This window comes from Pseudomonas sp. JV241A (assembly GCF_900275665.1).
In the GTDB taxonomy this organism is placed as follows: Bacteria; Pseudomonadota; Gammaproteobacteria; order Pseudomonadales; family Pseudomonadaceae; genus Aquipseudomonas; species Aquipseudomonas wadenswilerensis.
In genome coordinates this window covers 56,307-112,274 of sequence record NZ_OPYO01000022.1, presented here as the reverse complement: position 1 = coordinate 112,274, position 55,968 = coordinate 56,307, and the positions used below count along the sequence as shown (strand labels likewise).

At 64.1% G+C, this 55,968-nt stretch carries 52 protein-coding genes (1 of these 52 cut by a window edge); 29 read left to right on the top strand and 23 right to left on the bottom strand.

The window, feature by feature from the left end:
• Positions 1-149 precede the first annotated feature (149 nt).
• Positions 150-1,079 (top strand): IS110 family transposase, encoded by a 930-nt coding sequence (locus tag JV241A_RS14420; protein WP_134061177.1) that lies wholly within the window; start codon positions 150-152, stop codon positions 1,077-1,079.
• Positions 1,080-1,163: 84 nt separating this feature from the next.
• Here the strand turns inward: JV241A_RS14420 and JV241A_RS14415 are convergent, their stop codons facing one another.
• The 3 genes from JV241A_RS14415 to JV241A_RS14405 form a co-directional block, all read right to left on the bottom strand.
• The gene (locus JV241A_RS14415; protein ID WP_240047869.1) at positions 1,164-1,931 is read right to left on the bottom strand and encodes an aldo/keto reductase; all 768 of its coding nucleotides are present in this window, start codon (positions 1,929-1,931) and stop codon (positions 1,164-1,166) included.
• A gap of 80 nt (positions 1,932-2,011) precedes the next feature.
• On the bottom strand, positions 2,012-2,587 hold the full coding sequence (locus tag JV241A_RS14410) for a hypothetical protein (protein WP_134063194.1): 576 nt from the start codon (positions 2,585-2,587) through the stop codon (positions 2,012-2,014).
• Positions 2,511-5,084 (bottom strand): AAA family ATPase, encoded by a 2,574-nt coding sequence (locus tag JV241A_RS14405; protein ID WP_134063192.1) that lies wholly within the window; start codon positions 5,082-5,084, stop codon positions 2,511-2,513. The genes JV241A_RS14410 and JV241A_RS14405 overlap by 77 nt, the downstream gene beginning before the upstream one ends.
• A gap of 34 nt (positions 5,085-5,118) precedes the next feature.
• Between JV241A_RS14405 and JV241A_RS14400 the strand changes: the two genes are divergently transcribed.
• A complete protein-coding gene (locus tag JV241A_RS14400; RefSeq protein ID WP_233674255.1) occupies positions 5,119-6,324 on the top strand; it encodes a DUF2235 domain-containing protein in 1,206 nt (401 codons plus the stop codon).
• 10 nt (positions 6,325-6,334) lie between these two features.
• Here JV241A_RS14400 and JV241A_RS14395 read toward each other — a convergent pair whose 3' ends face one another.
• Entirely contained in the window at positions 6,335-7,231 is an 897-nt protein-coding gene (locus JV241A_RS14395) for a LysR family transcriptional regulator (protein WP_115087243.1), read from the bottom strand.
• Between the two features lie 137 nt (positions 7,232-7,368).
• Between JV241A_RS14395 and JV241A_RS14390 the strand changes: the two genes are divergently transcribed.
• From JV241A_RS14390 to JV241A_RS14380, 3 genes are all read left to right on the top strand, one after another.
• Positions 7,369-8,067: a CoA transferase subunit A gene (locus JV241A_RS14390; RefSeq protein ID WP_115087242.1), complete on the top strand. Its 699-nt coding sequence runs from the start codon at positions 7,369-7,371 to the stop codon at positions 8,065-8,067.
• A gap of 32 nt (positions 8,068-8,099) precedes the next feature.
• Complete coding sequence (locus JV241A_RS14385; RefSeq protein ID WP_115087241.1) at positions 8,100-8,756, top strand: CoA transferase subunit B; 657 nt, start codon at positions 8,100-8,102, stop codon at positions 8,754-8,756.
• A gap of 120 nt (positions 8,757-8,876) precedes the next feature.
• Positions 8,877-10,307 carry a TIGR00366 family protein gene (locus tag JV241A_RS14380; RefSeq protein WP_134063190.1) on the top strand — a complete coding sequence of 477 codons (1,431 nt, stop codon included), beginning with the start codon at positions 8,877-8,879 and terminating at the stop codon, positions 10,305-10,307.
• Between the two features lie 47 nt (positions 10,308-10,354).
• On the opposite strand, the gene JV241A_RS14375 is transcribed toward JV241A_RS14380, so the two are convergent.
• The 3 genes from JV241A_RS14375 to dkgB all read right to left on the bottom strand — a co-directional run bounded on the left by JV241A_RS14375 (position 10,355) and on the right by dkgB (position 13,271).
• On the bottom strand, positions 10,355-10,792 hold the full coding sequence (locus JV241A_RS14375) for a carboxymuconolactone decarboxylase family protein (protein WP_115087239.1): 438 nt from the start codon (positions 10,790-10,792) through the stop codon (positions 10,355-10,357).
• Between the two features lie 102 nt (positions 10,793-10,894).
• Positions 10,895-12,325 carry a PLP-dependent aminotransferase family protein gene (locus JV241A_RS14370; protein ID WP_134063188.1) on the bottom strand — a complete coding sequence of 477 codons (1,431 nt, stop codon included), beginning with the start codon at positions 12,323-12,325 and terminating at the stop codon, positions 10,895-10,897.
• A 142-nt stretch (positions 12,326-12,467) separates the two neighbouring features.
• Positions 12,468-13,271 (bottom strand): 2,5-didehydrogluconate reductase DkgB, encoded by an 804-nt coding sequence (dkgB, locus tag JV241A_RS14365; RefSeq protein WP_134063187.1) that lies wholly within the window; start codon positions 13,269-13,271, stop codon positions 12,468-12,470.
• A 159-nt stretch (positions 13,272-13,430) separates the two neighbouring features.
• Between dkgB and JV241A_RS14360 the strand changes: the two genes are divergently transcribed.
• Entirely contained in the window at positions 13,431-14,051 is a 621-nt protein-coding gene (locus JV241A_RS14360; RefSeq protein ID WP_115087236.1) for a TetR/AcrR family transcriptional regulator, read from the top strand.
• An 89-nt stretch (positions 14,052-14,140) separates the two neighbouring features.
• On the opposite strand, the gene JV241A_RS14355 is transcribed toward JV241A_RS14360, so the two are convergent.
• The 5 genes from JV241A_RS14355 to JV241A_RS14335 all read right to left on the bottom strand — a co-directional run bounded on the left by JV241A_RS14355 (position 14,141) and on the right by JV241A_RS14335 (position 19,826).
• Complete coding sequence (locus JV241A_RS14355) at positions 14,141-15,427, bottom strand: hypothetical protein (protein WP_115087235.1); 1,287 nt, start codon at positions 15,425-15,427, stop codon at positions 14,141-14,143.
• A complete protein-coding gene (locus tag JV241A_RS14350) occupies positions 15,424-17,157 on the bottom strand; it encodes a hypothetical protein (RefSeq protein ID WP_115087234.1) in 1,734 nt (577 codons plus the stop codon). Before JV241A_RS14350 ends, JV241A_RS14355 begins: the two co-directional genes overlap by 4 nt.
• 44 nt (positions 17,158-17,201) lie before the next feature.
• Positions 17,202-18,023, bottom strand: coding sequence for a WG repeat-containing protein (locus JV241A_RS14345; RefSeq protein WP_166675702.1), 822 nt, complete (start codon positions 18,021-18,023; stop codon positions 17,202-17,204).
• 77 nt (positions 18,024-18,100) lie between these two features.
• Entirely contained in the window at positions 18,101-18,580 is a 480-nt protein-coding gene (locus tag JV241A_RS14340; RefSeq protein WP_038995679.1) for a GNAT family N-acetyltransferase, read from the bottom strand.
• Positions 18,581-18,614: 34 nt separating this feature from the next.
• Complete coding sequence (locus tag JV241A_RS14335; RefSeq protein WP_134063184.1) at positions 18,615-19,826, bottom strand: multidrug effflux MFS transporter; 1,212 nt, start codon at positions 19,824-19,826, stop codon at positions 18,615-18,617.
• Positions 19,827-19,916: 90 nt separating this feature from the next.
• On the opposite strand from JV241A_RS14335, the gene JV241A_RS14330 reads away from it, so the two are divergent.
• Both JV241A_RS14330 and tam read left to right on the top strand, forming a co-directional pair.
• Positions 19,917-21,371 carry a PLP-dependent aminotransferase family protein gene (locus JV241A_RS14330; RefSeq protein ID WP_134063182.1) on the top strand — a complete coding sequence of 485 codons (1,455 nt, stop codon included), beginning with the start codon at positions 19,917-19,919 and terminating at the stop codon, positions 21,369-21,371.
• 64 nt (positions 21,372-21,435) lie between these two features.
• On the top strand, positions 21,436-22,200 hold the full coding sequence (gene tam, locus JV241A_RS14325) for a trans-aconitate 2-methyltransferase (RefSeq protein WP_134063180.1): 765 nt from the start codon (positions 21,436-21,438) through the stop codon (positions 22,198-22,200).
• Here tam and JV241A_RS14320 read toward each other — a convergent pair.
• The gene (locus JV241A_RS14320; protein ID WP_010221808.1) at positions 22,197-22,580 is read right to left on the bottom strand and encodes a DUF2784 domain-containing protein; all 384 of its coding nucleotides are present in this window, start codon (positions 22,578-22,580) and stop codon (positions 22,197-22,199) included. The two genes, tam and JV241A_RS14320, sit on opposite strands and share 4 nt — an antisense overlap.
• 124 nt (positions 22,581-22,704) lie before the next feature.
• Here JV241A_RS14320 and JV241A_RS14315 point away from each other — a divergent pair, with 124 nt between their 5' ends.
• Positions 22,705-23,334, top strand: coding sequence for a LysE family translocator (locus JV241A_RS14315; RefSeq protein WP_115087229.1), 630 nt, complete (start codon positions 22,705-22,707; stop codon positions 23,332-23,334).
• A gap of 56 nt (positions 23,335-23,390) precedes the next feature.
• Here the strand turns inward: JV241A_RS14315 and preA are convergent, their stop codons facing one another.
• The 3 genes from preA to hydA form a co-directional block, all read right to left on the bottom strand.
• Positions 23,391-24,665, bottom strand: coding sequence for an NAD-dependent dihydropyrimidine dehydrogenase subunit PreA (gene preA, locus JV241A_RS14310; RefSeq protein ID WP_134063178.1), 1,275 nt, complete (start codon positions 24,663-24,665; stop codon positions 23,391-23,393).
• A complete protein-coding gene (locus tag JV241A_RS14305; protein ID WP_134063177.1) occupies positions 24,666-26,033 on the bottom strand; it encodes an NAD(P)-dependent oxidoreductase in 1,368 nt (455 codons plus the stop codon).
• A gap of 115 nt (positions 26,034-26,148) precedes the next feature.
• Positions 26,149-27,594, bottom strand: a complete 1,446-nt coding sequence (gene hydA, locus JV241A_RS14300) for a dihydropyrimidinase (protein ID WP_134063175.1) — start codon at positions 27,592-27,594, stop codon at positions 26,149-26,151.
• 331 nt (positions 27,595-27,925) lie between these two features.
• Between hydA and JV241A_RS14295 the strand changes: the two genes are divergently transcribed.
• Both JV241A_RS14295 and JV241A_RS14290 read left to right on the top strand, forming a co-directional pair.
• Positions 27,926-29,413, top strand: a complete 1,488-nt coding sequence (locus JV241A_RS14295; RefSeq protein ID WP_134063173.1) for an NCS1 family nucleobase:cation symporter-1 — start codon at positions 27,926-27,928, stop codon at positions 29,411-29,413.
• A 45-nt stretch (positions 29,414-29,458) separates the two neighbouring features.
• Entirely contained in the window at positions 29,459-30,742 is a 1,284-nt protein-coding gene (locus JV241A_RS14290; protein ID WP_134063171.1) for a Zn-dependent hydrolase, read from the top strand.
• A gap of 59 nt (positions 30,743-30,801) precedes the next feature.
• Here the strand turns inward: JV241A_RS14290 and JV241A_RS14285 are convergent, their stop codons facing one another.
• Positions 30,802-31,671, bottom strand: coding sequence for a LysR family transcriptional regulator (locus tag JV241A_RS14285; RefSeq protein WP_134063169.1), 870 nt, complete (start codon positions 31,669-31,671; stop codon positions 30,802-30,804).
• Between the two features lie 190 nt (positions 31,672-31,861).
• Here JV241A_RS14285 and JV241A_RS14280 point away from each other — a divergent pair, with 190 nt between their 5' ends.
• The 3 genes from JV241A_RS14280 (at position 31,862) to JV241A_RS14270 (ending at position 35,390) form a co-directional block, all read left to right on the top strand.
• Complete coding sequence (locus JV241A_RS14280; protein ID WP_115087223.1) at positions 31,862-33,178, top strand: MFS transporter; 1,317 nt, start codon at positions 31,862-31,864, stop codon at positions 33,176-33,178.
• 18 nt (positions 33,179-33,196) lie between these two features.
• Complete coding sequence (locus JV241A_RS14275; protein ID WP_134063167.1) at positions 33,197-34,588, top strand: FAD-dependent oxidoreductase; 1,392 nt, start codon at positions 33,197-33,199, stop codon at positions 34,586-34,588.
• Positions 34,589-34,682: 94 nt separating this feature from the next.
• Positions 34,683-35,390 (top strand): YebC/PmpR family DNA-binding transcriptional regulator, encoded by a 708-nt coding sequence (locus JV241A_RS14270; protein ID WP_115087221.1) that lies wholly within the window; start codon positions 34,683-34,685, stop codon positions 35,388-35,390.
• 71 nt (positions 35,391-35,461) lie between these two features.
• Here the strand turns inward: JV241A_RS14270 and JV241A_RS14265 are convergent, their stop codons facing one another.
• Positions 35,462-36,751 carry a leucine-rich repeat-containing protein kinase family protein gene (locus JV241A_RS14265; RefSeq protein WP_134063165.1) on the bottom strand — a complete coding sequence of 430 codons (1,290 nt, stop codon included), beginning with the start codon at positions 36,749-36,751 and terminating at the stop codon, positions 35,462-35,464.
• A gap of 142 nt (positions 36,752-36,893) precedes the next feature.
• Between JV241A_RS14265 and JV241A_RS14260 the strand changes: the two genes are divergently transcribed.
• Positions 36,894-38,783, top strand: a complete 1,890-nt coding sequence (locus tag JV241A_RS14260) for a propionyl-CoA synthetase (protein ID WP_134063163.1) — start codon at positions 36,894-36,896, stop codon at positions 38,781-38,783.
• A 134-nt stretch (positions 38,784-38,917) separates the two neighbouring features.
• Here JV241A_RS14260 and zapE read toward each other — a convergent pair whose 3' ends face one another.
• Complete coding sequence (zapE, locus tag JV241A_RS14255) at positions 38,918-39,982, bottom strand: cell division protein ZapE (RefSeq protein WP_240047868.1); 1,065 nt, start codon at positions 39,980-39,982, stop codon at positions 38,918-38,920.
• 317 nt (positions 39,983-40,299) lie between these two features.
• Between zapE and JV241A_RS14250 the strand changes: the two genes are divergently transcribed.
• The 7 genes from JV241A_RS14250 (at position 40,300) to JV241A_RS14220 (ending at position 46,596) form a co-directional block, all read left to right on the top strand.
• Positions 40,300-40,788 (top strand): spore coat U domain-containing protein, encoded by a 489-nt coding sequence (locus JV241A_RS14250; RefSeq protein ID WP_115087655.1) that lies wholly within the window; start codon positions 40,300-40,302, stop codon positions 40,786-40,788.
• Positions 40,789-40,820: 32 nt separating this feature from the next.
• On the top strand, positions 40,821-41,348 hold the full coding sequence (locus JV241A_RS14245) for a spore coat U domain-containing protein (protein ID WP_115087217.1): 528 nt from the start codon (positions 40,821-40,823) through the stop codon (positions 41,346-41,348).
• A 17-nt stretch (positions 41,349-41,365) separates the two neighbouring features.
• Entirely contained in the window at positions 41,366-41,899 is a 534-nt protein-coding gene (locus JV241A_RS14240; RefSeq protein ID WP_115087216.1) for a spore coat U domain-containing protein, read from the top strand.
• Between the two features lie 3 nt (positions 41,900-41,902).
• Entirely contained in the window at positions 41,903-42,406 is a 504-nt protein-coding gene (locus tag JV241A_RS14235) for a spore coat U domain-containing protein (protein WP_115087215.1), read from the top strand.
• A 40-nt stretch (positions 42,407-42,446) separates the two neighbouring features.
• Positions 42,447-43,238, top strand: a complete 792-nt coding sequence (locus JV241A_RS14230; protein ID WP_134063159.1) for a molecular chaperone — start codon at positions 42,447-42,449, stop codon at positions 43,236-43,238.
• A gap of 68 nt (positions 43,239-43,306) precedes the next feature.
• Positions 43,307-45,634 carry a fimbria/pilus outer membrane usher protein gene (locus tag JV241A_RS14225; RefSeq protein WP_240047867.1) on the top strand — a complete coding sequence of 776 codons (2,328 nt, stop codon included), beginning with the start codon at positions 43,307-43,309 and terminating at the stop codon, positions 45,632-45,634.
• A complete protein-coding gene (locus JV241A_RS14220; protein ID WP_115087212.1) occupies positions 45,631-46,596 on the top strand; it encodes a spore coat U domain-containing protein in 966 nt (321 codons plus the stop codon). The genes JV241A_RS14225 and JV241A_RS14220 overlap by 4 nt, the downstream gene beginning before the upstream one ends.
• Here the strand turns inward: JV241A_RS14220 and JV241A_RS14215 are convergent.
• The gene (locus JV241A_RS14215; protein ID WP_134063155.1) at positions 46,560-47,768 is read right to left on the bottom strand and encodes an MFS transporter; all 1,209 of its coding nucleotides are present in this window, start codon (positions 47,766-47,768) and stop codon (positions 46,560-46,562) included. The two genes, JV241A_RS14220 and JV241A_RS14215, sit on opposite strands and share 37 nt — an antisense overlap.
• Positions 47,769-47,860: 92 nt before the next feature.
• On the opposite strand from JV241A_RS14215, the gene JV241A_RS14210 reads away from it, so the two are divergent.
• The 6 genes from JV241A_RS14210 (at position 47,861) to JV241A_RS14185 (ending at position 53,491) form a co-directional block, all read left to right on the top strand.
• Positions 47,861-48,310, top strand: coding sequence for a helix-turn-helix domain-containing protein (locus JV241A_RS14210; RefSeq protein ID WP_115087210.1), 450 nt, complete (start codon positions 47,861-47,863; stop codon positions 48,308-48,310).
• A gap of 105 nt (positions 48,311-48,415) precedes the next feature.
• Positions 48,416-49,918: an APC family permease gene (locus JV241A_RS14205; protein WP_115087209.1), complete on the top strand. Its 1,503-nt coding sequence runs from the start codon at positions 48,416-48,418 to the stop codon at positions 49,916-49,918.
• Positions 49,878-50,462: a DUF3156 family protein gene (locus JV241A_RS14200; RefSeq protein WP_134063153.1), complete on the top strand. Its 585-nt coding sequence runs from the start codon at positions 49,878-49,880 to the stop codon at positions 50,460-50,462. The genes JV241A_RS14205 and JV241A_RS14200 overlap by 41 nt, the downstream gene beginning before the upstream one ends.
• Before the next feature lie 117 nt (positions 50,463-50,579).
• Positions 50,580-51,524 (top strand): transcriptional regulator FeaR, encoded by a 945-nt coding sequence (feaR, locus tag JV241A_RS14195; RefSeq protein ID WP_115087207.1) that lies wholly within the window; start codon positions 50,580-50,582, stop codon positions 51,522-51,524.
• A gap of 131 nt (positions 51,525-51,655) precedes the next feature.
• The gene (locus tag JV241A_RS14190; protein ID WP_134063151.1) at positions 51,656-52,879 is read left to right on the top strand and encodes a multidrug effflux MFS transporter; all 1,224 of its coding nucleotides are present in this window, start codon (positions 51,656-51,658) and stop codon (positions 52,877-52,879) included.
• Between the two features lie 27 nt (positions 52,880-52,906).
• Positions 52,907-53,491 (top strand): TetR/AcrR family transcriptional regulator, encoded by a 585-nt coding sequence (locus JV241A_RS14185; protein WP_134063149.1) that lies wholly within the window; start codon positions 52,907-52,909, stop codon positions 53,489-53,491.
• 82 nt (positions 53,492-53,573) lie between these two features.
• Here JV241A_RS14185 and JV241A_RS14180 read toward each other — a convergent pair whose 3' ends face one another.
• Both JV241A_RS14180 and JV241A_RS14175 read right to left on the bottom strand, forming a co-directional pair.
• Positions 53,574-53,939, bottom strand: coding sequence for a cupin domain-containing protein (locus JV241A_RS14180; protein ID WP_134063147.1), 366 nt, complete (start codon positions 53,937-53,939; stop codon positions 53,574-53,576).
• A gap of 34 nt (positions 53,940-53,973) precedes the next feature.
• Positions 53,974-55,272 carry an FAD-binding oxidoreductase gene (locus JV241A_RS14175; protein WP_115087203.1) on the bottom strand — a complete coding sequence of 433 codons (1,299 nt, stop codon included), beginning with the start codon at positions 55,270-55,272 and terminating at the stop codon, positions 53,974-53,976.
• A 164-nt stretch (positions 55,273-55,436) separates the two neighbouring features.
• Here JV241A_RS14175 and hpaR point away from each other — a divergent pair, with 164 nt between their 5' ends.
• Positions 55,437-55,859, top strand: coding sequence for a homoprotocatechuate degradation operon regulator HpaR (hpaR, locus tag JV241A_RS14170; RefSeq protein WP_115087202.1), 423 nt, complete (start codon positions 55,437-55,439; stop codon positions 55,857-55,859).
• 86 nt (positions 55,860-55,945) lie between these two features.
• Here the strand turns inward: hpaR and hpaI are convergent, their stop codons facing one another.
• Positions 55,946-55,968, bottom strand: partial view of a 4-hydroxy-2-oxoheptanedioate aldolase gene (gene hpaI, locus JV241A_RS14165; RefSeq protein WP_134063145.1) — the end only. 781 nt of this gene lie beyond the right edge of the window; only the last 23 of its 804 coding nucleotides appear in the window; its start codon lies off the right edge, out of view; the stop codon is at positions 55,946-55,948.

The following is a 55,968-nucleotide window of genomic DNA, read 5'->3' as shown; positions in this document are numbered from 1 at the left end:
CCGGTAGTGCTTAAAGCACGTGTGGGAGCAAAGCTGCCATTCACCTCTCCACTCTGGCCCGAGCCCGAACAGTTGATTGAGCGCCTCTCGAATCACAAGCGTGGGCCAAGCCAGAGCGCTCTCACAACTGAGTGTAAGAGGGTTCAGCCATGTTGTCTTCTGTTGGAATCGACACTGCCAAAGCCACTTTGGAAATCTGCATCAAGCCTCAGAAAATCCGCTTCGAAGTGGCCAACAACTCCGCAGGCTTCGAGGTGTTGCTTGAGCGTCTGAAGGACTTCAATATCAGTCGAGTGCTGATCGAAGCGACAGGCGGCTACGAGAAAGATGTGTTGATCGCCCTGGCCTCAGCAGGACTGGAAACCATCTGCATCAACCCAGCCCGTGCCCGAAAATTCGCCGATGCCATGGGTAAAAAAGCCAAAACCGACAAGATCGACGCCGAAGTCCTTGCGGACTTCGCTGCACACCTCAGCGCCCCTCAAGGCCAACCGGTCAGCCCTGAACGCGAAGAGCTGCGAGAGCTGGTGAAGCAGCGCGCCCAATTTGTGCAGAGCCGTGATGACGACAAGCGGCGTCGCCAGCAATGTCGCTCGGCAACAGTGATGGCCCACTTCGATGAGCATATAGAGCAGCTGAAAGTGCTGATCAAACGCCTCGACGAAGAAATTGATCAGGCGATGGTGCAACTGGACGATACCAGGGCGTGTCAGTTATTGGCAGTGACCGGAATCGGTCGAGTAACCGCCGCAAATCTGCTCGCCTCACTGCCTGAACTGGGGCAGTTGGACCGCCGTCAGATCGCCGCTCTGGTGGGCGTAGCGCCTTACAACAACGATAGTGGTAGCCATCGAGGGCACCGCCAGATATGGGGTGGTCGGGCCCATGTAAGGCGAGTGCTGTACATGTCGAGCTGGATCATCATCCGTCACAACACAGAATTTAAAGCACGCTACGAAGCACTTCGGGCACGTGGCAAGTGCGCCAAGGTGGCACTCGTAGCTTGCATGCGGGTGCTGATTGTCAGGCTGAATGCAATGCTGCGGGACAATACCCCTTGGCGAGAGCAAACAGCCTGATCAAGACAGTTGCTCCCACAGGGGATCGGTGTGCGCCGCCCTTGTGGGAGCTGGCTTGCCAGCGATGAGGCCCTCAGAAACGCCTTAAACCATCGACAGATGCTGCTTGCGCGTCGGCGGCGCAAAGGCCCGGTCAATCGCCCGCAAGTCTTCACTGCTGAGCACCAGGTTGGCCGCCGCCGCATTCAGGCGCACATGCTCAAGGTCTACCGCCTTGGGAATGGCGATCACGTCGTCCTGGCGAATCACCCAGGCCAGGCTCACCTGCGCCGGCGTCGCGCCATGGCGCTCGGCAATCTCGGCCAGGGTCGGGTGCTTGAGCAAGCGCCCGGCCTGGGCCAGCGGGCAGTAGGCCATGGTCGGCAGCTGGCGCTTGTGGCTCCAGGGCAGCAAATCGTATTCGATGCCGCGCTGGGACGGGTTGTACAGCACCTGGTTGACGGCGCAATCGCGGCTCACCTGATACAGCTCGCGCAGGTCGTCGACATCGAAGTTGGATACACCCCAACGGCCGATCTTGCCCTCGGCACGCAAGCGCTCGAAGGCTTCGACGGTTTCGGCCAGCGGGTACTGGCCGCGCCAGTGCAGCAGGTACAGGTCGATATGCTCGGTGCCAAGGCGTTGCAAGCTACGTTCGCAAGCTGCCGGAATGCCTTTGAGGCTGGCGTTGTGCGGGTACACCTTGCTGACCAGAAACACCTGGTCGCGACGCCCGGCAATGGCCTTGCCGACAACCTTTTCCGCGCCACCTTCGGCGTACATCTCGGCGGTATCGATCAGGCTCAGGCCCAGTTCGATGCCGTGCTGCAAGGCGGCGACTTCGGCGTGCTGCCGGCCCGGGTCTTCGCCCATGTACCAGGTGCCCTGGCCAATCCTGGAAAGCCTGGAGGATGGCGTTTGCAATCGTGCGTGGAGGTCCTTTCTATCAGTCATCAGCAATTGAGTCCGTAGTTCTTGAAAATGGTGCGGGCAACGGCCAGAAAAGGTTCATTTGGCGCCAGGTGGCTTCTGGCATCTTCGAGCAATAGCCGGGCGTGCTCCTTGAGATCTTGCTTGAGCGCCGGATTGTCAGCCTGGCGCATCATCTCAATGGCTTTGAGCGCTCGTTCCAGTGCCGCCTTGACGCGTTTTTCCTTGAGCTGCCGTTGTTCGACGAGGTCGCGACGCAGTAATCCGTACACTTCGATGGAGACCTGCCCCTTCGGGCTGGGCACCAGGTTGGCATCTATCTGGATTGTCCTGGGGCGGACCAGGCCCTTGGCAAGAAACTCCAGGTGCTGCTCGGGGTCATCCACGCAAGGATTGAGCAGCAGCTCTACTTCATTTTTTTGCGCGGCGTGGTCGCGCCAGCGCAACATCTCATTGACCACAGGGAACAGATTGGCTTTGCCAGACATGCCCGTGCTGTCATCGGCGAAGGTCTTGCCGCGTTTACGGTTGCAATCGATGCACGACGGTAGCAGGTTGTCCCAGTCGGCGGCGAGCCAGTAGTAGCCGGGTTTGCTCATCTTGCCATTGATCACCACTGCGCCTTTGGGGCGAAAGTGCTCGATGTCTTCCGGTCCACCGGCGGCGTAATTGAATTCGCAGTAAGCACATTTCTTGTGGAACAGTACGCGCAGGGCTTCGACGATTTCCGGGTCTTTGTAGACGCTGAACTCGAAGGGTGGCGGCGGGGTTCCAGGCGTGGCATTGACGATATGCGCGATCGCGCGCAGGGTCTCGTCCTGGCCGGCTGACTGCGCCCCATCGAGCACGCTCGGAGCGGCGCCGCGTTGTACCCTGATCATGATTCAGGCCTTTCCCGTCGTGCGCCACAGGCTGGGCGGGCTCAAGCTGGATTTCCGCCCACAGGCTCTTGAGTTCGATGAGCGCGTCATGCTCATCCTCCGCCGGCAGCTCGCGGGCGCTAGCCATGCGCTCGGCCAGGAACCTGTCGGCCGCTTCATAAACCATGTTCTCCCGTGGCGTCAGGCCCATCTTGTTGTGGCCGCGCAACTGCTCGCTGATGGCCTGCAGGCGATCCTGCTGGCCAGGGCTGCGTTGCTCCATGGCCAGCAGGCGGTAGTACTCCTCGAACAGGCGGTCGATCTCCACGTCCTCGGTCGAATGCAGGCCGAAGTACTCTGAAGCCAGCAGTTGATCGACGCGCATGAAGCGCGGGGAGGGCAGTTCAGTGTTCTTTGTGGTCATGGCCGTGACCGGGCCGTCGAGCGTGCGGGTCAGTACGGCGATTTCACTGCTGTCCAGTCCCCTGAGGGTGAGGGGCTCATGGCTGGTGGCAATGAACTGGACCCGCGGAAACACCTCGCGCAGGCGCTGCACAATGCGCATTCGCCAGCGCGGATGCAAATGGGCGTCGACTTCGTCGATCAGCACAATGCCTTCAGCCGAGGACATATCCTGCCAGCCCAGGCGCATGATGCTCATGATGTCCATGGCCAACGCCAGCACGGCCTGGTAGCCACTGCTGACAGCGGTCAGGGTATCTTGCCCGGAGGGGCTCTTGACGATGATCTGATGGTTGCGGCGAACCAGTTCGACACCGTCGGCGCTGGGCAGCAACGACGCCAGTGAGCGGGCGAAGCGATTGAATTCTGCCGAACTGGCGGTGTTGAGCCAGGGTACTCCGTTGTCGAGGAAACGTGTCGGGTCGAACAGGTTTTCCACTTTGCTTCGGGCAGCAGCAGACGGGTCGGTTGGCTGTGGTTTACCCATCAAACGCGTCGCGCCATAAGCCAGTACCATGACTTTGGGCTCCGCTGGCTTGATGCTGATTTTATTGCCACGCCGGGTCAGGGTCATGACGATAGGTTCCGACATGCCGGACAACTCGACCCTGACTTCGCCGCGGGCCGCGCCTTTTTGCAGCAGGTCGGTGGCCTGTACGCCCAACCGTTCGACACCGCTCTGGCCAATCAGCGCGCACGCCAGTGCCTGGAGCAAGGTGCTCTTGCCCGTGCCGTTCTCACCGAGCAGCATGTACCAGGAGCCGACCTTGCCATCGCTGAACGAGGGCTCGAGTTGCAGGTGGTCAACCGCGCGGACATGCCTGAACTCCACGCGCTCGATGTACTGGGACATCCGATACAGTTGTTCTGGCGGCTGCGATTGCTCGATCGAGAATGACTCCAGCTCCTTGGTTCTTTGTGTCAGGTTTCTGGAGGCATCGCGCAGCGTCTTGCTGTTACTCGCGCTGCTTGAGGCACCCAGCGCGGTGTTGAAGCTGAGGAAGTCAGCCATGCGCTTATGGCTGCTGGGGAACTGCGCGACCACTTTCTCCGCCCAGGCCCGGACAAACTGGCGGCGCATGGCGCAGAACGGGCTCTGCGGCCTGACCATTTGAGCCAGGTACTCCAGGCTCTTTTTGTCGGGGCGTCTGTTCTTCATCAGCGCTTGCAGATGTTCGAGGTTGCGCAGGTCATCCGACCTGGCCTTGATCAGGTTGCTGCGGTTAAGCCCCAGCACATCGATGGTGGCCTGACCGCGTTCGGTTTCGCTGGTGATCTTGCCATCGCTGAGGAACAGGAACACCCCATCAAGGTCATCTTCAGCGGGATCGAGCAGCAGGTTCTGTTCCTGGCGCAGGGCTTCACCGATTGCACCGACTCTGGCCCGTGGCCCTTGCACCGGGAAGCGCGGCCCTTTGAGTGCGTTGCATTCAGCGCAACTGGGCAGGTAGTTGCTCCACTCGAACGCCAACCACCAATAGTGGTCATCGGACACGCCGCCACTGAAGTCAGTGCTGCCGTAGCGCGGCCTGAACAGCTCGATTTCCGGGCGGCTGACCAACTGCTCGCAATACGCGCACTTGTTGACCTGGCGCTCGCTCCAGAGCAGACGAATATCCGGGTGCAGGCGTGCGGCGATGCGTTGGAAGCCAAAGCGCGCCTGAGCCCTTTTCGCCGCAGGCTGTTGGTAGAACGCCTCGGCATCACTGCGTAGCCTGGTAAACGCCGCTGAAGAAAACACCTCTGGCATTGGCCCGCGTTCGATCCTGATCATCGGGTTAGGCTCCAGTGAGGAGGGTATTACTGCTGTGCACAATCACCTGACTATAGCTGCTGGAACGGCGGTGATGGCGATGAAGCATCATTGGCCTATAGTCGAGGCGTCAGCACAGGAGATTTTGCACATGGCGCGGCAACTCGTGATATGCCTGGATGGGACTAACAACCGCTTCAGCCAGCAACCGACGCACATTCTGCGCCTTGTGCGGGCGCTCGATCCTGACCCGCAGCAAGTCCTGTCTTACTATGACCAGGGCGTCGGTACGTTCGGCCTCAAGGAAACCCTGTTCGAATGGCAGAAGCTTGCGGCGCGGATCTTTGGCCTGGCCTTCGGCTGGGGGCTCAAACGCAATGTCGAGGGTGCGTACCGTTTTCTCGCCGAGCAATACCAGCCGGGCGACCAGGTGTTCGTGTTCGGCTTCTCGCGAGGTGCTTACGCGGCCAGGGCGCTTGCCGCACTGGTGCATGGGTTGGGGCTGGTAGCGGCCCATCAGACCCATCTTTTCGATTATGCCTGGTCCATGCTCCTGGCCCGTGACAAGGACAAGAACAACGAGCCTGATTTTGCCTTGCAGCGCCAGTTCAAGGAAACGTTCGGCCGCGACCTCGACATCACCTTTCTTGGCCTGTTCGACACGGTGAAATCCCTGGGCTGGATTTATGACCCGGTCAGTATTCCCTATACCGCCAGTAACCCGAGTGTGCTGAAGGTGCGCCATGCCGTGTCGCTCGATGAGCGGCGTTGTTTCTTTCGCCAGCACTTGTGGCGGGCCAAGCCGACGGACTCGACCGATGTCAAAGAGGTGTTTTTTCGTGGCGTGCACTGTGATGTCGGTGGTGGCTATGCGGTTGCCGAATCACCGCTGGCCCTGGTGGCCTTGCGCTGGATGTTTGCCCAGGCCGGTGCGGCAGGTTTGGCACTGGACGCCCAGGCTTGTCAGGCACAATTGAACCCGTTGGCCGGCGTGGCACCGGATCCTCTGGCAAATTCCCATGACTCGATGAACCATGCCTGGCGGGTCGCCGAATGGGTGCCGCGGCTGGTATGGAGCAAAGGCAGGCGCAAGCTGGTCATTGGCGCCATGCCGCCGTTTCGCCAGCCTTACCCTAGAGTATTGCCAAATGCCCTGCTGGTGCATGAATCGGTTGATGCGCGAATCAAGGCCGGCGGTTACGCGTCGGCAAGCATTATCAACGGTGTCACCCAGGTGACGTATGTCGCCGATCTGCCTTGAGTGAGCGTGCTCAGCCTGGCGGATTGCCGGCGGTGCACTCCAGCAGAACGTCCAGCAGCGCCTGGGCCGCTGCCGAGAGTTTATGGTCGGCCAGCAGGGTCACGCCAATACGCCGTTCTATACTCGGCTCCACCAGCGGCACGCAACGCGCGCCCAGCTCCTGCATCTGGCCGATGCACAGCGCCGGCACGGCACTGACGCCCAGGCCATTGGCAACCATGCGGCCGATGGTCGACAACTGATGGCTTTCAAAGGCCACCGCCAGCTTGCCGTGTTCGGCGGCCAGGTGCTGCTCCAGCAGCAGGCGCACTGCCGAGGGGCGTTGCAGGGCGATGAAGTCTTCGGCCAGCAGTTCGCGCCAGCTCACCTGCGGCTGTTGCGCCAGCGGTGAATCGGCCGGCACCACGGCGACGAAGCGGTCCAGGTACAGCGGCCTGAAACACAGTGGCTCGCTGGCTTCGGGTTCGAAGCCGATGCCCAGTTCGACGCGCCGGTGGCGGACCAGTTCCAGCACCTGTTCGTTGATGACGTCGTGCACGGTGACGTTGACCCGCGGGTAGCGCTGGCGAAACACCTTCAGCGCCGCCGGCAGCAGGTTACCGGCAAAGGCCGGCATGGCGGCGATCGATACTCGCCCAAGCTGCAGGGTAAAGCGCTGGCGCAGCAGTTCTTCGGTGTTGTCCCAGTCGGCCAGCAGTTGCCGGGCCAGCGGCAGCAGCACTTCGCCCTCCGGGGTCAGGCTGACGCTGCGGGTGGTGCGGCTGAGCAGGGCGCCGCCGAGGTTGTCCTCCAGGGCCTTGATGGTCAGGCTCAGGGCCGGCTGCGACAGGTGCAGTTGTTCGCCCGCCTGGGCAAAGCTCTGGTACTTGGCGACGGTGACGAAGGCGCGCAGCTGTTTGACGTTCATTTGGCTAGACTATTCTTTTGAAAAATTAATAAATCGATCATAAAAACAAAATTAACAAATAAGTGCTCAGGGGTGAAGATGGTTCAAACGCTCGCCGACACCCCTGTCGGATCAACAACTACAAAAGGCGGATCAGCATGGCCGGACTGGACAAGCGCGTAGCAACCTATGAACAGGCTCTTGAAGGCCTGACCGACAACATGACGGTACTGGCCGGTGGTTTCGGCCTGTGCGGCATCCCGGAAAACCTCATCGCCGAAATCAAGCGCCGTGGCGTCAGGGGCCTGACCGTGGTGTCCAACAACTGCGGCGTCGACGGCTTTGGCCTGGGCGTGCTGCTCGAAGACCACCAGATCCGCAAGATGGTCGCCTCCTACGTGGGCGAGAACGCCGAATTCGAGCGTCAGTTGCTCAGCGGCGAGCTGGAAGTGGAGCTCACCCCGCAAGGCACCCTGGCCGAGAAGATGCGCGCCGGCGGCGCCGGTATCCCGGCCTTCTTCACCGCCACCGGCTACGGCACCCCGGTAGCCGAGGGCAAGGAAGTGCGCGAGTTCAACGGCCGCAAGTACATCCTCGAAGAAGCCATCACCGGCGACTTCGCCATCGTCAAGGGCTGGAAGGCCGACCACTACGGCAACGTGGTGTACCGCAACACCGCGCAGAACTTCAACCCGCTGGCCGCCACTGCCGGCAAGATCACCGTGGTCGAGGTCGAAGAGATCGTCGAGCCGGGCGTGCTGCTGCCGAGCGAAATCCATACCCCGGGCATCTATGTCGACCGGGTCATCGTCGGCACGTTCGAGAAGCGTATCGAAAAACGCACCGTCAAAGCCTGACCTGACCCCAGAACAACAAAGAGATCCTGACCATGGCACTTACCCGCGAACAAATGGCCCAACGTGTAGCCCGCGAACTCAAGGACGGCTACTACGTCAACCTCGGCATCGGCATCCCGACCCTGGTGGCCAACTACGTCCCGGCCGATATGGACGTGATGCTGCAATCGGAAAACGGCCTGCTGGGCATGGGCGAATTCCCCACCGAAGGGCAACTGGACGCCGACATGATCAACGCCGGCAAACAGACCGTGACCGCCCGCACCGGTGCCTCGATCTTCAACTCGGCCGAGTCCTTCGCCATGATCCGCGGCGGTCATGTCGACCTCACCGTGCTGGGCGCCTTTGAAGTGGACGTGGAAGGCAACATCGCCTCCTGGATGATCCCCGGCAAGCTGGTCAAGGGCATGGGCGGGGCGATGGACCTGGTGGCCGGTGCCGAGAACATCATCGTCACCATGACCCACGCCTCCAAGGACGGCGAGTCCAAGCTGCTGCCGCGTTGCAGCCTGCCGCTGACCGGCGCCGGTTGTATCCGCAAGGTGCTGACCGACCTGGCCTATCTGGAAATCGAGAACGGCGCGTTCATCCTGCGCGAGACTGCGCCGGGGGTGACGGTTGAAGAGATCATCGAGAAGACCGCTGGCAAGCTGATTGTGGCGGATGATGTTAAAGAAATGACGTTTTAAATCGTCCTTTCGGGCCCCATCGCGGGGCAAGCCCGCTCCTACAGGTATTTGTGGGAGCGGGCTTGCCCCGCGATGGGGCTTTTGGCTGTTCCAGAAAAATAACGATAAAAGGAAAATCCCGTGGCCGCTGATATTCAAGACAGCCGCTCCGCCCGTTTCGCCCTGCGTTGCTCGAACTGGGCCGAACGCTGGTTCCCCGATTCCTGGGTGTTCGCTGCCCTGGCCGTGGTGCTGGTATCGGTTGCCGCCCTGGCCATGGGCGGCAAACCCGCCGACACCGCCAAGGCCTTCGGTGACGGCTTCTGGAGCCTGATCCCGTTCACCATGCAGATGGCCTTCGTGGTTATTGGCGGTTATGTGGTGGCCAGCTCGCCACCCGCGGTCAAGCTCATCGACCGCCTGGCGCGAATCCCCAGCAATGGCCGCTCGGCGGTATGCTGGGTAGCGCTGATCTCGATGGTCGCCTCGTTGCTCAACTGGGGTCTGTCGCTGGTGTTCGGTGGTCTGCTGGTCCGCGCCCTGGCGCGCCGCACCGACCTGAAGATGGACTACCGTGCCGCCGGTGCCGCCGCCTATCTGGGCCTGGGCGCCGTTTGGGCCCTGGGCCTGTCATCCTCGGCCGCGCAACTGCAGGCCAACCCGGCCAGCCTGCCGCCGTCGATCCTGGCAATCACCGGGGTGATCCCGTTCACCGAGACCATCTTCCTCTGGCAGTCGGGGGTGATGCTCGCCGCGCTGGTGGTGGTTTCGCTGGTCGTGGCCTACGCCACCGCGCCCGGCCCGAATAGCGCCCGCAGCGCCGAAGCCTGCGGTGTCGACCCGAGCTTCTCGGCACCGCCGACGCCCCAGCGGACCCGCCCGGGCGAGTGGCTGGAGTACAGCCCGATCCTGATCCTGTTGCTGGTGGCGCTGGCGGCCGGCTGGCTGTACAACGAGTTCTCGACCAAGCCTGCGATCACCGCGATTTCCGGGCTGAACACCTACAACCTGCTGTTCATCATGGCCGGGGCCTTGCTGCACTGGCGACCGCGCAGCTTCCTCGATGCGGTGGCCCGTGCGGTGCCGACCACCACCGGGGTGCTGATCCAGTTTCCGCTGTACGGTTCGATCGCGGCGATCCTGACCCAGGTCCAGGGCGCCGATGCGCAGAGCCTGGCGCACCACATCTCGACCTTCTTCGTGCAGATCGCCACCCACGACACCTATGCCTTGCTGATGGGCGTGTACTCGGCGGTGCTGGGTTTCTTCATCCCCTCGGGTGGCGGCAAGTGGATCATCGAAGCGCCCTACGTGATGCTGGTGGCCAATGACCTGCAGTATCACCTGGGCTGGGCGGTGCAGATCTACAACGCCGCCGAAGCGCTGCCGAACCTGATCAACCCGTTCTACATGCTGCCGCTGCTGGGTGTGCTGGGGCTCAAGGCGCGCGACCTGATCGGCTTCTCGTTCGTGCAGTTGCTGGTGCACGTGCCGCTGGTGCTGTTCCTGCTGTGGATCCTCGGCACCACCTTGCAGTACACACCGCCGGTGATGCCAACACCTGCGGGCTGATTGAAACACTGCAAGGCCCGCTCCCACAGTCTGTGTCCAAACACAGATCAGCTTGGGATCATTGCAAAGCCGACGCCAAAGCGGTTCCAGGCGTTGATGGTGGCGATGGCCAGGGTCAGGTTGACCACTTCGGCTTCGCTGAAGTGCTCGAGCAGGGTGCGGTACTGGTGCTCGGGGGCGCGCTGGTCGGGCAGGCGGGTCAGGCTTTCGACCCAGGCCAACGCTGCACGCTCGCGCGGGGTGAAGAATTCGGTCTCGCCCCAGACGCTCAAGGTCTGCAGGCGCGCTTCGCTTTCGCCGCTCTTGCGTGCATCGTTGGCGTGCAAGTTGACGCAATAAGCGCAACCGTTGATCTGCGAGGCACGCAGGCGTACCAGTTCCAGCAGCGAGTTCTCCAGCCCGGATTTGCCCAGGGCCATTTCCAGGCCGATCATGGCCTTGTAGGCCTCAGGTGAGTGTTTGGCCCATTCGATACGGTTGCTCATGTGTGCTCTCCATCAAGGTCTGCGGTAGGCGGCAATAGCGCTACCTTACCGCCAGGCCGGGCGAGCCCGAATAGCCAATTTTGTTCTTTGTCAGGAGGCCAATCAACCCATGGCCTGGAGGGTGTCGCGCAGCCGGTCCAGGGCCGGGTCGATGTCCAGCAGTTCGATGGCGCCAAAGCCCAGCAGCAGGCCCTGGCGCACCGGCACCCGGGCATGGAAGGGGGCCAATGAATAGAGGCCGACCTCGACCTTGCGCGCCATGCTGATCAGGAACTCGACGTCCAGGTTACCCCGGGCCAGGGCACTCATGTGGTAACCGGCAGTGGCCGGCACGACCTCGAACCACGGCGCCAGGTCATCCTGCAGGCGCGCCAGGATCCGTTCGCGGCGCGCGGCGTAGACCTCGTGCACGCGGCGGATGTGCTTAAGCAGCGAGCCTTCGCCGATGAACTGCGCCAGGGCCCACTGGTTGAGGGTCGGGGTATGCCAGTCGGTCAGTTGCTTGGCAATGCAGATCGCTTCGCGCAGCGCTTCGGGGACGATGCAGTAACCCAGGCGCAGCTCCGGCAACAGGGTCTTGGAGAAGGTCCCGACATAGGCCACCAGGCCGTTGCGGTCGAGGCTTTGCAACGAGTCGGTGGGCCGGCCTTCGTAGCGGAATTCGCTGTCGTAGTCGTCCTCGATGATGATCGCGCCCAACTGTGCGGCGCGCGCGAGCAGGGCCTGCCGGCGCGCCGGGCTCATCGGCATGCCCAGCGGAAACTGGTGTGACGGGGTTACGTAGATCAGCCGCGTGCCTGGGGCGATCTGCTCCACACACATGCCTTCAGCGTCGACCGGCACGCACTGCAGTTCGGCGCCCTGGGCCAGGAACAACTGGCGCGCCGGGGTGTAGCCCGGGTCTTCCATGGCCACCTGGCAACCGGGTTCTATCAGCACCCGGGCGATCAGGTCCAGGGCTTGCTGGGCACCGTTGCACACCAGCACATCATTGCTGCTGCAGCGTACGCCGCGGGCGAAGGCGATATGCCGGGCAATCGCCTCGCGCAACTCCGGCAGGCCCTGATGGGCGCTGTAGCGGGCGCTGCTGTGGCGGATCTGGCGCAGGGCGTACTGGTTGCAGCGGCGCCAGTCATCGAAGGGGAACTGCACCTTGCTTGAGGCGCCGCCGATGAAATCGTAGCGCAAGGTCGGCAGTTTGAGGTCCGCCAGCGGGTTGGCGCGGGCCCGCCATTTGGCCAGGGTCGCGGCGCTGGCCAGGGGGATGGCCGCCGTCGGTGCCGGGGTACGGGTCGGGGAAGGGCTGATGAAGGTGCCTTTGCCGACCTGGCCGCTGAGCAGGTTGTCGTAGGTCAGGCGCGAATAGGCTTCGGCCACGGTCTTGCGCGACACCCCCAGTTGTTCGGCCAGCAGGCGGCTGGGTGGCAGTTGCGTGCCGGCGGCCAGGCGGCCGCTGTCGATGCCGTCGCGCAGCTGTTGGTAAAGCTGCTCGGCCAGGCCCTTGCGGCCTTGCAGGCTGATGTGGAGTTCCATGGTGAAGGTGCGTCCGCAGGCGTTGTCTGCCGTTCAGGTTACCTGATTCGGCGCCGTTGATCCCCTGGCGCAACGCCAACGCCTGTGGCCGGCAACACCGCCTGCAGTACCTGAACCTGGCCCAGGCCTGCACCGCCCGCGGTTAGTCCCAGGCCGGCGCCAGGCGCTTGGGGCTGGTCAGGCGCAGGCCGCTGTCGAGGGTGGCGATTCTGCCCATGTCTTCATTGCTCAGCTTGAGTTCACGGGCCTTGAGGTTGCTGGCCAGGTTCTCGCGCCGGGTCGAGGACGGGATCACCGCATAGCCCAGTTGCATGGCCCAGGCCAGAGTCACCTGTGCCGGGGTGGCGGCGTGTTGCGCGGCGATCTGCTGGATGACCGGATCCTCCAGGACCTTGCCGTAGCCCAGGGTCATGTACGAGGTCACGGCAACGCCTTGACTGTGCATGAAGTCCACCAGTTTGCGGTTCTGCAGGTACGGGTGCAGCTCGATCTGGTTGGTGGCGATGGCGTCTTTGCCGACCACCTCGATGGCCTGGCGCAGCAGGTCGATGGTGAAGTTGGACACGCCGATCTGCCGGGTCAGGCCCTGCTTTTGAGCTTCGGCCAGGGCGCCCATGAATTCGCTGACGGGCACTGCGCCCTGGGGCGATGGCCAGTGGATCAGGGTCAGGTCCAGGTAGTCGCTGCGCAGCTTGCTCAGGCTGTCCTTGAGGCTGGGGATCAGCTTGTCGGCGGCCAGGTTGTCCGTCCAGATCTTGCTGGTGACAAACAGCTCGTCACGGTCGATGCCGCTGGCGGCCACGGCCTGGCCGACTTCGGCTTCGTTACCGTAGATCTGCGCGGTGTCGATGGCGCGGTAACCGAGTTCCAGGGCGGTGGCCACCGAATCGATCACCACCTGGTCCTTGAGGCGGAAGGTGCCGAGGCCGAGGGCGGGAATAGTCATTAGCGGGTTCCTCCAGTGCGGACGTTGATAAACACGGCGTGCAGTATTGCGACTGTGCGGGCGCAGAAAAATGCCCGTGACGGCACAACCTTTTTGCTTGCAGCGCACGAATGCCCCGGCAGTGGTAGCCTTGCAGGGTCAGTCGCAACGGATTCGCCCATGGCCCAGCACAAGCTCAGCATTCGTCAACGCAACGTTGACAACATCCTTCTGGCGGCCGAAAAGGTCTTTGCCGAAAAAGGCTTCGCCGGCACGGCCATGGCCGACATCGCCGAGGCCGCGGAGCTGCCGCGCAGCAATGTGCACTATTACTTCAGCACCAAGGCCGAGCTGTACCAGGCGGTGCTGTTCGGCCTGCTCGATGTGTGGAAGCAGGATGCCTTGTGCTTCGAGCTGTATGACGATCCGCGCATTGTTTTGAGCAGCTACATCCGGGCCAAGATGAACCATTCGCGTACCCGGCCGCATGGCTCCAAGGTCTGGGCCAACGAAATCATCCATGGCGCACCGAACCTTGGCGCGGCGCTGGATGATCCGCTGTATGACTGGGCGAAGATGAAAGAGGCAAAGATCCGCCAGTGGATCGAGGACGGGCGGATTCTGCCGGTAGAGCCATCGGGCTTGCTGTACATGATCTGGGCTTCGACCCAGCACTATGCCGACTTCAGCCACCAGGTGGGGCTGCTCAATGATCACCAGCCATTGTCGGAGCTGCAGTTCGAGCGGGCGGTGCAGACGGTGACCAGTGTGATCCTCAGGGGTATCGGGTTGGAGCCCTGATCAAAAGCATCGCTGGCAAGCCAGCTCCCACAGGTACTGTGGATGCTGATCTTGTGGGAGCTGGCTTGCCAGCGATAGGGCCCTGACCGTCAGAAGCTGAACTCCAGCTCCTCATACAGTACTCCCGGCTCCAACCCGTCGGTACTGTGCAACTCACTCTCCTTGCCCAGCGCCTCCAGCAACGGCCGCCGCGGCACTTCGGTGCCCGCCCCGGGGTTGCCATGCTTGCCGGGCATGGTCGACAACACACTGGTCAAGCGCTGCGCCGTACCGGCCTTGCCGCGCTTGCGAAAGCCGCCCCACAGGCTTTTCGGCGTGGCATTGAGGCTGCCATGGTGACCGACCTTGTACAGGTCGACATCCGCCAGAAGCTCGCGAATTTCTGGGTGACTTAACGCGTAACTCCAGTTCTCGATCTGCGCATCGCCCGGGAACAGCAGTTTCTTGCCCGCCACCTCGAACAGCAGGATCAGGCTGGTGTTGTTCATTTGCTTGTCCAGCGCGGTGACGATCTGCAGCAACTGCTCGCCACGGGCTTCGCGCACCCGCCGGGCGATCCAGCGGGTGCTCATGGGCAGTTTGCTGCCCCGGGTCGCCGGGTAGTCGGCAAAAGGCCCCGGATCGTCGTTCGGCGAGTTGACCTGGGCATCGAGCAACTGCCGGTGCAGGTGCCAGAACTCGGCCGGGTCACGGCTGCGCTGCTTGCGAATCGAGGCGCTCTGCTCGACGGTGGGCGGGCCGAGGATATGCGTGCGCACGCCGGGCAACAGCTCGGCCAGGGCATCAGCGCTGCCGAAGAAGGCAAAGGCGTTGCGTTTGCCCATGCTCGCCAGGTTCTTCACGGCGCTGGCATTGGAGATGTTGTCTTCGCCGATAAAGCCCAGCCGACTGGCCAGGTCTTCGGACAGCCCGTGCCTGCCCTGGTCGAGCAGCGTGACCACGGCGCTGGCCAGGGCATTCATGCTCTTGAGGGTCTGGGCCATGCTGCGTGCGCCGCGCAGGCCGGGCTGCTCGGGTGCGCTGGCGTCTTCAGCCAGCTCCAACTGTTCGGTCCAGGGCTGCAGCACCAGTTCCGGCGCGAGGGTACGAATCACATCACCGCTGGCAGTACCGGCGCGGTTGGTGGCAAAGCCGCTGATGTGGTCGGCATGCCGGTGGGTCGCGACCACCGCATCGAGCTTGCCCGCGCACTTGGCCTTGATGTCTTCGGCAATGGCCAGCAGGCGCTGGCCCTGGGCGACGCCCTTGGGCATGCCCATGGAACCGAAGTCGATCAGTACATGGCGGCGCACCTCGCCGGGGTAGTTGAAACGCAGCAGGAAGCAGTCGCCAAAACCGACCTGGTAGGCATAGAGGGTCAGGCTGGTCGGGCTCATGCTTGCTCCTCGCGTAGCGGGCCCACCTGCCAGGCGCGTTGGCGGTGCAGCTGGGCCAAGGGGTTGCGCAGGTCCAGCTCGCTGCTGTCCAGGCCGGCCAGGTAGCTCAAGCGGCGCAGCTGCCACTGGCCGTCATTGAGCGGCCGCTGGACGTGGTACTTGATGCGCCCGTACTGATCGAAAATCAGCGTGCCGGCGCCGTAGACGGTGAGGGCGTCGGTGGTCTTGATCCAGGCCGGGCGCGGGCTGATGTTGCACACGCTCTTGAGCTCGGCGCCAAAAATGTTGGCCTTCATGATGTATTCGCACACGCTCTCGCGCAGCAGCAGGCCGTCGGTGCCCAGGCGGATGCTCGGGCGTACCGACACCACCTCGGTGTAGGCACGCTCGTCGATGCCCAGCACCGCACGGTTCTCCCAGAGAAAGCGGAATACCTCTTCGTCGTCGCGCAGCATCGAATCGAAATGGCTGTTGCGATATTGCACCTGGCCGTTGTCGGCAAAACCGTGCCAGCAGCCGTCAGCATCGGTGCGCGCTGCTGGCGGGACGATGCCGAAGGCCTCGAAAGTGGTGCGGATGATCAGCCGGTAGTCGTAGCGCGAATCGTCCGGCGCCACCTGGGCATCGACGGTGAGCAGGGCGGCCAGGTAGTCGCCGAATTCCAGGTCCAGCGGCGGGCAGTAGTCCAGGGCGCGGATGGCGATGGTCAGCAACTGGTCGGCGGCCTTGGCGCCTTCCTCGACCACTTCGCGCAGATTGTACAGGTTGTCGCCAAAATTACCCAGCTCGCCCAGGCGCGCCACCCACAGGGCGAGCATGCTGCGCAGCATGGCGGCGGCGAAGATTTCGCCGCGGTTGTGGGCTTCGGCAAACTGCTCGTCTCTCAGGTAGTCGGCCGAGGGCGGCAGCATCACCGAGCGGCGCAGGGCATTGGCGCGCAGGCCTTCGAGCTGCTGGCCGAACTCTTCGCCGATACCGAACAGCAGCGATTCGGCGAGGTTCTGCTGGCTCAGCTGGTCGCCATTGAGCAGTCGGCGGTCGCCCTGCACGGTCAGCTCGATGCGCCCGCCATTGGTCAGGGCGAACTCGATGATTTCACGCAGGGAGAACACCGACAGCAGCGCCACGACATCGGCAAAACCTTCATGGAAGGCCGCCTGATCGGGCCCGGAAGCGTTCATGAAACCGCCGCGCAAGCCGTCGAGAATCGCGTGGGTGGCCTCGTGGGCGACGATGTCGTGGGACAGGCAGGTGAACACGTGCTGGCCGTCCAGGCCCTTGAAATAGCCGAACATCAAGGCCCGGTCAGCCCGCGAGTAAAAGGCGTTGGCTTCGACGAAGGCGTGCGGCACCACGTGCAGCTGATGGCCGTCGAAGCCCCAGCCAACCCGGCGCCCCAGGGCCATCTCGAAGCGCGCCAGGGTGCGCATGACCACCGCGTACACGTGCTGGCAATGGAATGCCGGATTGCCCAGCAGCGCCTCGCCAGGCGGATCGAAAGGGTCGATCATGCAGCCGCTGGCGGCATCCTGCTGATAGGCGTGGGCGTGGTACAGCTGGTTGCGCGAGGCATCGAAGTCGACCACCTTCAGGCGGTAGCCGGTGGGGCCCAGGCCAAGGGTTTCCAGCGGCACGCTGACCCGGGCGAACAGCAACTCGCCGTGGGCATTACGCACCGCCGGGTCCTGGGCGAGGATGGTGAAGGTCTGGCTGTTGGCTTTCACGACCATGGGCAATGCTCCTGCGCACCAGGTTCAAATCGGCGGAACTGCTATCAGGGGAGCTTCAACGGCTCGTATTCCAAGGGTGTTTCATTGCCCTGGCGGTCGATCCGGTAATGCTTGCCATCGCGTTGGACGATGGCCTTGCCGTCACGAAAAAAACCGGGTCTGTCATAGATATAAGGCAGCACCACCTTGCCATTAAGGTCGATAAAGCCCCATTTACCTTCTTTTGCCGCGCTCAGCAGATTGTCGTTGATCAGCCGTCCGCCCCAGGTATTGTAGGCGAAGCCGTCGTATTCGAAAGGCAGCACCACTTTGCCGGATGTGTTCATCAGGCCGCTTTTTTTGCTGGCGCTGTCGTTCAGCAGCACATAGCCCTTCTCGGTAATGGGCCGCGAGCTGAAGCGCAGGGGGATCACCTGCTCGCCCTTGCGGTTGATCATGCCGAACAGGTTGCCTTTGGCGACTACCGTCAGGCCGTCCTTGGCTTCGTCGAAACCCTCTACCCAGTCATAGTCGAACGGCACCACGGTGCGGCCCCGGGTATCGATGTAGCCACACTCGGAATACGTCAGGCAGACGCCTGCCAGGCCATCGCTGAACGGCCCGGGGCGCTTGTAGAGGGTCGGGATGACCAACTGCCCCTTGCGGTCCATGTAGCCCCATTTGTTGTTGATGCGAACGGCTGCCATGCCTTCGTGGTAAACCGGTTGCAGCTCGATGGACGGCGCAACGATGACCTTGCCGCTGGGGTCTTTAAGGCCATACAGGCCATTTTCCTTAAAACTGACCGGGTCGGCGGGGGTGGCGCTGCAGGCTGCCAGGGCAGCACCCAGGCACAATGACGGGAGGGAGCGAAACAAAGCCTTCAATTCAGTGCATTCCTTGGCAAGGCGAGAGCAGGGCAAGGCGCGCACCTTAGCCGATTGCGCCGCCCTTGCCCAGCCACTCAACCGCGGGCGAAGGCCTCAAGACCGGCGCCTTCGAGGCGGTAGCGGACCCATTCATCCTGGGGCAGGGCACCCAGGGACTTGTAGAACTGGATGGCCGGCTCGTTCCAGTCCAGCACGCTCCATTCCAGGCGTCCGCAGCCGTTCTCGCAGGCTTCGATGGCGATATGGCGCAACAGCTGTTTACCGGCGCCGCCACCGCGTTGCTCGGGGGTGATGTACAGGTCTTCGAGGTAGATGCCGTTGCGCCCCAGCCAGGTCGAGTAGCTGTAGAAGTACACCGCATAACCGATGGCCTGGCCGTCGCGCTCGCAGATAAGGCTGAGGGCCTTGGCGCCGTCATCGAACAGGGTGCGCTCGATGTCGGCCTGGGAAGCGATCACCTCATGGACGGCGCGTTCGTAGTCAGCCAGTTCGGTAATGAAGGCAAGGATCTGGGCGGCGTCGTCGCGCCGGGCAGGGCGGATGGTCAGGCTCATGGCAGGCTTCCGGCAAGTGAGGTAATCGCCCATGTTAGCCGGAACTGGCCTTGAGGGTAATCGCTTCGCTGCGTAACAGCTTGAGCACCAGGGCAAAGGCCAGGCTGGCCAGCGCGGTCATGCCCGCCAAGGGGCCGGCACTGCCATCGGACAACTGGCCGATGACCAGGCTGCACAGGGCGGTGAAGGCCATCTGGATGAAGAAGAACAACCCCGAGGCGCTGCCGGCGATAGCCGCATAGGGTTGCAGCACCGCCCATTGGCAGGCCGGAATGGCCAGGCCCACCGAAAGCATGATCAGCAGCATCGGCAGGACGATCGCCAGCAATGCCTCGGGCCACAGGCGGGTGGCGAGCATCAGCAGCAGCGCGCCCCCCAGGTTGAGGAGTATGGCCTGGCCGAGCAAGGCATCGGCGCTGTGGCGCCCACTGCGCCGGCGAAACAGCTGCGAGCCGGCCAGGTAGCCGCCGACGGTGACGGCGAAGACTGCGGCGTACTGCAGCGAACTCAGGCCCAGGCGGCGTTGCAGCAGGGTCGAAGACTCGGCGATGAACGGGAAGTAGGTGCAATACACGCAGGCAATCGCCAGTGAATAACGCATGAAGTAGCCGTCGCCGAGCAGGCGCAGGTAAACCTTCAGCACCGGCTCGTGGCGCTGCCCGGCAGCGTGCAGCGGGCGGGTTTCCGGCAGGCGCAGGGCGATCAGCAGCAGGCTCAGGGCGGCGCTGAGGCTCAGCAGCAGGAAAATCCAGCGCCAGCCCAGGGTGGTTTCGATCAGGCTGCCGAGCAGTGGCGCGATCATCGGCGACAGCGCCATGCCCATGGACAGGTAACCGAGCAGGTGGCCCTGTTGCTGGCGGTCGAAGTGGTCACGCACCATCACCCGGCCGATGACTGCCCCGCAACAACCGCCCAGGGCCTGCAACAGGCGTGCGGCAATCATCACCTCGACACTGCTGGCCAGGCTGCAGGCCAGGCTCGCCACCAGGTAAATAGTGCCGCCGAGCAGCAACAACGGGCGGCGGCCAAAACGGTCGCACAGCGGGCCGCTGATCAGCATGCTCAGGGCGTAGCCGACCATGTACAGGGTCAGCGTCAATTGCAACTGGGCGTCGCTGGCGTGCAGGGCCATGGCGATGTCGGGCAGGGCGGGCAGGTAGATATCCAGGGCCACCCGCGGCAGGCAGACAATCATCAGCAGTAATAGCAGCCAGGTTCGTGGGCCGGGCGAGGGGGTGGTGCGCATGGAACATTTCCTTGTTGTCGGTGCGCAGACCTTAACGGCCAATGTGGTTTAATCGGCAGCGCCATTAAGAGCAAATTTGATTGGACCACTATGCGCACAGGCAAAGCCGCCATCGCCCTCGATCTACCGCTGCCACCGGCATTGGCCCAGGGCAAACAGCAAGGCGCTTATGCCGCCTTGCGCGATGCGATACTCGACAAGCGCCTGCCAGCCGGCACCCGCCTGCCCTCGACGCGAACCCTGGCCGAGCGCTGGCAGTTGTCGCGCGGTACCCTGGAGCTGGTGTTCGAGCGCTTGCGCGATGAAGGCTATGTCAGCCGGGTGGCCGGCTCCGGTACGCGGGTCTGCGCGGTCGTTCCTGACCTGTTCATCGCTGCCGGCAGCGGCCCGCCACTGGCACTGGCGCAGCAGCCGCTCAGCGAGCCGGCAGCCTCGAGCCTTACCGGTGTGCAGGTGGGGGTGCCGTTTGTCGCGCGCCTGGCCGACCCGGCACTGTTCCCGGTCAAGGCCTGGTCCCAGGCCCTGGGCAAGGCCCTGGCCAGCGCACCGACCGCCTTGCTCAGTTCGCCAGACCCGGCCGGCCTGCCGGCCCTGCGCGAACGGATTGCCAACTACCTGCGCAGCTATCGCGGCATACGCTGCAATGCCCAGGACCTGATCGTCACCAGCGGCATTCGCCAGTGCATCGACCTCGTGGCGCGCAGCGTGATCTGCCCAGGCGACAAGGCCTGCGTCGAAGACCCCGGCTACCGCACCGCCAGGTCGTTGTTCGAGCGGGCCGGGGCGCAGGTGGTCGCGGTGCCGGTGACGGCCGAGGGTATCGATGACCAGCTGCTCGAGCGCCACCTTGATGCCCGCCTGGCCTGCGTGACCCCCGCGCACCAGTCACCGCTGGGCGTGACCCTGTCGGTGTCGCGACGGCTGATGTTGCTGGACTGGGCCAATCGTGCCGATGCCTGGATCGTCGAAGACGACTACGACAGCGAGTTCAACTACAACAATGCGCCGCTGCCGGCGCTCAAGGCCCTGGATCAAAGCGACCGGGTGATCTACTGCGGCAGCTTCAACAAGACCCTGTTCGCCGGCCTGCGCGTGGGCTTCATGCTAGTGCCGGCCAGCCTGCGCGAGCCGTTGCTGGCCACCCTGCAGGGCACCGGTGGCGCAGTCGGGGTCACCGAGCAACTGGGCCTGGCCGAGTACATGGCCAATGGCAGCTTCGTGCGCTACCTGAGGCAGGCGCGCCAGGCCTATCAGCAGCGCCGTGATTTGCTGCTTGAGTGCCTGGCCGAGCAGGCTCCGGGCTGCTTTGCAGTGACCGGGCAGCAAGCCGGTTTGCACTTTGTCCTGTGGTTGCCAGAGGGGACGGATGAGCAGGACTTTTGCCAGCGCGCGGGCAGTCAAGGCTTGCAGCTACAGCCGATCGGCAACTTCTGCCAGCAGGTGCAACTGCCGCCTGCGGTGATGATCGGCTTCACCGCCCTGACAGCGGCGCAGCTGCGTTTTGCCGGGCGCAAGCTGGCGGCGCTGCTGCGTGAGGTTTCCTAATCGGCGGGTAACCGGCATGCTAGGGCCACGCTCGAATTCCCAAGGCCACTAAAGGAAACCTGCGATGACCTGGTCAGCCGCGCAGTACAGCACCTTCGAGAACGAACGCACGCGCCCGGTGCGCGACCTGGTGGCGGCGCTGCCCAACCAGACGGTGGCCAGCGCTGTCGACCTTGGCTGCGGCCCGGGCAACTCCACGCAAGTGCTTGCCAGCCGTTACCCCGAGGCGCAGGTCACCGGCCTGGACAGCTCTGCAGACATGATCGCCGCCGCCCGCCAGCGCTTGCCGCAGCTGGCGTTCGAAGTGGGTGATATCGGCAGCTGGAGCGCCGAACAGGGCGTCGATGTGATCCTCGCCAACGCCTCCCTGCAGTGGTTGTCCGACCATGCCCAGCTGTACCCGCACCTGGTGCGCCAGCTGGTGGCCGGTGGCAGCCTGGCCATCCAGACCCCGGACAACCTCGATGAGCCGGCCCACCGGCAGATTCGCGAGATCGCCAGGCTGGGTAGCTGGGCCGGCAAGGTCGGTGACCTGCAACTGCCGCCACGGCACACCGCCGCCTACTACTACGATGTGCTCAGCCCCCATTGCCAGCGCGTGGACGTGTGGCGCACCACTTACTACCACCCGCTGGCGGGCGGTGCGCCGGCGGTGGTGGAGTGGTTCAAGGGGTCGGCGCTGCGGCCGTATCTGGCGGCGCTGGATGCGCAGGAGCAGGCAGACTTTCTACAGTACTACCTGCAGGCCATGGAGCAGGCTTATCCGCCTGCGGCTGATGGCACGGTGTTGTTGCCGTTTCCGCGCCTGTTTATCGTCGCCACACGCTAGGCAATGCGCTGCTGGCGCCGCGCTTGCCATTGGCGCAGGACGCGCAGGTAGACCAGGCCGTTGACCAGCACCACCACCGAGCCGAGTACCAGCTGGATACCCGGCGTCAGCCCGGCCGGGTAGATGATCGGCCAGATGTAATGCTCGATGAAACCGCCTTCGTAACCGGCCAGGCCCGAGGCCTGGCGCAGGCGGTTTTCCCATTCGGTGAGCGGGCAGGTGAGGTGAAAGAACTCCACGGCGGTCCCCCAGCACACCGCCGGTAAGTGCCACCACATCGCACCGCGCCATTTGAGTACCAGCAAACCGCCAAACAGCACGAACAGGATGAACAACAGGTGAAACAGCACCAGACCATCGGCGCCCAGGCGGTACAGCATGACGATTCCTTCCTCGTGGATATGTTCCTCTAGCCACCATGATATAGGCATTCGCGGGATGGCACGATTGCCATGATCAGCCTGGCCGAGGCATGCTTGGGCCTTTCTGCCCGCGGAGCCCGCCATGCAAGCCTCGACCCTGCTGCTCTACGTTATCGCCGCCAGCGCGGTGATGATCACCCCCGGCCCGGCGATGCTCCTGGCCCTGAACAATGGCGCTTCCCACGGCATGCGCGTGGCCGGTTTCGGCATGGCCGGGGCGATGCTCTCCGACCTGCTGTTGATTGCGGCGGTGGGCTGCGGCCTGGGGGCGTTGCTGCAGGCTTCAGAGCAGCTGTTCAGCGTGGTCAAGTGGGTGGGCGCGGTGTACCTGCTGTACCTGGCCTGGGTGCTCTGGCGAGCGCCGAGCGGGGCCTTGCAACGTAGCACGGTGAGCGCTGGCGCCACGGGGCGTTCAGCCTTCTTGCGGGCCTTGTTCGTCGGCTTGTCCAACCCCAAGGGCTTGCTGTTCTTCTCGGCGTTCCTGCCGCAGTTCATTCGCCCCGAGCAACCGGTGGCCGAGCAGTACCTGGTGCTGGCGATCACCAGCGCGGCGATCGACGGGCTGATGATGGCCGTCTACGCCTATGGCGGGCGGCACGCCATGCGGCGCTTTTCGGCGCGCACCATGCAGTGGATCAACCGCAGTTGCGCCGGCATGCTGGCGGCGCTGGCGGTGGGCTTGAGCCTGTACCGGCGCAGTGACCTGCGCTGAGCGAATGCACGCGAGGGAGGATCAATGATCCTCCCTCGCTGTTTTTACCTTATGCCTCAGGACGCTTCGCGATAGGGGTTGCGCGGGTCATGCAGCCAGTCGAGGAACGGTTTGCCGGTGTCCTGCGGGACCATCTCGATGCAGTCCTGCACCGGGCAGGTGATCTGGCACAGGTTGCAGCCCACGCATTCGGCGTCGATCACCTCATAACGGTGGCTGCCGTCGGCCTGCTTGAGGTTGGCGATGGCCTGGTGCGAGGTGTCTTCGCAGGCGATGTGGCAGCGGCCGCAACTGATGCAGGCCGCCTGGTCGATCTTGGCTACCACCTGGTAGTTGATGTCCAGGTACTTCCAGTCGGTGGTGTGGCCCACCGCGCGGCCCTGGAACTCCTTGAGGCTGCGGTAGCCCTGGCTGTCCATCCAGCGCGAGAGGCCGTCTTTCATCTCGTCGACGATGCGAAATCCATGCAGCATCGCCGCCGTGCACACCTGCACCGCGCCGCAGCCCAGGGCGACGAATTCGGCGGCGTCACGCCAGCTGCCGATGCCACCGATGCCGCAGATCGGCAGGCCGTGAGTAGCCGGGTCGCGGGCGATTTCGGCGACCATGTTCAGGGCGATCGGTTTGACCGCCGAGCCGCAGTAGCCGCCGTGGGTGCTCATGTCGCCGACGATGGGATTGGCGACCATGCGCTCCAGGTCGACGCTGGTGATTGAGTTGATGGTGTTGATCAGCGACACCGCGTCGGCGCCGCCGCGATGGGCGGCGCGGGCCGACTGGCGGATATCGGTGATGTTCGGCGTCAGCTTGACGATCACCGGCAGCGAGCAGTACGTCTTGCACCAGCGGGTGACCTGCTCGACGTACTCCGGCACCTGGCCGACCGCTGCGCCCATGCCGCGCTCGGGCATGCCATGGGGGCAACCGAAGTTCAGTTCGATGCCGTCGGCGCCGGTGGCTTCGACCAGCGGCAGGATGGCTTTCCAGGATTCCTCGACGCAGGGCACCATCAGCGACACGATCAGTGCGCGGTCGGGCCAGTCCTTCTTCACCTGGGTGATTTCGCGCAGGTTGATTTCCAGCGAGCGGTCGGTGATCAGCTCGATGTTGTTGATGCCCATGACCTCGCGGTTGACCCCGTAGTGCGCCGAGTAGCGCGACGAGACGTTGACCGCGGCTGGGTCTTCGCCGAGGGTTTTCCAGACCACGCCACCCCAGCCGGCCTGATAGGCGCGGACCACGTTATAGGCCTTGTCGGTAGGCGGCGCGGAGGCCAGCCAGAACGGGTTGGGCGCCTTGATGCCGGCGAATTCGATCGACAGGTCAGCCATTTATGCAGCCTCCACATTGAGCATCAGGTGCGCATGCATGGCCTCGGCGGCCAGCTTGCCGTGCTGCACGGCCTGGACGGTGAGGTCCTGGCCGAGCTGGGTGCAGTCGCCGCCGGCATACACGCCGGGCAGGCTGGTACGCAGCTGCTCATCCACACGAATGCGTTCGCCATCGCGGGCAAGCTGTTGGCCGCTGCTGTCACTCAACGCGCTGTCATCGAAGGCCTGGCCGATGGCTTTGAAGATCGCATCGGCGGCCAGTTCGAAGGTTTCCCCGGTTGGCTGCAGGCGACCGTCACACATGTGCGTGCGGGCAAAACGCATGCCGCACACCCGGCCCTGGTCATCCAGCAATACTTCCTCAGGCTGGGCCCAGGTCAGCAGGCGCACCTGGTTCTCCTTGGCGATGTGTTGCTCGTGCTCGGTGGCGCCCATGTCCTCGACGCCACGGCGATACACCAGGTTGACGTCACGGGCACCGAGACGGGCCATTTGCACGGCCATATCGATGGCGGTGTTGCCGGCACCCAGGACGATGCAGCGGTCGGCGACGGGCAGGGTGGTGAGGTCATCGGCCTGGCGCAGTTCGCGGATGTACTCGGTGGCGGCGAGCATGCCTGGCGCGCCTTCACTGGCCAGGCCCAATTGGCGCACGGTGTTCAGGCCCAGGCCAAGGAACACCGCATCGAACTGCTGTTGCAGCTCGGCCAGGCTGAGGTTGTCGCCCAGCACCTGGCCGTGACGGATCTCGATGCCGCCGATCTGCAGGACGAAATCCACCTCGCGCTGGGCGAAATCGTCGACCAGCTTGTATTTGGCGATGCCGTACTCATTGAGGCCGCCGGCTTTTTCCCGGGCTTCGAAAATCACCACGTCATGGCCGTGCCAGGCCAGGCGGTGGGCGCAGGACAGCCCCGCCGGGCCGGCGCCGACCACGGCAATGCGCTTGCCGGTGCTGGCGGCGCGCTGGAACGGGTGCTGGGCAAAGTCGGCATGGTCCACCGCGTAGCGCTGCAACAGGCCGATCAGCACTGGTGCGCACTCCTGGTGATTGTTGCGCACGCAGGCCTGCTGGCAGAGGATCTCGGTGGGGCACACCCGCGCGCAACTGCCGCCGAGGATATTGGCCGAGAGAATTTTCTGCGCCGCGCCCTGGACGTTCTCCTGATGAATGTTGCGGATGAACGAGGGGATGTCGATTTCGCTGGGGCAGGCATTGACGCAGGGGGCGTCGTAGCAATACAGGCAGCGTGAGGCTTCGAGTACGGCCTGGCGGTCGGTGAGGGGAGGCGCCAGGTCGCTGAAGTGCTCGGCGAGGCTGGCGTGGTTCTGGTTCGGTCGGGGGAGGTGGTTGAGGGAATCGATCACGGTGGGTTCCTCTTTTTTTATTTTTTTTGGGGAAGGCTTTGCCTTCCATCGCTGGCAAGCCAGCTCCCACAGGTTCGGCGGTGTCTGTGGGAGCGGGCTTGCCCCGCGATGCTCTTCAGCGCTTAACGGCGACCGGCCGCGAATGCTCAGCCCGCTTGCTGAGCAGATCGAACACCGCCGGGTACGCCGGCCGCTCGATGTAGCGCCCGGCACCACGCTCGGCGCGCAGGTCGCCGTTGGCCCAGACCAGCTTGCCCTGGCTGATGGTGTGGCTGGGGATGCCACGCACGGTCTTGCCTTCGAAGATGTTGAAGTCGACCTGCTGATGGTGCGTGGCGGCCGAGATGGTCCGCGTGCCTTGCGGGTCCCAGAGCACCAGGTCGGCATCGGCGCCGACGCGCAAGGCGCCCTTGCGCGGGAACAGGTTGAAGATCTTCGCGGTGTTGGTCGAGGTCAGGGCGACGAAATCCTGCATCGACAATTTACCGCTGTTGACCCCTTCGTCCCAGAGCACCGCCATGCGGTCCTCGATGCCGGCGGTGCCGTTGGGGATGCGGCTGAAGTCGTCGCGACCGGCGGCTTTCTGCTCGGCGCAGAAGCAGCAGTGGTCGGTGGCGGTGGTGTGCAGGTTGCCCGACTGCAGACCGTGCCACAGTGCCTCTTGATGGCCGTCCTGGCGCGGACGGAACGGCGGGCTCATGACGTATCCGGCAGCGGTTTGCCAGTCAGGATGACGGTAGACACTGTCGTCCAGCAACAGGTGGCCGGCCAGTACTTCGCCGTAGACCTGCAGGCCCTTGTTGCGCGCGTAGGTGATCTCATCCAGGGCTTCGCGGGTCGAGACGTGCACCAGGTACAGCGGCGTGCCCAGGGTTTCGGCAATGCGAATGGCGCGGCTGGCGGCTTCACCTTCAACCTGCGAGGGGCGCGACAGGGGGTGCGCTTCCGGGCCGGTGATGCCCTGGGCCAGCAGCTTGCGCTGCAGGTGATAGACCAGTTCGCCGTTCTCGGCGTGCACGGTGGGTACCGCGCCCAGCTCCAGGCAGCGTTCGAAGCTGGCGACCAGGGTGTCGTCGGCGGCCATGATCGCGTTCTTGTAGGCCATGAAATGCTTGAAGCTGTTGACCCCGTGCAGGCGTACCAGCTCGCCCATCTCCTCGCGTACCTGCTCGCTCCACCAGGTGACGGCGACGTGAAAACCGTAGTCGCTGGCCGACTTCTCGGCCCAGCCACGCCACTGATGAAAGGCTTCGAGCAAGGACTGCTGCGGGTTGGGAATCACGAAGTCGATGATCGAGGTGGTACCGCCGGCCAGGCCTGCGGCGGTGCCGCTGTAGAAGTCCTCGCTGGCCACGGTGCCCATGAAAGGCAGCTGCATGTGGGTGTGCGGGTCGATGCCGCCGGGCATCAGGTACTGGCCGCTGCCGTCGATCACTTCACAACCGGCCGGGACCTCCAGGTCAGTACCGATGGCCTTGATCACGCCGTCGGCACACAACACATCGGCCCGGTAGCTTTCTTCATGGGTAATCAGGGTGGCGCCACGAATCATAAGCGTCATCAGATGCTCCTCGCAGGCTTGACCGGTTGTTACCGGTTCTAGGTTTTGTACTTTTTTCAGCGTAGGCGAAAACCTGTCATCGCTGTCAGGAATTGAATCTAGTCGGCGATTTCGGATAGGGCAAATATTTAATTTATAAGCTTATAACTTAGTTAACTATCTGATTAATAAGAATTTATAGGATTTGCCCAGGCTTGAGGAAAACGACCAGTGGTCCTGTCCGTCTTGACAGGTTGTGGAAATGGTCAAGATTTCTCATGGGCATCCGTGATTGCCCACATGCCAGTGCAATGCAACCACCTCCCAAAAACACAACAACAGTGGAGCGGCCATGCAGCAGACCAGATCGCAGGTGAGCGAACGCGACGGCTTGTGTGAACTCGACGCCGGCAGCGACGTCCTCGACAGCCCCCGGTACAACCACGACATCGCCCCGACCAAGGTGCACGAGCGCACCTGGAACAAATGGCACATCACCGCGCTGTGGGTCGGCATGTCGATCTGCGTGCCGACCTATACCCTCGGCGGCGTGCTCACCGCCTATTTCGGGCTGACCGTGGGCGAGGCACTGCTGGCGATCCTGCTGGCCAACACCGTGGTATTGATTCCGCTGACCTTGAATGCCTTTCCCGGCACCAAGTACGGCATTCCCTTTCCGGTGCTGCTGCGCTCGTCCTTCGGCATCCTCGGTTCCAACGTGCCGTGCCTGATTCGCGCCCTGGTGGCTTGTGGCTGGTTCGGTATCCAGACGATGTTCGGCGGCCTGGCCATCCACCTGTTTCTTGGTTCGCTGTCGGCGGACTGGAAGGCGCTGGGCGGCACCGGCGAGGTGATCGGCTTCATGCTGTTCTGGTGCCTTAACCTGTGGGTGGTGCTGCGTGGCGCCGAGTCGATCAAATGGCTGGAGACCCTGTCGGCGCCGTTGCTGGTGCTGGTGGGCGCCGGGCTGCTGGTGTGGGCCTTGCCCAATGTCTCGATCAGCGAGCTGATGGCCCAGCCGCCCAAGCGCCCGGAAGGCGCCAGCGTGTACGGCTACTTTTTTGCCGGGCTGACCGCCATGGTCGGTTTCTGGGCCACCTTGTCGCTGAACATCCCTGACTTCAGCCGCTACGCGAAAAGCCAGAAAGACCAGATCCTCGGGCAGATCTTTGGCCTGCCGCTGACCATGTTCCTGTTCGCCGCCCTCGGCGTGGTGCTGACCGCAGCTTCTGCCTCGCTGGTGGGTGAAACCGTGTCCGACCCGGTCAGCCTCATCGGGCATATCCAGAGCCCGATGTGGGTGGCGCTGGCCATGGCCCTGATCATCATCGCCACACTGTCGACCAACACCGCGGCGAACATCGTCTCGCCAACCAACGATTTCCAGAACCTGGCGCCGAAATGGATCGGGCGTACCACCGCAGTGCTGCTCACGGGGTTGGTGGGGCTGTTGCTGATGGGCCATGAACTGCTGAAAAAGCTCGGCTGGATCGTCAGCGAGGTGAGCCTGGAAAGCCTCTATTCCAACTGGCTGCTGGGCTATTCCAGCCTGCTCGGGCCGATTGCCGGGATCATGGTGGTGGACTACTTCATCACCCGCAAACAGACCCTGGACCTCGCCGGCCTGTACCGCGACGACGTCTATCCGGCCTGGAACGCTGCCGGTTTCATCGCCTTTGGCGTGCCGGTGGTGCTGACCCTGCTGTCGCTGCACAGCACCGCCTTCAGCTGGTTCTACGACTTTGGCTGGTTTACCGGCTCCGCCTTGGGCGGGCTGATCTATTACGCCCTTGGCAGCCTCAAGGCGGCCCGCGCGGCCAACCTCAAACCCACCGTGTAGCCCCTATGGCCCGCAGAGGCCAGGCACGTGATGCAGGAGAAGAACATGCAAACAACTCAGGACGTTCTGCAATCGACCCAACGGCATATCAACGGCGAACGCTTGTGGCAGTCGCTGATGGACCTGGCCAGGCTCGGCGCCACGGTCAAGGGCGGGGTCTGCCGGCTGGCCCTGACCGACCTCGATCGCCAGGCCCGCGACCTGTTCGTCAAATGGACCGAAGAGGCCGGTTGTACCGTCACCATTGACGGCGTTGGCAACATCTTCGCCCGCCGTCCGGGACGCAACCCGCAACTGCCGCCGGTGATGACCGGTAGTCATATCGACACCCAGCCTACCGGCGGCAAGTTCGACGGCTGCTTTGGTGTGCTGGCCGGGCTTGAAGTGCTGCGCACCCTCAATGACCTCAAGGTGGAAACCGAAGCGCCGCTGGAAGTGGTGGTGTGGACCAACGAGGAGGGCTCGCGCTTTGCCCCGTGCATGATGGGTTCGGGGGTGTTTGCCGAGAAATTCACCCTGGCCGAAACCCTGGCCAAGACCGATGCCGAAGGTATCAGCGTCGGCGAGGCGCTCAACGCCATTGGCTATGCCGGGCCACGGCCGGTCAGCGGCCATCCGGTGGGCGCTTACTTCGAGGCACATATCGAGCAGGGGCCGATCCTGGAAGACCAGCACAAGACCATCGGTGTGGTGCTGGGCGCGCTCGGGCAGAAGTGGTTCGACCTGACCCTGCGCGGCGTCGAGGCCCACGCCGGGCCAACGCCGATGCACCTGCGCAAGGATGCCCTGGTCGGCGCCAGCGCGGTGGTGGCGGCGGTCAACCGCGTGGCACTGGAGCATCAACCCCACGCCTGCGGCACGGTCGGTTGCCTGCAGGCCTATCCGGGCTCGCGCAACGTGATCCCCGGCGAAGTGCGCATGACCCTGGATTTCCGTCACCTGGTGCCGGCGCGGCTGGATTCGATGATTGCCCAGGTCAAGGATGTGATCAGCAGCACCTGTCAGCAGCACGGGCTGACCCACAGCCTGACGCCGACGGCGGATTTCCCGCCGCTGTATTTCGACGAGGGTTGCGTGGAGGCGGTGCGCAGCGCGGCCGGGGGGCTGGGGCTGTCGCACATGGATATCGTCAGTGGCGCCGGGCATGACGCGATCTTTGTCGCTGAACTGGGGCCGGCGGGGATGATCTTCGTGCCCTGCGAAGGGGGGATCAGCCACAACGAGATCGAGAATGCCGCGCCTGAAGACCTGGCCGATGGTTGCGCGGTGCTGTTGCGCTCGATGCTGGCGGCGGCGCAGGCAGTGGCGCGGGGCAGGGAGGCGGCTTAGGGCCCTATCGCGGGGCAAGCCCGCTCCTACTGTAGGAGCGGGCTTGCCCCGCGATGGGTTTAAAGGCTGTCCTGAACCATCTGCAAAAACGTCGCCACCAGCCGCCGTGAACTCTGCTCACGCAGGCACACCAAGGTCTCGGTTAAGCGCCGCTGGCAGTCGACAATCGGCAACGCACACACCCGCGCATCGGCGCCGAACTCGGCGGCCGACACCACCCCCACACCAATCCCCACCACCACCGCCTCGCGCGCTGCTTCCCGGCCTTCTACCTGGATCGCCGCGCGGATGCGCAGGCCGGCGCGGGCCATTTCTTCTTCGAGCGTCTGGCGGGTCACCGAGCCCGGTTCACGCAGCACGATCGGCGTGTCATCCAGGTCGGCCAGGCTGATCGAGCCGCGGCTGGCCCATGGATGGTTATGGGACACGAAGGCCACCATCGGGTCACTGCGCATCGGCACGCACAGCAACCGCTCGTCATCCACGTCACGACCGAGCAGGGCCAGGTCGGCCTGGTAATTGAACAGCCGCAGCAGCGACTCGTCGGTGTTGCCGGTTTCGATCTTGACGCTGATCCCCGGGTATTGCTGGCAGAAGCGGGCGATCTGCGGCAGCACGTGCACCGGCGCATCCACCGCCAGCACCAGGGTGCCGGTCTGCAGGGCGCGGGAATCCTGCAGCAGTTCATGGGCCTCGGCCTCGCAGACGAACAGGCGCTGGGTGATCGCCAGCAGGCGCTCGCCCAGGTCGGTCAGTTGCACCGAACGCTTGTTGCGGTGAAACAGCAACACGCCGAAGCGTTCTTCGAGTTTGCGCACCTGGTCGGAGATCGCCGGCTGGGTCAGGAACAACCGTTCGGCGGCGCGGGTGAAGCTGCCGTGCAGGGCAACCGCGTGGAAAGCCTTCAACTGAGCATGGGACACCGACATCGCAGCACCTGTTACAAGCTGAGCTTATTTGTGAAATACGATAAATCGATTTTATTTATCAGTCAGTAATTGTTTCTATCTGAGCAGGTGACGGGTTCGACCGGCCGTCACGCAGTGCGCAACACAACAACAAGACAGGCGTTTTTTTCAAATTCTGCCGGCACACTCAGCTTCCGAGGTCAGATCCACCATGAACAAATACGTCGCAGATATCAAACGTTGGCGCGTGCAGATTTTTGCCATCACCTGGCTGGCCTACGCCGCGTTCTATTTCACCCGCAAAGCCTTTTCGGTAGCCAAGCTCGGCATCGCCGAAGACCCAAGCTTTACCCTCGACAAAATGGCCATGGCCAACCTCGACGCCCTCTACCTGACCGCCTACGCAGTCGGGCAATTTACCTGGGGCATGCTCGCCGACCGCTTCGGCCCGCGGGTGGTGGTACTCGGTGGCCTGGTGATCTCGGCGGCGGCGGCGGTGGTGATGGGCAGCTACGCGACCTTCCCGATCTTCGCCACCTGCATGCTGGTCCAGGGCCTGGCGCAATCGACCGGCTGGGCCGGCTTGTGCAAGAACATCGGCAGCTTCTTCCCGTCCTCCCAGCGCGGGCGGGTTCTTGGGTTGTGGAGTTCCTGCTATGCCTTCGGCGGCCTGGTGGCGTCGCCGTTCGCCGGCTGGTGGGCCTACACCCTGATCGGCAGCTGGCATGCGGCGTTTATCTCCAGCGCTGCCGTCGTGGCGGTAGTGGCGGTGCTGTTCTTCATTTTTCAGCGCAACAAGCCTGAAGACGTCGGCCTGCCGGCGGTGGAGCCGGAGCCTGAGAGCATGGTCCCGGGCTCGACCCTCTGCAGCATCTGGGCACCGCTGCGCGAGATCCTGCGCAACCGCACGGTGCTGACCCTGGGGCTTGCGTACTTTCTGCTCAAACCGGCGCGCTACGCCATTTTGTTGTGGGGCCCGGTGATCGTCTTCGAACAGATGCCCTCGGTGGGCAAGGTCGGTGCGGCGATCATCCCCACCGCCTTCGAGCTGGCCGGCCTGCTCGGCCCGATCATGATCGGCCTGGCCTCGGACAAACTGTTCGGTGCCCGCCGTATGCCAGCCTGCGTGATCAGCCTGGTCGTGCTGACCGTGACCCTCGGGCTGTTCATGGCTGCGCTCAATACCGGCAGCGTGATCCTGGTAGTGGCCTTGCTGTTCGTCATGGGCCTGACCCTGTACGGGCCGGACTCGATGATCAGCGGCGCGGCAGCCATCGATTTCGGCACCGCCAAGGCCGGCGCCACCGCAGCCGGCTTCGTCAACGGCTGCGGTTCGGTCGGGGCGATTCTCGGCGGCTTGCTGCCGGGCTATTTCGACAGCGTCACGGTGTTCATCGTGTTCGCCGGGTGCGCGCTGTTCTCCGCCCTGGTGCTGCTGCCGCACTGGAACAGCCGCCCGGCCAGCGCCGAGCACACACCGGCTGTCGCCCCCAACACGGCCATGGCCATCAAACCGCTGCGCACTTGAACCTAAAGGGAAGCCCACATGAGACCGTTCTGGCTGCAACAGGCGCTGGACCAGGAAGTTGCACCCGCGTGCCCGCCGCTGGCTGGCGATATCGACTGCCAGGTGTGCGTCGTCGGTGGTGGTTACACCGGCCTGTGGACGGCGCTCATGCTCAAGGAGCATAACCCGGCGCTGGATGTCGTGCTGATTGAAGCCGACATCTGTGGCGCCGGGGCCAGTGGACGCAACGGCGGCTGTGCGCTGTCGTGGTCGGCCAAGTACTTCACCCTTGAGCGGCTGTTCGGGGTGGACGAGGCGGTGCGCCTTGTCAAGGCCTCGGAGCAGAGCATCTACGCCATTGGTGATTTCTGCCAGGCCCATGGCATCAATGCCGATTACCGTCTGGACGGCACCCTGTACACCGCCACCAATCGCGCCCAGGTCGGCGCCACCGATGGCGTGATTGCCGCCCTGGAGCGCCAGGGTATCAACTCGTTCCGCCGCTTGCCGGTAGAGCAGGTGCAGCGCCTGGCAGGCTCGGCCACGCATCTGGAAGGCTGGTTCTCGCCAGCGGCCGCCACGGTACAGCCGGGCAAACTGGTGCGCGGCCTGCGCCGGGTCGCCTTGCAAAAGGGGGTGCGCATTTATGAAGGCACGGCCATGACCGGCTTGCAGGAAGGGCCGCAGGCCGTGGTCGAGACCGCCTCTGGCTCTGTCCGCGCCGGCCGCGTGGTGTTGGCCCTGAATGCCTGGATGGCGCGGGCCTTCCCGCAGTTCGAACGCAGCGTGGCGATCGTCTCCAGTGACATGATCATCACCGAACCGCAACCCGAACTGCTCCAGCAGATCGGCCTGACCAGCGGCATCAGCGTGCTCGATTCGCGGATCTTCGTGCATTACTACCACAACACCAGTGATGGCCGGTTGATGCTCGGCAAGGGCGGCAATACCTTCGCCTATGGCGGGCGCATGTTGTCGGTATTCGACCAACCTTCACCCTACGAGCCGTTGCTGCGCCGCAGCCTGGGTGAGTTCTTCCCGGCGCTGGCCCAGGTGCCGATCGCCGCCACTTGGAACGGGCCGTCGGACCGTTCGGTGACCGGTTTGCCGTTTTTTGGCCGGCTTAATGGCCAGGGCAACGTGTTCTACGGCTTTGGTTACTCGGGCAGCGGCGTCGGCCCCTGCCATATGGGCGGGCAGATCCTCTCGTCGCTGGCCCTGGGCCTGGACAACCCGTGGACCCGCTCGCCGCTGGTCAACGGCCCGCTGGGCTATTTCCCGCCGGAGCCGATTCGGTACCTGGGCTCATTGATGGTGCGCAATGCCATCCGTCGCAAGGAGCAGGCCGAAGACAACGGCCACCGCCCGCGCCACCTCGACGTGCGCCTGGCGCGGTTTGCCGCCGCCGCGGGCAAGGCCGACAAGGGCTGAAGGGTTTTTTTGTCGATGGCTTGCGGAGCGTATAAACTGCTTGCCACTTTGGCCGGTCGCTACCTGAACCGGCACCTGAAACAAGAGAGTCGAGATGGGCGCACAGTGGAAAGCCAAGCATAGAGAAGTAGCAGCCAACGCCAAAGGCAAGATCATGGGCAAGCTGTCCAAGGAGATCCAGATCGCGGCCAAGTCCGGCGCCGACCCGGACATGAACCCGCGCCTGCGCCTGGCCATCGAGCAAGCCAAAAAGGCCTCGATGACCCGCGAGACCCTGGAACGGGCGATCCGCAAAGGCGCAGGCCTGGATGGCGATGCGGTGCAGTACACCGCCGTGACCTATGAAGGCTTTGCCCCGCATCAGGTGCCGCTGATCGTCGAGTGCCTGACCGACAACGTCAACCGCACCGTGGCGCAGATCCGCGTCCTGTTCCGCAAGGGCCAGCTGGGCGCTTCGGGCTCGGTAGCCTGGGACTTCAACCACGTCGGCCTGATCGAAGCCACGCCGAACAGCCCTGACGCTGACCCGGAAATGGCCGCCATCGAAGCCGGTGCCCAGGATTTTGCCGAAGGCGAAGAAGAGGGCGCGACCCTGTTCATCACTGACACTACCGACCTCGACGCCGTGCAGAAAGCCCTGCCGGGTCAGGGTTTCACCGTGGTCTCGGCGAAAATCGGCTACACCCCGAAAAACCCGGTCAGCACCCTGAGCGATGAGCAGATGGAAGAGGTTGAAGCCTTCCTGCAGGCGATCGACGATAACGACGACGTGCAGAACGTGTATGTAGGTCTGGCGGGTTGATGTAAACCGTAAGGGCCTCATCGCGGGGCAAGCCCGCTCCCACAGTGTGTGGGAGCTGGCTTGCCAGCGATTCAGACACCGCGAAGCTGCTGACAGACCTCGTCGAAGCTTGGCCGACGCATCACCTCAGCCTGCACACAACCCCGCTGCACCGCCCTCAATCCCTCGCAATCCCCCTCGCAACACGCCAGCAACTCCCCCAGCAACACCCCGAACGCCAATACCTCGATCCGCTGCAACGCTTCAGCCGCCACACTGCCATCCAGCGGGTGAAACGACGCCGCGCCAAAATCCCCCAGCAAGCAGTCGCCCGCCTCATCACACAGCACATTGTGCGCATACAGGTCGCCATGGGTAATGCCGTGCCCGTGCAGGTGCGCGCCCACTGCAGCAATGGCGCTGGCCAGGCGCCGCACGCTGGCCAGGCTCAGGCGTCGTGGCGGGTATGTATCCCGTGTGCAGGAATCCAGGCTCGGCGGCCCGGCGAGGTTGAACCAGCTCGGCTCGATCAACTGCATCACCAGCGCCGGTAGTTGCTGCGGGTGGTTGTCGATGCGTCCGGCCAGGCGTACCAGTTGCGGGTGATCGCCCGCAGCAATGCAGGCGCTCATCTCGTTGAGCGGCAAGCCGTCGCTGGTGATCTCGCCCTTGTACAGTTTGACCGCCACTGGCGCGCTCTGCTGCTGCCAGCGGGCCTGGTGAATGACCCCGGACGCGCCCTGGCCCAGCACCTGTTCGAGGGAGATCTGCTGCCAGTCGATGACCTGGCAATGGCCCGGGTCCTGCGGGGTGCAGTAACCCGCAGGCATGGGATTGCCGGCATAGGCCAGCCAGGCCAGGCGTGGCATCTGCAGCAGCCACTCGGGCAGGGCGGGCAGCTGGTTGGCCGATAGCCGCAGCAGTTCAAGCTTTGTGCAGCGCGCGAGATTCGCCGGCAGTTCGCGCAGGCGGTTGCCGGCCAGCATCAGCTTTTGCAGGTCCGGGCAGTTGCCCAGAGCCTCGGGCAAGGTTTCGATGCGGTTGTCGGTAAGCACCAGGGCCCGCAACCGCAGTGGCAGTGCGGCGCCGCTGACCTGTTCGATCTGGTTGCTCTTGAAGCCGACCATCTCAAGCTTCGGGCATTGGCCGATGCCTTCGGGCAAATGGCGAAAGCGGTTCTGCGAACAGAACAACACCTTGAGCTTGCGCAGGCGGCCCAGGTCGCCGGGCAAGTCGCTCAGGCGGTTACCGGTAAGGTTGAGCACTTCCAGACTGTCGGCCAGGTCGAAGATTTCCTCCGGGAACTGTTCCAGCCCGCAGGCCAGGTCGAGGCGGGAAATACCTGCCAGACGGCCGGCTTTGAGGTCTTCAAGGGTATGCATGGGGATCGCGGCAGGCTCGAAAGTAAACGGCGCCCATCATACCGGCAAGATGCGACTTAAGTCCCATGGCAGACTGGTCGCCGCGGTCCATACTCGAAGCTCGCCCTTTATTAATAACAACAAGTTCAGGGTTTTACATTCGATGACATACCAGCACAGCTACGCCCGCTCCATCGCCGATCCTGCCGCCTTCTGGGCCGAACAGGCTGACCACCTGGCCTGGTACCGCAAGCCCCTGCAAACCCTTGCTGAAAACGCCGACGGCACCCACCAGTGGTTTGCCGACGGCCGGCTCAACAGCTGCTACCTGGCCCTTGATCATCAGATCGAGCAAGGCCGTGGCGAGCAGACTGCGCTGATCTACGACTCGCCGGTGACCGGCAGCCAGCAGCAGTTCAGCTACAACCAGCTGCGCGACGAGGTGGCGCGCCTGGCCGGCTTGCTGCGCGAGCTTGGGGTCAAGAAGGGCGACGGGGTGATCATCTACATGCCCATGGTGCCGCAGGCGGCCATGGCCATGCTCGCCTGTGCGCGCATCGGTGCGGTGCATTCGGTGGTGTTTGGTGGCTTTGCCGCCAACGAACTGGCCCTGCGCATCGACGATGCCCGGCCCACGCTGCTGCTGACCGCCTCGTGCGGGCTGGAGTTCGACCGGGTCATCGAGTACAAACCGCTGGTGGATCGTGCCTTGCAACTGGCCAAGCACCAGCCGCGCCAGGTGCTGGTGCTACAACGTCCGCAAGCCCGGGCGGCGCTGGTCGAAGGCCGCGACCTGGACTGGCTCGAAGCCGTGGCCACGGCCAGCCCGGTGGCGCCGGTGGAGCTGGCCGCCGCAGACCCGCTGTACATCATGTACACCTCCGGCACCACCGGCAAACCCAAGGGGATTGTCCGGGAAAACGGCGGCAACGCCGTGGCCCTGAGCTTTGCCATGCGCCACATCTATGGCATGCAGGCGGGGGATGTGTGGTGGGGGATCTCCGACGTTGGCTGGGTGGTTGGCCATTCGTTGATCGTCTACGGGCCGCTGATGAACGGCTGCACCACGGTGTTCTACGAAGGCAAGCCGATCCGCACGCCCGACGCCGGTGCCTACTGGCGGGTGGTCGAGCAGTACCGGGTCAACGGCCTGTTCTGCGCGCCCACCGCCATGCGTGCGATCCGCAAGGAAGACCCTGACGGCGAACTGCTGCGCCGCTACGACCTGAGCTCCCTGCGCCAACTGTTTCTGGCCGGCGAAAAACTCGATTCCAGCACCCATCAATGGCTGGAGACAACCAGCGGCAAGACTGTGCACGACCACTGGTGGCAGACCGAAACCGGCTGGCCGGTGACTGCGCCCTGCGTGGGCCTTGACGGCAGTGCGGCGCGGCCGGGTTCGAGCAATCGTGCGGTGCCGGGTTATCACGTGCGGGTGCTGGACGATGATGGGCACTTGCTTGGCGCCAACCAGCAAGGTTCGATCGTGATTGCCTTGCCGCTGCCGCCGGGGTGCAGCCAGACCTTGTGGGGCGACCACCAGCGTTACCTGGATGCCTACCTGAAGACTTACCCGGGCTACTACCACACCGGTGACGGCGGTTATCTGGATGAGGACGGTTTCGTCTACATCATGGGGCGCACCGATGACGTCATCAACGTCTCCGGCCATCGTCTGTCCACAGGTGAAATGGAAGACCTGGTCGCCCGTCACCCGGCGGTGGCCGAATGCGCGGTGATCGGCGTGCACGATGAGATCAAGGGCCAGGTGCCGCTGGCACTGGTGGTGCTCAAGGACGGCCAGGATATTGCGCAGGCGCAGTTGCAGAGCGAGCTGGTGGCCAGCGTGCGCGAGCAGATTGGTGCTTTGGCGTGTTTCAACCAGGTGCGGGTGGTCAAGCGCCTGCCCAAGACCCGTTCGGGCAAGATCCTGCGCGCGGTGCTGCGCAAGATTGCCGACCAGCAGCCGTATACACCGCCTTCGACCCTGGATGATCCGGCGGTGTTGGTGGAGATTGAAGCGGTGTTGGCGAGCCTGGCGCGGGTTGGGTAGGCAGGTACTAACCCGGTGGCCTCATCGCTGGCAAGCCAGCTCCCACAGGTCTTGCACCAACCTTGAGAACACTGCCAATCCTGTGGGAGCCGGCATTGCCGGCGATCGAGCGCGCAGCGCTCGTAGTTCAGGTCTCAGCAGCCAGCCTGGCGCAACTGCCCCAGGCGGCTGCGGGTGCGGGCCAGGTCGCTGGCGCTGCCGCCCAGGCTTGCGGCCAGCGGCAGGCTGCCGATCAGCACCAGGTGCTTGTCCTGGTCATACAGCACATCGACCAGGTTGATGAAGCGCTGCTGGGCGGCAATCGAGCAGTCTTCAAGGTTCGGCAAGCAGTCGATGATCCAGTGATCAAAACGCCGGGCCAGTTCCAGGTAGTCGATCACCGCCGTCGGCTGCTCGCACAGTTCGACAAAATCAAAGCCCACCGTGCGTTGCTCGCTCAGGCGTGCGCGCAGCGTGCGCTTGCCAACCTCCAATAAAACCGGCGCGTCACCCGGCTCAGGCAACTGCAAGGCCTGGCGCTGTTCGCGGCTGCCCGGCCACAGGTAGTGCCCCTGGGTAAAGCGCTGCTGGCCAGCCGCACTGGGCAGGCTGCGAAAGTCTTGCTCGCCGCCGACTTCCAGCACCTGCATCTGGCTGTTGATCAAACGGATAACCGGCTCGAACCGCTGGTGATACAGCGGGTTGGGCAGCAAGCCTTGCGGCGCGTAGTTGGAGGTTACCAGGAGAAAAATCCGCCGCTTGAACAAGGCCTGGAACAGCCGGGTGATGAGCATGGCATCGCCAATGTCATGCACGTGGAACTCATCGAAACACAGCACCTGGCAGTCTTCGAGCAGTTCATCCAGGGTGCAGGCGAGGGCGTCTTGCGCGTGGCGATGCTCGAACATGCCCTGGTGCAGGCGGGCGAAAAAGTCATGAAAGTGCAGGCGGCGTTTGTCGGCCTGGGGCAAGGCCTGGAAGAAACCATCGAGCAGCCAGCTCTTGCCGCGCCCGACCGCGCCATACAGGTACAGGCTACAGGCCTGGCCACTTTCAAGCTGCGCCGCCTGGGTAGCCATATGCTCGATCACCCGCAGTTGCCCCGCGCTCAGGGTGTAACCGCGGGCAGCGGCCTTGGCGCGAAAGTGCTGACGGACGGTCGCCGCCAGGCCGCTTTCATCAGCCACCGGCCGACTCAAACAATGGCGCAGGGCACGCAGGGGCGTACGTATCCAGGAAGGGGGCAAGACAGGCAAACCGGGTTCCTCGGGCTATCGGGACTCAAGGGCCAGCTTGAGCGAGGGCGGCTAATTTAACCAATATGATTGAGGGCGGCCAGTGATCTCGAAAGGGGATAACTGGCGATTTTTATCGCGGGGCAAGCCCGCTCCTACAGGGGAATCTTGTACGGGGCTTATACATTTCTCTGTGAACTGGCAGGTTCTTCCTTCGCTGCTACCCTCAAGGTCAGACCACTCCTGCGTTGAAGGATGACAAGGTGAAGGGACGCTCTTTGACGACGCTGCTCGGTCTGTTCATGGCCACCACGGCAGGCGCCGCCGATTTCATGGTTGAAGTCAAAGTGGAAGTGCAGCGCGGCTGCGTACTTATCCACCAGCCCCGCGATGCCGGCGCCCAGGCCCTGGGCGTGCTCGACTTCGGCCGCACCGCACGGCTGGACGACCCGGCCGGCCCGCTGAGCAGCCAACTGATCGCTTTGCGCCCGCCGCGCCTGGAATGCAACCCCGACACCGCTTATCAGGTGCAGGTCGATGGCGGCCAGCACGGTGGCATCGGCGAGGTGCGTTACCTGGCCAGCGGCCAGCCTGCGACAAAACCCATTCCCTACCGTTTGTATCAGGACCCGGCCTGGCGTCAGCCCTTGCCGGTCAATGTCGTGCAGCATGCCCGGGTGCCGGATAGCGGCTCGGTGGCGCTGCCGTTGTACGCGCGCATCGACCGTCTGGCCGAAGTACCGGCGGTGGGGCGATATTCGGATCTGCTCAAAGTCACCGTCACCTGGTAACCGGGGCGGCGCCTGCTAAAGGAACTGGCGGTATGAAACGGGTATTGCTGTTGAGTGTTGGCCCACTGCTGTTGCTCAGCCCCGATGCCTTCGCGGTCATGAGCGGGCATATCCAGGCGCAGCTGGTGATCAGCAGTGCCTGCCAGATCAGCGGCGGGCCCGGCACCCTCGAAACCCCGGACGGCGGCGTGCTGGACTTTGGCCGCCAGGGCCCGAGCTGGACCAACCCGCTGCGCTCAGGCATTGAAGAAGCCACCGGTGACGGCAGCCTGCAGGTGCGCTGCAACCCGGCGGTGCGTGCCTTTACCGTGAGCATCAACGGCGGTGCCAACGGTGACGGCGCCACCCGACGCTTGAGCAACGGCCGCGAACTGATCCCCTATGAGCTGTCCGCCGATTCCTCGGGCCGGGCCCTTTATGCCATCGGCCAGACCCGCAATTTTTCGGTCAGCAGCGCCGCGCAGATTCCGATTCCGATCTACGGCGCGGTGGTCGCCCATCCCAAGGCGCTGCCCGCTGGCATCTACCGCGACACCCTGATGGTGACCCTGGATTGGTAGCACGCAAGGAGTGACACATGCACCCAAACCTCTCACGCTTCATTTTCGCAGGCCTGGGCCTGGCGCTCGCGGCTCAGGCCCAGGCGGCCACGGTAACCGGCAATATCACTGCCACCCTGACGCTGATCGCCAGTTGCCAGGTCAACGGTGGCGGCGGGGCCAGCGGCCTGAATTTCGGTACGCTGAATTTCGGCACCCAGGAGGCGCTGTTCACTGATGCCCCCGGGCAGGTGCTGGGCGGTGGCGGCGGGGCCATGAGCATCCTCTGCTCCAGCGGCACGGTGCCGGAGATCAAGGTGCGCGCCGGCGCTCACGACAGCCAGTCGTCTGGCGGCACCCGGGCACTTTACGATGGCGTGGCCAACTACGTGCCCTACGACTTCTACACCGATTCAGGGCACACCCAGGTGCTGGCCATCGACGGCACGATCACCTTGCCGACCAGCACCGGCGTGGCGCAGACGGTCAACCTCTACGGCCTGGCCAAGGGCAAGGCGGGCCTGCCGGCCGGGGTGTATACCGACACCGTAGCGGTCGAGCTGAGTTTCTGAGCCGTGACCCGCGCCTTGCCTGCGCTGCTGGCCCTGGTCGCTGGCAGTGCGCCGTTGCCGGTGGCGGCGGTCACCACCAGCACCTTCCAGGTCAGCGCCACGGTGGTGGCCGGCTGCCTGGTGGTGGGCGGGGTGAGCAACTACGGCAACCTGGACTTCGGCAGCTATTCGGCGCTGTCGACCAGCAGTGTGACCACCGCCCTGGGCGGCACCACGGTAACCCTGCAATGCACGCCGGGAGTGAGCCTGAGCATGAGCGTGGATGCAGGACTGAACAGCGCCAGCGGCACGCGCAACCTCAAACGCAGCAGCGGCACTTCGCTGGTGGCCTATCAATTGTTTCGCGACGCCGGCTTCAGCCAGAGCCTGGGCATCAACCAGAGCGTGGCAGTGAGCTACAGCGACCCGACGGCGATCAAGCTGCCGGTCTACGCCCGGGCCCAGCTGACCGGCAGCCTGCCGGCCGGCAGCTATACCGATGTGGTGCAGGTGGTGCTGACCTTTTGAGCCGCGCCGCCAGAAGATTTCGACAATAAGGAGTGTGTGCATGGAAGTAGGCGCTGGCAGTTCGCGCTTGAACTACAACCTCTTGGCTGGCGCGGTGGCCCTGCTCTGCAGTGCACCGTTGCAGGCCGCCACCTCGGTACTGATCTGGCCGATTGACCCGGTGCTGGAGGCCAATCAGAAAGCCGGTGCGCTATGGCTGGAAAACCGCGGCGACGCCCCGGCCAACCTGCAGGTTCGGGTGTTCGCCTGGCGCCAGGGCGAATTCGACGACCAGTACCAGGCCCAGCGCGAGATCATCGGCAGCCCGCCGGTGGCTAACATCGCCCCGGGGCAAAAGCAGCTGATTCGCCTGACCCGCACCGGCAGCTCGCCGGTCGGCCAGGAGCAGGCCTACCGCATCATCATCGATGAAATCCCCCCGGCCTTGCCGGCAGCGGCCAGTGCCGAAAAGCCACAGGCGGCGATCCGTTTCCAGATGCGCTACTCGGTGCCGTTGTTCGTCTACGGCGAAGGCCTCTGGGGCAAGCCGGATGCCAGCGGCCAGCGCGGCGACAGCGCGGTGGGCAAGCCGGCGCTGAGCTGGCGCCAGGTGTCGGTGCAGGGCAAGCCGTATGTGGAAATCCGCAATACCGGGCCGGTGCATGCGCGCCTGACCGACATGGTGCTGCAGCAGGGCGGCCAGAGCCGGCCACTGGTGGAGGGCCTGCTCGGCTACGTATTGCCCGGCGCGGTCATGCGCTGGCCAGCGCCGCAGCCCTTGAGCGCCGCCTCGGTGCTCAAGGGCCGGGTCAATGGCCAGGAGCCGGCGCAAACCCTCAGTCAGGGCCAATGACCTGCAGCTAGCGGCAAGACAACAGGGGCCAGGGAGGACCCGGTAATGGTCGGATACTGTGTGTGAGCATTTCTTCGGCGCTGCAGGCCTGCGGCCTGACCGTGCTGGGCTGTGGTGCGCTGCTGGCCGGCGAACTGCCGCCGCCCCCGGCCAGCCTCGAGGCGGTTGCCGATGCGCCGTTGTTCCTGGAACTGGTGGTCAACCAGATGAGCAGCCCTGAGCTGGTAGCGGTGCAGCAGCGCGCCGGGCGCCTGTACATGGCCAGCGCCGACCTGCAGGCCGCCGGTATCGAACTGCCCGGCGAATACGGCGCCGAAGTGGCCCTGGACAGCATTCCCGGCCTGCACAGCGACTATGACAGCCAGGGCCAGCGCCTGGTCGTGCAGGTGCCGGCCAACTGGCTGCCGAACCAGCGCATCGGCAGCCGCCAGCTGTACCCGGCCAGCGAAGCCCGCAGCAGCTTCGGGGCACTGCTCAACTATGACCTGTACCTCAACGACACCGACGACGGCGGCCGTTATCTCGCGGCCTGGAACGAGCTGCGCCTGTTCGACAGCTGGGGCACGCTGTCGACCACCGGCCAGTGGCGCCAGTCCCTCGGCGGCAACGATTACGCCGGCAGCCAGGAAGGCTTTCGCCGCTACGACAGCACCTGGCGCTACACCGACGAAGCGCGCCTGCTGACCCTGGAGGTCGGCGACGTGCTCAGCGGCGCCTTGCCCTGGACCAGTTCGGTGCGCCTCGGCGGCCTGCAACTGTCGCGCGACTTTGCCGTGCGCCCGGACCTGGTCACCTACCCATTGCCGGCCTTTGCCGGGGAAGCGGCGGTGCCGTCCTCGGTGGACCTGTTCATCAACGGTTACAAGAGTTCCAGCGCCGAGCTGCAGCCGGGCCCCTACACCCTGACCAACGTGCCGTTCATCAATGGCGCCGGCGAGGCAGTGGTGGTGACCACCGATGCCCTGGGCCGCCAGGTGTCGACCACCTTGCCGTTCTATGTCACCAGCAGCCTGTTGCAGAAGGGCCTGGCGGATTTCTCGGTCGCTGCCGGTAGCCTGCGCCGGGATTACGCGATTCGCGACTTTGCCTATGGCCCGGGGGTTGCCGCGGCCAGCCTGCGCTACGGCCTGAGCGACAGCTTCACCCTCGAAAGCCATGCTGAAGCGGCCGAGTCCCTGGCCCTCGGCGGGTTAGGCGGCAACTGGCAGGTGGGCAACTGGGGCGTGGTCAACGCGGCCTTGAGCCAGAGCAGCTTCGACAGCCGCAGCGGCCAGCAACTGAGCTTCGGCTACCAGTACAACAGCCAGCGCCTGGGCTTCAATTACCAGCGCCTGCAACGGCGTGGCGACTACGCCGACCTGTCGCTGGTCGACAGCCCCTACACGCGCCTGAGCCAGCGCAGCGAGCAGGTGACCATGAGCCTCAACCTCGAGCGCTACGGCAGCCTCGGTGCCGGTTATTTCGATGTACGCGCCGGTGACAACTCGCGCACCCGCTTGCTCAACCTCAGCTGGAGCAAGCCGCTGTGGCGCAACAGCAGCCTGTACCTGTCGGCCAACCGCGAAATCGGTGACAGCCAGTGGGCGGTGCAGGCACAACTGGTGATCCCGTTCGACCTGCGCGGCACCCTGAGCTTCAGCGTCGAGCGCAACAAGGAAGGCGAGAACCAGCAACGGGTCAACTACAGCCGAGCGGTGCCCAGCGAAGGCGGGGTCGGCTTCAACCTCGGTTACGCCGATGGCGACCGCGAAGCCTATCGCCAGGCCGATGTCACCTGGCGCCTGCAATCGGTGCAACTGCAGGCCGGCGCCTACGGCAGCAGCGACAGCATGACCCGCTGGGCCGATGCCAGCGGCTCGCTGGTGTGGATGGACGCCGGGGTGTTCGCCGCCAACCGCATCGACGATGCCTTCGTGGTGGTCAGCACCGAAGGCTTTGCCGAGGTACCGGTGCGTTACGAAAACCAGCTGGTCGGCCGCACCGACCAGAACGGCCACCTGCTGGTGCCCTGGAGCAGCGCCTATTACCGGGCCAAATACGAGATCGACCCCATGGAGCTGCCGGCCAACGTGCAGAGCCCGCAGGTCGAGCAACGGGTGGCGGTGCGTCGCGGCAGCGGCTACCTGCTGGAGTTCCCGCTGCAGCGGGTGGTGGCCGCGAGCATCGTCCTGGTCGATGGCAACAATAAGGAACTGGCGCTGGGCAGCCAGGTGCGCCACGAGCAGAGCGGGGCGCTGGCGGTGGTCGGCTGGGACGGGCTGGTGTACCTCGAGGGCCTGGCTGCGGACAACAGCCTGCAGGTGCAGATCGCCAATGGCGGCAGTTGCCGGGTGCACTTCAAGCTGGCGCCCGAACAGGACCAGGTGCCGCTGATCGGCCCGCTGGTGTGCCAATGAAGCGCCTGCTGACGCTCTTGGCATTGCTCGCCAGCCCGCAGGTGCAGGCCCTGTGCACGGTGATCGATACCGCGCCGGCCAGCTTCGGCAGCGTCAGTTCGACCCTGGTGCGCACCACGGTGCAGTCGGCGTCGACCCTCAACGCCGGACTGCAATGCACAGGATCCCTGGCGAGCCTGCTGGCCAGCGACGATCACTTCTATGCCACCTTCACCCCGCCTGCGGGCAGTACCGGCATGCTCGGGCCCACCGGCGATGTGATCGCCTACACCCTGTACGCCAACAACACCACCAACTTCGCCATCAACCGTAGCCAGCCCTACGACTTTGCCCGCAACGGCATCATCGATGCCCTCGGCCTGCTCAATGGCACCACGCCCAAGGCGGTGCCGATCTACCTCAAGAGCCTGACCGGCAGCAACGTCGCCGCCGGCCTCTACCAGGAAACCCTGTCGGTGTACTGGAACATCAGCTACTGCTGGGGCATCGGCGTGGGCAGTATCTGCCTGGGCCGGCAGAACCTCACCGGCACCACCAGCCTGACCGTGAGCCTGACGGTCACCAACGACTGCCAGATCACCAGCCCCAACATCAGCTTCGGCAGCGCGCCGGTGGTCGGCGGTTTCAGCACGGTCAACAGCAACGTCAACGTCTCCTGCACCAAGGGCAGCAACTACACCGTGGGCCTGGACGATGGCCAGAATGTGTCCGCCGGGCGGCGGCGAATGAAGTCGGCGGCCAACAACTACCTGGCCTATGACATCTTCAAGAGCGCCGGCAGCGTGCGCTGGGGAAGCGTCACCTCTGCCCGCCGGGCCAGCAGCGACGCCGATATCAATCCCGGCGCGGGCACCGGTACCGGCAGTCAGGTCTTCAACTACAACGCCAAGGTCTACACCGACCAGACCACCCCGCCAGCCGGTACTTACCTGGACAACGTGATACTCGACGTGCAGTTCTGAGCCCGCGCGCCTTCGGTCAGCCACCAGTAACCCAGGGCCAGGGCGTTGAGCAGGGCGCCGTAGGCGCACACCAGCAGCCAGCCGCCCCAGGCGTAGGCCAGGGTCGAGGTCAGCGCGCCGAAGGCACTGCCCACCGAGTAGAACAGCATGTAGGCGGCGGTCAGGCGGCTGTGGGTGGCCTCCGGCAGGCGGTAGATCAGGCTCTGGCTGGCCACGTGCACGGCCTGCAGGCCAAGGTCGAAGACCACGACGCCGAGCAGCAGCGCCCACAATGAATAGCCGGTCAGGGCAATGGCCGCCCAGGACGCCAGCATCAGCAGCAACGAGCCGCCACTGACCCACTGGCCCAGGCCGCGATCCACCAGCGCCCCGGCCCGTGCCGCAGCCAGCGCGCCCGCCGCTCCTGCCAGGCCGAACAGGCCGACTTCGCCGGTCGACAACGACAGCGGCGGGGCGCTCAGGGGCAGCACCAGCGGCGTCCACAGCACCATCGCCGAGGCGAAGCTGAGCAGGGCCAGCACCGAGCGTCGGCGCAGCAGCGGTTCATCGCGCAACAGCAGCGCCAGTGAGCGCATCAGTTCGCGGTAACTGCCCGCAGCCTGCGCCGGTTCCTGGCGCGGCAGCACGCGCCAGAGCAGGGCGGCAATCACCAGCGTCAGGGCCGCCGACAGCCAGTAGATCGAGCGCCAGCCGGCCAGGTCGGCCATGGCCCCGGACAAGGTGCGGGCGAGGAGGATGCCGATCACGATACCGCTGGTGATCACCCCCACCACCTGGCCGCGTTCGCTGGCCGCCGACAGGGTGGCGGCATAGGCCACCAGCACCTGGGTGACCACCGCCAGCAGGCCGGTCAGGCCCATGCCGAGCAACAGCCAGGGGGGACTCGGCGCCCAGGCGATCAGCAGCAGGGCCAGGGCCGACAGCAGCGACTGGCCGACGATCAGCCGCCGGCGGTTGAGGCGATCGCCCAGCGGCACCAGCAGCAACAGGCCCAGGCCATATCCGACCTGGGTCAGGGTCACCACCAGGCCGACCAGGCCCGGGTCGATGGCAAATTCCCGGGCCATGGCGTCGAGCAAGGGTTGTGCGTAGTAGACATTGCCCACCGCCAGGGCGCAGGCCACGGAGAACAGCAAGACGACGGCGGACGGCAATCGATGTAGGGGCTGCATGGGTTCAAATCCTTCTGGTTGCATAATGAAACCAGTTGTACGCTAGAGAAACCGGTTTTATATTGCAACCACTTTTCCTGGCGAGATCTCCCATGGTTCAACGAACCCGCCTGCAAGACGCCGAATGCCCGGTGGCCCGTTCCCTCGATGCCATTGGTGACTGGTGGTCGCTGCTGATCGTGCGCGATGCCTTCGACGGCTTGAAGCGCTTCAGTGAGTTCCAGCGCAACCTCGGCCTGGCCAAGAACATCCTCAGCACTCGCCTGCGCCAGCTGGTCGAGCACCAGATCTTCGAGCTGGTGCCGGTGTCCGAGGGCAGCGCCTATCAGGAATACGTGCTCACCGAAAAAGGCCTGGGCCTGTTCCCCTTGATCGTTGGCTTGCGCCAGTGGGGCGAGGCGTTCTACTTCGCTGAGGGCGAGGCCCACTCGCAACTGGTCGACCGTGAACACGGCAAACCGGTCAAGGCCCTGGAGCTGCGTGCCGCCGATGGCCGCCTGCTTGGTCCGCACGATTGCGTGCGCCTGCCGGCCACGGGCTGAGCCTGGCAGCCAGCTCCAACCTTCACGGCAGCCACGGGCAAGACGGCCATTGCCACCGAGCGCAGAGTAGGACCACTGTCATCCTTCTGCTCGAGGTCTTTTGCCATGTCGCTCAACGACACGCTCAGTGCGCACCTGAATCGTGGCACGGTCGGCTTTCCCACCGCCCTTGCCAGTACCATCGGCCTGATCATGGCAAGCCCGGTGATCCTCACTGCGACCATGGGCTTCGGCATCGGCGGCAGTGCCTTCGCCGTGGCCATGCTGATTGCCGTGGTGATGATGCTGGCGCAGGCGACCACCTTTGCCGAGGCAGCGTCGATCCTGCCGACCACCGGCGCGGTGTACGACTACATCAACTGCGGCATGGGGCGCTTTTTCGCCATTACCGGTACGCTGTCGGCCTACCTGATCGTCCACGTCTTTGCCGGCACCGCCGAGACCATGCTGGCCGGGGTCATGGCCCTGGTGAACTTCGAGCACCTCAACACCCTGGCTGAGTCGGCCGGTGGTTCGTGGCTGTTGGGTGTGGGGTTCGTGATCATCTTCGCCATCCTCAATGCCTTCGGCGTCAGTGCTTTCGGCAAGGCCGAGATCATCCTCACCTTCGGCATGTGGACCACCTTGATGGTCTTTGGCGTGCTCGGCCTGGTGGCCGCGCCGGCCGTGGAACTGGAGGGCTGGTTCGGCGTGTCGCTGGTGGGTACCGACCTTATGACCATCCTCTCGCTGGTGGGCATGGCCATGTTCATGTTCGTCGGCTGCGAGTTCGTCACGCCGCTGGCCCCGGACCTGCGCCAGTCGGCCAAAAGCATGCCGCGGGCCATGGCCCTGGGCTTGCTCGGGGTGGCGGCGTGCATGTTCATCTATGGCGCGGCGATGAAACGCCAGGTCGAGAACGTGCTGCTCGACGCCGCCAGCGGCGTGCACCTGCTGGACACACCCATGGCCATCCCGCGCTTTGCCGAGCAGGTAATGGGCGATATCGGCCCGCTGTGGCTGGGCATCGGTTTTCTGTTCGCCGGTGCGGCGACCATCAATACGCTGATGGCCGGGGTGCCGCGGATTCTCTACGGCATGGCCGTCGACGGCGCCTTGCCCAAGGTTTTCACTTACCTGCACCCACGCTTTAAAACGCCGCTGCTGTGCATCCTGGTCGCCGCGCTGATTCCGTGCCTGCATGCCCTGTGGCTGGGCGGCAACACCGACCGCATCATGCACCTGGTGCTGGCGGCAGTGTGTGCCTGGAGCACGGCCTATCTACTGGTGACCCTGTCGGTGGTGATCCTGCGCATCCGCCGCCCGGACCTGCCGCGGGCCTACCGTTCGCCGCTGTTCCCGCTGCCGCAGATACTGTCTACCGTCGGGATTGTCCTGGGCATGGCGTTCATCACCCCGCCAGGCATGGACCCGGCCGACATCTACGTGCCCTTCGGCCTGATGCTGGCCGGCACGGCGGTGTATGCACTGTTCTGGACGCTGGTGGTGCAGAAGGTCAATCCGTTCAAGCCGGCCTCGGTGGAAGAGGTGTTGGCGCGGGAATTCGCTCACCAACCGGGGACTGCTCATGGCTATTGCCCTGCGCCAACTGTGGCAAAAGCTGTCTGAACGGGCGCCGGCCGGCTATCGACCGGGGCTGACCCTTGAGAAGGTGCAACGCAACCTGGGCCTGGACAGCTTTGAAGTTGTCGCCCCCGGCCTGGGCCGCTTCGACTGGGCCGGGCAGGCGGTGCAGGTGCGCGAGCGCTGTGAAGCGCAATTGCTCATGCACCTGGTGCTGAGCGAGTTCAGCCTGACGCTGCCTGCCATAGGGCAGGGCAATGCCCGCCTTGAGCTGCACCACCGCGGGTCATGGCGGCGCAGCGGGCTGCGGGTTCGCCTGCGCAAGGGCGAGCTGGCGTTGCAGGCCGAACTGCAACGCCGCCTGCAGGCGGAGGCGGCTTTGTTGCAGGCGCTGATGCCCCTGGACTTCAAGCGCCTGCTGCTGGAAAGGTGCGACGGCCAGTGGACCCTGACCCTCGAGCACATCGGCGCCAGCGAAGTGGTCAACCGCCTGCCGGCCTTTCGTCGTTACATTCGCCTGAGCCCCGAGCAACACCAGCACCTGCTGGCCGCGCTGCAAGGCTTGCCGGCGCTATTGGCCGGGCTCTGACCCGGCCATCTGGCATCAAACCTGCTTTCACTCTGGCTGCTTCAAGCAAGTTGCGCGCACATAGATAACATGTTAACTATTGCCCAACAAAAACAAGATGCCATTGTGGAGGTACCCATGAGTATCCATCACGCCAGCAGCCCTGCGCTGGAACGCTGGAACGCAACCATGCAGAACATCTGCGGGGTGTATGAGACGGAACTTACGTTCAACCCCTCGCTGTTCATCGGCGAGATTTCCACCTGGTCGCGCGGCGGCCTGGCCCTGGCCAACCTGCGCACCAATGCCGGGCTGATCCGCCGCAAGGGCCTGAACAGCGACCGCGACAACGACCAGCATTGCTTTCTGGTCAGCCAGCGCACCGGCTTTTCGCAGATCACCCAGAACGGCATCAGCATCCAGCTCGCACCCGGCGAGATGCTCCTGATGGATGCCGCCGGCGCCTGCGAGATCATGCCTTTCGGCCTGATCGAACATGCCTCGCTGTCGTTGTCGCGGGCCGAGGTGTGCAAGCAACTGGGCAACGACAGCCGCACCTTCGGCAAGATCTCCCAGACCCGCGCCTGCGGGCGCATGCTGCACCTGCTGATGGACCAGCTGTGCAAGGAGCAGAGTGCCACTGACGACGAGCAGGGCGAGGGGCAGGCACTGCACAGCGCCTTCCTGTCATTGCTCGGTTCGGCCCTTGAAGGCAGCGATGACCTCACGGCGCTGCCGGCCTCGTTGCAGGGCGCCAACCTGCGCAGCTACGTGCAAAAAGTCATCGATGACTCCCTCGGCCAGGCCAACCTGACCCCGGTCAACCTCGCCAACCGCCTGAACATTTCCGTACGCCACCTCTACCGCCTGTTCGAAGAGCAGGGCGACAGCGTCTGCCGCTACATCCAGCGCGCGCGCCTCAAGCGCAGCGCCGCCGACCTGGCCAACCCGGTGCTCAAGCGCGAGTCGATCACCACCATCGCCTACAAATGGGGCTTCACCGACTCGGCGCATTTCAGCCGTTCGTTCAAGAAGCAGTTCGAGCAATCGCCCAAGGACTACCGCGCCAGCAGCCTGGCCTGATCACCGTTTCATCGCCGCTGACTTGACCGCAGGATGCGGTCTGTATAGGCTCGCCTGACTTGGCTACCTACCGATAGGTAGGTTTAGCGATAAACGCCAGCCAGGTCCCGCTTTTATCTGGAATCGAGCCTATGCACAGTGCAGCCTCCACGCCGACCGCCCGGGTCGGCTTCGCCATTTCCCTGGCCCTGATCGGCGCCCTTGGGCCCTCGGCGGTCGACATGTACCTGGCCAGCATGCCGAGCATTGCCAGTGAGTTCGCCACTTCCTATGCCGGGGTGCAGTTGACCCTGACCGTGTTCCTCCTGGCCATGGGCGCCGGGCAACTGCTGTTCGGTCCGCTGGTCGATACCCTTGGCCGGCGCCGGCCATTGCTCGTCGGCTTGCTGGTGTTCGTCCTGAGCTCCCTGGCCGCCGCTGCGGCGCCAGACCTCAACAGCCTGCTGCTGGCGCGCTTCATCCAGGGCCTGGGCAGCGCCCTGACCCTGGTGGTGATCATGAGCATGGTCCGCGACGTCGCCGAGGGCGCGCGGGCGGCGCAGATCTTTGCCTTGCTGATGACCATCGAAGGCCTGGCACCGGTGATTGCCCCGGCGCTGGGCGGCTTTGTCGGTGCACACTTTGGCTGGCGGGCGATCATGCTGGTGCTGGCGGCATTGGGCGTGCTGGTGCTGTTCAACTCGGCAGTGATGCTCAAGGAGACCTTGCCCCAGGACCAACGCATGGCCTGGCAACCGCGTGAGTTTTTGCGCACCTACGTGCGCATCGCCTGCGACCGCCAGTTCCTGCGCCCGGCCCTGGCCTTGTCGGCGGTGTTCTTCTTTCTGTTTGCCTACATCGGCGGGGCGGCCTTCGTTTACCAGCACCATTTCGGCCTGTCGGTGGAAGCCTTTGGCACGCTGTTCGGTGCCACCGGTGTGGCCATTTTGCTCGGCGCCATCACCGCTGGCCGCCTGGTGGCGCGCAAGGGCCTGGTGCGTCTGGCCCGTTGGGGCGCGGCGTGCATGTTCGTGGGGGCCGTACTGGTGCTGGCTGGGGCTCTGAGTGCGGCGGGGCTGGTGGGCATCGTTGCCGGCATGGCCGTGGCGATGTTCGGCCTGGGCATTGCCGAAGCCACCCTGATGTCGCTGGTGATGTCCTCGCAGAGCAAGGCCCTGGGCTCGACCGCCGCCTTGCTCGGCGCCTTCCAGTTGATCATTTCGTCGTTCGCCACGCCATTGTCGGGCATCATGGCGCCATTGGGTGCGGCGTACTGGGCACTGCTACTCGGCCTTTCGGCGGTGTTCGTCGCGCTGCTGGTGCACATCAGCACCCGCCATGCCGAGCCGCACCTGCAGAGCCTGGCTGGCCATTGATCCGTATTTGTTGGGGGAGACACCGTTATGAGAAGCCTGACGCCGTCGGCAGAAAAGATCTGCGCGATTGCCGTCGAGCAGTTCGCCGAGCTGGGTTATGACGCCTCGTCGCTGAACGATATCGCCGCCGCCGCGGGCATGCGCAAGCCGTCGTTGTATGCGCATTTCGCTGGCAAGGATGACCTGTTCCAGGTGGTCTATGCGCGGGCCCTGCAAGCCGAACATGAGTACCTGGAGGCCTGCTTTGCCGAGAAGGTGACGGCCGGGGAGTTGCCGGGGCAGCGTTTTGCCGAGCGCTTGAATCAGCGCTACCAGGTGTCGGCGCATTTGCGCTTCATGCTGCGCACGGCGTTCTTTCCGCCCAGTGAATTGCGACCGGTGATCAGTGCCGGGTTCGAGGCGTACCTGGCGAGGTTGGGCGAGTTGTTTGCCCTGGCGTTGCACCGCTATGCACCGGGGCTGGATGAGGAGCAGCAGCGCTTGTATGGCGATGGCTACCTGGGGATTGTCGATAGTTTGAATGTCGAGTTGATCTATGCGGGGGCGGAGGCGTTCGAGCGGCGACTGGCGGCATTGTGGCGCTTGTTTGGGGAATCGTTGGCCAGGTTATAGGGCCTCATCGCTGGCAAGCCAGCTCCCACAGGTTCGGTGCATGCAGTACCTGTGGGAGCTGGCTTGCCAGCGATGCTTTTTGTCAGGCTACTGCAAAGTAATGCTTCACAAAACTCTCGCTGAGAATCTCCCACAACACCGGCGTGCCCTTGGTCACGAACCAGCTGTCACCCTGGTTGTAGGTGCGGCTGACGCCGGTTGCTTCGTCGGTCAGACGCACCTGGCCGGTCACCACCACGGCCTGTTCGTTGAATGGGTAGACCATGCGAAATTTGCCGCTGGTGGTGCCAAAGTAGGCGCTGCTGACCGGGTCGGTCGGCGCGCCGAAGGTCATCTTGCCGAAAGCACGCACTTCGCCTTCGAGTATTTCCGAACCCAGGTCGGCAACGGTGCCCCAGGCGTCGAGTTCGCTGAGCTGGATGTTCTGTTTAACGGCAGTCAGGGTCATGGCAGTGTTCCTTGAGGGTTGAAAACAATGGGTTTCAGCGCCGGCCATTCCAGTAGCCGGACAACTGGTGCCAGGACTTGCCCGCGGTCAGCAGCACCGCGCGCAGTGGGTCTTTGGCCGGGATGGTCGGGCGTGGCACCGAGCTGATCAGGTCATAGCGCGCCGAGCCTTCGCTCATGCCTTCGGCCAGTACCTTGCAGATGATGTGGCTGGGGGTGACGCCAAAGCCGGAATAACCTTGCACGTAAAAAGCGTTGCGCCGACCGGGCAGGGTGCCGATCTGCGGGAACAGGTTGGGGCTGCAGGCCATCGGCCCGCCCCAGGCCAGGTCGATCTTCACGTCCTTGAGGTAGGGGAAGATCTTCAGCATCAGGTTGCGGTTCCAGGCCTTGAGGTCGCGCGGGATGTGCTCGACCAGCGGCGTGGCGGCACCGAACAGCAGGCGGTTTTCGTTGGTCACGCGGTAGTAGTCGATCACCGGGCGGATGTCGCTGTAGGCGCCGCGAATCGGGCTGATGCGCTGGATCAGTTCGTCCGACAGCGGCTCGGTCATCATCTGGAAGGCGTAGGTGTTGATGGTCGAGCGGTGCAGCTCCGGCTCCAGTTTGTTGAGGAAACTGTCGCAGGCCCACAGCAGCTTGCTGGCGGTGACCGAGCCGCGCCCGGTGCGCACGCGAATGCGCTCGCCGTACTGCACCTGCAGCGCAGGGCTGTTCTCGAAGATGCGCACGCCGTGTTCGCTGAGCGCCTTGGCTTCGCCGAGCAACAGGTTCAGCGAATGCACATGGCCACCGCCCATGTGCAGCAGGGCACTGCTGTAGGCGTCGGAGCCGATGATCTGCTTGACCTCGCTGCCGCCGAGAAAACGGATCTCGTGCTGGGAATTGACCGACTTGAAGTCTTTTTCCCAGGCGCGCAGGGTCTTTTCCTGGCGGGCATTGAAGCCCATGTAGCCGTAGCCATGGCAGAAGTCGGCGTCGATGGCGTACTTGGCGATGCGCTGCTTGATGATGTCGGCACCCAGGTCGCTGATCTCGAAGATCTGCCGCAAGCCATCGTCGCCGACGTGCTGCTTGATCTTCTCCAGGTCGTGACCGATGCCGGCCATGATCTGCCCGCCGTTGCGCCCGGTGCCGCCAAAGCCCAGGTAGCGGGCTTCGAGCACGACGATGTTGGTGATGCCTTTTTCCGCCAGCTCCAGGGCCGTGTTGATCCCGGAAAAGCCGCCGCCGATGATGACCACGTCGGCGTCCACGTCCTCTTCCAGGGTCGGGAAGCTCAGGTTGTATTTTTTGGTGGCGGTGTAGTAGGTCGGCGTTTCGATGTTGATCATGGCGCTGCCTGAAAAGTGGAGTACTGATGGGCTCTATTAAGGCCTTGTACGGCGCCTGCGTCTTGACCCTGCGTGCCGCCGGGCTTGACTGCCGGTGCCAGGGCTGTGGCAAGGCGTTGATTTTGTTAAAGTGTTAACAAAATAGCCTGATGATTAGCCATTCCATGCCCCAACCGCGCCCGTCCCTGACCCTGACCTTGTTGCAAGCCCGCGAAGCGGCCATGCGTTTCTTTCGCCCCTCGCTCAACCAGCACGGGCTGACCGAGCAGCAGTGGCGGGTGATCCGTATCCTGCGCCAGCAGGGCGAAATGGAGATCTACCGCCTGGCGGAACAGGCCTGCATCCTCAAGCCGAGCATGACCGGGGTGCTGGTGCGCATGGAAGCGGCCGGGCTGGTCAGCCGGCGCAAGGCCGAGCAGGATCAGCGCCGGGTGCTGGTGAACCTGGCGGCCAGGGGCGAGGAGATTTTTGCTTCGATGAGCCAGTGCATGGAGAGCAACTATCGGCGGATTCAGGAGCAGTTCGGCGAGCAGAAGTTGCAGGCGCTGCTGGGGTTGCTGGAGGAGTTGAAGCAAGTCGGTCGGTGACCGCATCGCTGGCAAGCCAGCTCCCACAAGGTCCTCTGTAAACCGAACCTGTGGGAGCTGGCTTGCCAGCGATGAGGCCAGTACAGTCAATACACCGAAGGGCCGGATG

What these genes read in the sequence shown, in the direction of transcription:
- JV241A_RS14420 (WP_134061177.1), top strand. Translation starts at nt 150, where the DNA reads ATGTTGTCTTCTGTTGGAATCGACACTGCCAAAGCCACTTTGGAAATC.
- JV241A_RS14415 (WP_240047869.1), bottom strand. Translation starts at nt 1,931, where the DNA reads ATGGGCGAAGACCCGGGCCGGCAGCACGCCGAAGTCGCCGCCTTGCAG.
- JV241A_RS14410 (WP_134063194.1), bottom strand. Translation starts at nt 2,587, where the DNA reads ATGAGCAAACCCGGCTACTACTGGCTCGCCGCCGACTGGGACAACCTG.
- JV241A_RS14405 (WP_134063192.1), bottom strand. Translation starts at nt 5,084, where the DNA reads ATGATCAGGATCGAACGCGGGCCAATGCCAGAGGTGTTTTCTTCAGCG.
- JV241A_RS14395 (WP_115087243.1), bottom strand. Translation starts at nt 7,231, where the DNA reads ATGAACGTCAAACAGCTGCGCGCCTTCGTCACCGTCGCCAAGTACCAG.
- JV241A_RS14390 (WP_115087242.1), top strand. Translation starts at nt 7,369, where the DNA reads ATGGCCGGACTGGACAAGCGCGTAGCAACCTATGAACAGGCTCTTGAA.
- JV241A_RS14385 (WP_115087241.1), top strand. Translation starts at nt 8,100, where the DNA reads ATGGCACTTACCCGCGAACAAATGGCCCAACGTGTAGCCCGCGAACTC.
- JV241A_RS14375 (WP_115087239.1), bottom strand. Translation starts at nt 10,792, where the DNA reads ATGAGCAACCGTATCGAATGGGCCAAACACTCACCTGAGGCCTACAAG.
- JV241A_RS14370 (WP_134063188.1), bottom strand. Translation starts at nt 12,325, where the DNA reads ATGGAACTCCACATCAGCCTGCAAGGCCGCAAGGGCCTGGCCGAGCAG.
- dkgB (WP_134063187.1), bottom strand. Translation starts at nt 13,271, where the DNA reads ATGACTATTCCCGCCCTCGGCCTCGGCACCTTCCGCCTCAAGGACCAG.
- JV241A_RS14360 (WP_115087236.1), top strand. Translation starts at nt 13,431, where the DNA reads ATGGCCCAGCACAAGCTCAGCATTCGTCAACGCAACGTTGACAACATC.
- JV241A_RS14355 (WP_115087235.1), bottom strand. Translation starts at nt 15,427, where the DNA reads ATGAGCCCGACCAGCCTGACCCTCTATGCCTACCAGGTCGGTTTTGGC.
- JV241A_RS14350 (WP_115087234.1), bottom strand. Translation starts at nt 17,157, where the DNA reads ATGGTCGTGAAAGCCAACAGCCAGACCTTCACCATCCTCGCCCAGGAC.
- JV241A_RS14340 (WP_038995679.1), bottom strand. Translation starts at nt 18,580, where the DNA reads ATGAGCCTGACCATCCGCCCTGCCCGGCGCGACGACGCCGCCCAGATC.
- JV241A_RS14335 (WP_134063184.1), bottom strand. Translation starts at nt 19,826, where the DNA reads ATGCGCACCACCCCCTCGCCCGGCCCACGAACCTGGCTGCTATTACTG.
- JV241A_RS14330 (WP_134063182.1), top strand. Translation starts at nt 19,917, where the DNA reads ATGCGCACAGGCAAAGCCGCCATCGCCCTCGATCTACCGCTGCCACCG.
- tam (WP_134063180.1), top strand. Translation starts at nt 21,436, where the DNA reads ATGACCTGGTCAGCCGCGCAGTACAGCACCTTCGAGAACGAACGCACG.
- JV241A_RS14320 (WP_010221808.1), bottom strand. Translation starts at nt 22,580, where the DNA reads ATGCTGTACCGCCTGGGCGCCGATGGTCTGGTGCTGTTTCACCTGTTG.
- JV241A_RS14315 (WP_115087229.1), top strand. Translation starts at nt 22,705, where the DNA reads ATGCAAGCCTCGACCCTGCTGCTCTACGTTATCGCCGCCAGCGCGGTG.
- preA (WP_134063178.1), bottom strand. Translation starts at nt 24,665, where the DNA reads ATGGCTGACCTGTCGATCGAATTCGCCGGCATCAAGGCGCCCAACCCG.
- hydA (WP_134063175.1), bottom strand. Translation starts at nt 27,594, where the DNA reads ATGACGCTTATGATTCGTGGCGCCACCCTGATTACCCATGAAGAAAGC.
- JV241A_RS14295 (WP_134063173.1), top strand. Translation starts at nt 27,926, where the DNA reads ATGCAGCAGACCAGATCGCAGGTGAGCGAACGCGACGGCTTGTGTGAA.
- JV241A_RS14290 (WP_134063171.1), top strand. Translation starts at nt 29,459, where the DNA reads ATGCAAACAACTCAGGACGTTCTGCAATCGACCCAACGGCATATCAAC.
- JV241A_RS14285 (WP_134063169.1), bottom strand. Translation starts at nt 31,671, where the DNA reads ATGTCGGTGTCCCATGCTCAGTTGAAGGCTTTCCACGCGGTTGCCCTG.
- JV241A_RS14280 (WP_115087223.1), top strand. Translation starts at nt 31,862, where the DNA reads ATGAACAAATACGTCGCAGATATCAAACGTTGGCGCGTGCAGATTTTT.
- JV241A_RS14275 (WP_134063167.1), top strand. Translation starts at nt 33,197, where the DNA reads ATGAGACCGTTCTGGCTGCAACAGGCGCTGGACCAGGAAGTTGCACCC.
- JV241A_RS14270 (WP_115087221.1), top strand. Translation starts at nt 34,683, where the DNA reads ATGGGCGCACAGTGGAAAGCCAAGCATAGAGAAGTAGCAGCCAACGCC.
- JV241A_RS14265 (WP_134063165.1), bottom strand. Translation starts at nt 36,751, where the DNA reads ATGCATACCCTTGAAGACCTCAAAGCCGGCCGTCTGGCAGGTATTTCC.
- JV241A_RS14260 (WP_134063163.1), top strand. Translation starts at nt 36,894, where the DNA reads ATGACATACCAGCACAGCTACGCCCGCTCCATCGCCGATCCTGCCGCC.
- JV241A_RS14250 (WP_115087655.1), top strand. Translation starts at nt 40,300, where the DNA reads ATGGCCACCACGGCAGGCGCCGCCGATTTCATGGTTGAAGTCAAAGTG.
- JV241A_RS14245 (WP_115087217.1), top strand. Translation starts at nt 40,821, where the DNA reads ATGAAACGGGTATTGCTGTTGAGTGTTGGCCCACTGCTGTTGCTCAGC.
- JV241A_RS14240 (WP_115087216.1), top strand. Translation starts at nt 41,366, where the DNA reads ATGCACCCAAACCTCTCACGCTTCATTTTCGCAGGCCTGGGCCTGGCG.
- JV241A_RS14230 (WP_134063159.1), top strand. Translation starts at nt 42,447, where the DNA reads ATGGAAGTAGGCGCTGGCAGTTCGCGCTTGAACTACAACCTCTTGGCT.
- JV241A_RS14220 (WP_115087212.1), top strand. Translation starts at nt 45,631, where the DNA reads ATGAAGCGCCTGCTGACGCTCTTGGCATTGCTCGCCAGCCCGCAGGTG.
- JV241A_RS14215 (WP_134063155.1), bottom strand. Translation starts at nt 47,768, where the DNA reads ATGCAGCCCCTACATCGATTGCCGTCCGCCGTCGTCTTGCTGTTCTCC.
- JV241A_RS14210 (WP_115087210.1), top strand. Translation starts at nt 47,861, where the DNA reads ATGGTTCAACGAACCCGCCTGCAAGACGCCGAATGCCCGGTGGCCCGT.
- JV241A_RS14205 (WP_115087209.1), top strand. Translation starts at nt 48,416, where the DNA reads ATGTCGCTCAACGACACGCTCAGTGCGCACCTGAATCGTGGCACGGTC.
- JV241A_RS14200 (WP_134063153.1), top strand. Translation starts at nt 49,878, where the DNA reads ATGGCTATTGCCCTGCGCCAACTGTGGCAAAAGCTGTCTGAACGGGCG.
- feaR (WP_115087207.1), top strand. Translation starts at nt 50,580, where the DNA reads ATGAGTATCCATCACGCCAGCAGCCCTGCGCTGGAACGCTGGAACGCA.
- JV241A_RS14190 (WP_134063151.1), top strand. Translation starts at nt 51,656, where the DNA reads ATGCACAGTGCAGCCTCCACGCCGACCGCCCGGGTCGGCTTCGCCATT.
- JV241A_RS14185 (WP_134063149.1), top strand. Translation starts at nt 52,907, where the DNA reads ATGAGAAGCCTGACGCCGTCGGCAGAAAAGATCTGCGCGATTGCCGTC.
- JV241A_RS14180 (WP_134063147.1), bottom strand. Translation starts at nt 53,939, where the DNA reads ATGACCCTGACTGCCGTTAAACAGAACATCCAGCTCAGCGAACTCGAC.
- JV241A_RS14175 (WP_115087203.1), bottom strand. Translation starts at nt 55,272, where the DNA reads ATGATCAACATCGAAACGCCGACCTACTACACCGCCACCAAAAAATAC.
- hpaR (WP_115087202.1), top strand. Translation starts at nt 55,437, where the DNA reads ATGCCCCAACCGCGCCCGTCCCTGACCCTGACCTTGTTGCAAGCCCGC.